Source organism: Pantoea sp. USMM079, from assembly GCF_037153115.1.
Lineage (GTDB): Bacteria > Pseudomonadota > Gammaproteobacteria > Enterobacterales > Enterobacteriaceae > Pantoea > Pantoea communis.
Genome location: NZ_JBBCKX010000006.1, coordinates 114,258 through 170,270 on the forward strand (window position 1 = coordinate 114,258; position 56,013 = coordinate 170,270).

Below are 56,013 nucleotides of genomic sequence, written 5' to 3' on the forward strand. Positions count from 1 at the left end.
CATCGAACTCCAGCTGGTGGTAATCCGGCTCCATATGGCAGCAAAGCTGGTAAAACGCTTTGTCGTGATCCTTCTCTTTCAGGTGCGCCAGTTCGTGCACCACGATCATGCGCAGGAACGGTTCCGGTGCCAGACGGAAGAAGGTGGAGATACGAATCTCGGCTTTGGCTTTCAGGTTGCCGCCCTGCACACGCGAGATGGCGGTGTGCAGGCCAAGCGCATGTTTCATCACCTTGATTTTGTTATCCCAGATGACTTTGCTCACTGGCGGCGCGCTGCGCATATAACGGTTTTTCATTGCCTGGGTGTAATCATACAGCGCCCGGTCACTGACAATATTGTGCGTGTCAGGATAGCGTTCCTGCAAAAAGTTGCCCAATCGCTGATTATCAATCAGCAACTGCACCTGTTCGAGGATGTTTTCAGGATAACCCTGCAGATAGATTAATGACATTGGGATTCCCGACGAAAGACAGTATACTGCGCCCCCTTTTTAGGGCGAAAATCGCGCAAAGTGTACCACGCCGGAGATTCCATGAGCCAACTTGAACTGACCAATCGCACGCTGACCTTGCAGCGCTTCCCGCCGATGCGTGAAGAAAGCCCGTTACAGGCGTGGGATTCCGCCGATGAATATCTGTTGCAGCAAGAACTGCCAGAAGGACCGGTGCTGGTGTTCAACGACAGCTTTGGTGCGCTGACCTGCGGACTGAACGGCCGTGAAGTGTGGCACGTCAGCGACTCGCTGCTGAGCGAGCAGGCAGCGAAACAGAACCTGCGTCTTAATGAGATGGACGAAGATCAAGTGCACTTTATCGATAGCCTGGCGCCGCTACCTGCTGCGCCTGCTGTCGTACTGATTAAAATCCCGAAAGCGCTGGCTCTGCTGGAGCACCAGTTGCGCGCGCTGCGTAAAGTGGTGACGCCAGACACGCTGATTCTCGGCGCGGCCAAAGCCAAAGACATCCACAACTCCACGCAGCAGCTGTTCGATCGCATCCTGGGTGAGAGCAAAACTTCGCTGGCGTGGAAAAAATCTCGTCTGATCTACTGCACATACAGTGCACCTCAGCTGCCGGAGGTGTCAGAGACCACGGTGTGGCCGCTGGACGATTCCTCTTACCAGATTCACAACCACGCTAACGTGTTCTCTCGCGGATCGCTGGACGTGGGTGCGCGTTTCTTTATGCAGCATCTGCCGTCAGATATTGAAGGGGAAATCCTCGATCTTGGCTGCGGCAACGGCGTGATTGGTTTATTGGCGCTGGAACAGAACCCGCAGGCGGACGTGCTGTTCTATGACGAATCCTACATGGCCGTGGCGTCCAGCAAGCTGAACGTGGAAGTGAACCGCCCGCAGGATCTGGCGCGCTGTCAGTTCCGCGTCAACAACGTGCTGAGTGGCTTCCCGTCGGATCGTCTGCACGCGGTACTGTGCAACCCGCCGTTCCATCAGCAGCACGCGGTGACCGATCATCTGGCCTGGCAAATGCTGCGTGATGCCAAACGTTGCCTGCAGTACGGCGGCGAGTTGCGTATTGTCGGCAACCGCCACCTCGGTTATCACGTCAAAATGAAAAAGCTGTTTGGCAACTGTGAGCTGGTGGCGTCTAACGCCAAGTTCGTGGTGCTGCGTTCGGTCAAACTGCGTTAATCACACGCTGAGCGCCAGCTCAGTGGCCTGTGCGATGGCGCGGCGAGCATCCAGCTCCTGCGCCACATCGGCTCCACCAATCAGCTTTAACGCTTTACCGCGTGCGGCCAGCTCATCCGCCAGCTGACGCAACGGTTCCTGCCCGGCACAAATCACCACGTTATCCACCGCCAGCGTGATCGGCTCGCCCTGATGGCGCAAGTGCAATCCGGCATCATCAATCTTCAGATACTCCACGTCGCCCCACATCTGCACGCCGTGCGCCTGCAAACTGGCGCGATGGATCCAACCGGTGGTTTTCGCCAGCCCGGCGCCGGGCTTGCCGGATTTACGCTGTAACAGCCAGATTTGCCGATCCGCTGCCAGCGGCTGCGGACGGGCTAACCCGCCGCGCGCCTGTAAGCTCTGATCGATGCCCCAGCTCTGATAGAAATCTTCGTGCGCGTTTTGATGCAGCAAAAACTCGGCAGTATCAAAGCCAATACCGCCCGCACCGATAATGGCGACGCGCTGGCCGACCGGCTTTTTATCGCGAATCACATCGAGGTAGCTGAGTACGCTGGCATGGTCGATGCCGGGGATCGACAACTGACGCGGCGCAATACCGGTGGCGATCACCACTTCATCCACACTTTCCAGCTCATCAGCGCTCACGCGATGCTCGGTGCGAATCGCCACGCCCTGTGTCTCCAGCTGATGGCGGAAGTAGCGCAGCGTCTCGCTAAACTCCTCTTTACCGGGGATCTGACGCGCAATATTAAACTGGCCGCCAATCTGTGCGTCAGCTTCATACAGCGTGACCTGATGGCCGCGCTCGGCCGCCTGCAGCGCGAACGCCATGCCCGCCGGGCCAGCACCGACCACCGCAATCTGTTTAGGCTGTTCAGTAGGGATCACCGGCATCAGGGTTTCGTGGCAGGCGCGGGGATTAACCAGACAGGAAGTGACCTTGCCGACAAAGATCTGATCGAGACAGGCCTGATTGCAGGCGATGCAGGTGTTGATGGCATCCGGCTGCCCGACTTGTGCTTTGCGCACAAAGGCCGCATCGGCAAGAAACGGACGTGCCATCGACACCATATCGGCAATGCCATCGCGCAGCAGCGATTCCGCCACCTGCGGATGGTTGATACGGTTAGTGGCAATAACGGGGACGGATACCGCTTCACGCAGATGCTGCGTGACCCACGCAAAACCGGCACGCGGTACGCAAGTGGCGATGGTGGGAACGCGCGCTTCGTGCCAGCCAATACCGCTGTTGAACAGGGTGACGCCGCGCTGCTCCAGCGCCTTTGCCAGCGTCAGCGTCTCTTCCAGCGAACTGCCGTTGTTCACCAGATCGAGCATCGACAGGCGGAAGATAATGATAAACGACGGGCCGACCGCTTCGCGCACCGCCTGCGTGACTTCCAGCGCAAAGCGACGACGGCGCTGCACATCGCCGCCCCATTCATCGTCACGATGGTTGGTGTGCGCCACCAGGAACTGATTAATCAGATAACCTTCGGAGCCCATGATCTCGACGCCGTCATAACCGGCCTGCTGGGCTAAGCGGGCACAGTGGGCAAAGTCCGCAATGGTCTGACGAATCTCACCATCGCTTAGTTCGCGCGGCGTGAATGGGTTAATCGGTGCCTGTAACGCCGAAGGGGCGACCAGATCGCGTTGATAGCTGTAACGCCCGGCATGCAGAATTTGCAGCGCGATTTTGCCGCCTTCTGCATGCACCGCATCGGTGAGGGTGCGATGCCAGTCGCACTGGCTCTCTTGATTGAGGATGGCGCCGCCGTGTGCCACCACGCCCTGTGGGTTGGGTGCGATGCCGCCGGTCACAATCAGTGCCACGCCTCCCCGCGCGCGTTCCGCATAAAACGCGGCTAATCGTGTGGCGCCATCAGTGTGTTCTTCCAGCCCGGTGTGCATGGAACCCATCAGAAAACGATTCTTTAGTTGGGTAAATCCCAGATCCAGCGGGGCAAACAGGTGGGCGTAATGCTCAGTCATGAACACAGTCTCGGAAAGTGGTCGGATGAGTTAACTTTAGCGGGAATTGGTTTGGATGGAAATTCGCGGTGTTCAGGCTGTGAGAAACCTCAAAAAAAGCAGGGCGACAGGTCGCAGGCGAAAGGTTCGGAACGCTTTCGTCTGGCACGGGAAGAGACCTGTACACCCTGAAACAGCTTGAAGATGAGGGCTAATGAATTAGCTCTATAGTTATGACTCCTGTCAGACTCAATCCAGACGACTTTCCCGGGTGAGGGTGCGGCGATAATGGCACAGCTCGATCCCCCATTTCCCCAAGACTGGTCTTGGTTTTTCCCGGCAAACAGTGATCCCGCTTCCATCTTCTGTACGAGCAGTTCACGTTCCAGGTAACAGCTATTTCGTAACATGATTTAGAGTGATCTGGTTCACAGTTTTCATTGCCCGATCCCGCTTTGATAGCCCCCATTGCAACAGCAACAAATGGGGAAACCATGAATATCGAAACGCAATCCTGCGTGATTACCGGGAAAAAACAGGTCAGCGTCGCACCGCAACAGGTGAATTGGGACGGCACAGGCACGCTGGTGCGTATTACGCGCGGCGGCATTTGTGGATCTGACCTGCATTACTATCAGGAAGGTAAAGTCGGTAGCTTCGAAGTCAAAATGCCGATGATCCTCGGTCATGAAGTGATTGGTCATGTGGTGGAGAGCGACAACCCGGACCTGAAGCCGAATCAGAAAGTGGCGGTCAATCCCTCCAAACCGTGCGGCGAGTGCAAATACTGCCAGCGCGATCAGGAAAACCAGTGCACCTCCATGCGCTTCTTCGGCAGTGCGATGTATGTGCCGCATGTCGACGGCGGTTTCACCCAGTACAAAGTGGTGGATAGCAAACAGTGCGTGCCTTTCCCACAGGATGCCGATGAAACCGTGATGGTGTTTGCCGAGCCGCTGGCGGTGTGCATTCACGCCACGCATCAGGCGGGCGATCTTACCGGCAAGCACGTGTTCATTTCCGGCGTCGGTCCGATTGGCTGCTTAATTGCGGCGGCAGCGAAAGCGCGCGGTGCCGCCGCTGTGGTATGCAGCGACATTAGCGAGCGTTCGCTGGAGATGGCGCAGCAGATGGGCGCGACCGATGTGATCCATGCCGCCGAGGGCGATTTCACGCCTTATCTGGCCGACAAAGGCTATTTCGATGTGGCGTTTGAGGCTTCTGGCCATCCTTCCTCGTTACAGCGCTGCCTCGATGTGGTGTGCGCCAAAGGTACGCTGGTGCAGGTCGGCATGGGTGGCACTATCCCGAACTTCCCGATCATGGCGCTGATTGCCAAAGAGATTCAGCTGGTCGGTTCTTTCCGCTTTACCCATGAATTCAACACCGCCGTCGAGTGGCTGGCGAACGGTGTGGTCAACCCGCTGCCGCTGTTCAGCGGTGAATACGATTTGCAGGACATCGACGCGGCCTTGCAGTTTGCCGGCGATAAAACCCGTGCGGCGAAAGTCCAGTTAACCTTTTAAGGAGCAGTGATGAGTCAGTTATTTTCCCTCGAAGGCAAGCGTGTATTACTCACCGGTTCGGCGCGCGGTATTGGTTTTCTGCTGGCGCGTGGCCTGGGTGAAGCCGGCGCGGAAGTGATCGTCAACGCCACCACCAAAGAGGGGGCAGAGCAGGGCGCGGCGAAACTGCGCGAGCTGGGCCTGCGCGCCCATGCCAAAGCCTTTGATGTGACGCAGTCTGCGCAGGTGCAGCAGGCGGTGGATGAGATTGAAGCCGAATGGGGACCGATTGATATTCTGGTCAACAACGCTGGGATCCAGCGCCGCCGTCCGTTCCTCGAATTCCCGGAGCAGGACTGGAATGACGTGATTGCCGTTAACCAGACCGCCGTGTTCCTGGTCTCTCAAACCGTGGCGAAAAAAATGGTCGATCGCCAGCGCGGTAAAATCATCAATATCGGTTCGATGCAAAGCGAACTGGGCCGCGACACCATCACGCCTTACGCCGCTTCCAAAGGCGCCGTCACCATGCTGACGCGCGGTATGTGCGTCGAGCTGGCGCGCCATAACATCCAGGTGAATGCCATTGCACCGGGCTACTTCGTCACGGAGATGACGCAGGCGCTGGCCGACGATCCGGCCTTTACCGGTTGGCTCACCAAACGCACGCCAGCGGCGCGCTGGGGTAAACCGGAAGAGCTGATCGGTGCTGCGGTGTTCCTCGCCTCGGGCGCGTCTGATTTCGTCAATGGTCACTTGCTGTTCGTTGATGGCGGTATGCGCGTCGCCGTGTAATGCCATGGTGCGGCTGGCATTTTCGCCGGGCCGCGCCTAAACCTTAATCACCCCTCTGTATTTCTAAGGATAATAAAAAATGCCAATAACCATTATTGTGCTGGGTGTGATACTGCTGCTGGTATTGATGATTGTATTTAAGGTCAACGGCTTTATTGCGTTGGTGTTTGTCTCGGCGGTGGTGGGTATTGCCGAAGGGATGACGCCGCTCAACGTGATGGCCTCGATCCAGAAAGGTATCGGTTCGACGCTCGGCGGATTAGCGATGATCCTCGGCTTCGGTGCCATGCTCGGGCGATTAGTCTCGGACACCGGTGCGGCACAACGCGTCGCCACCACCCTGATTGCTGCCTTTGGTAAAGAGCGGCTGCAATGGGCGCTGGTGGTCACCGGATTGATCGTCGGTCTGGCGATGTTCTATGAAGTGGGCTTCGTGCTGCTGCTACCGCTGGTGTTCACCATCGTAGCTGCTGCCGGTTTGCCGCTGCTGTACGTCGGCGTGCCGATGGTGGCTGCGCTCTCGGTCACACACTGCTTCCTGCCGCCGCATCCGGGCCCAACCGCGATCGCCACCATCTTTGGCGCCAACCTCGGCACCACGCTGCTGTACGGCATGATCATCACCATTCCGACGGTGATCGTGGCCGGTCCGATCTTCTCGAAATTCCTCAAGAGCTTTGAGAAGTCACCGCCAGAAGGCTTATACAACCCGAAGATCTTCACTGAAGAAGAGATGCCAGGTTTCGGTATCAGTATTTTTGCCGCCATCATCCCGGTGGTGCTGATGGCGATTGCGGCGGTGTTTGAGCTGACCACGCCAAAAGAGAACCCGCTGCGTCAGTTCTTTGAGTTCATCGGTAACCCGGCGGTGGCGCTGTTTATTGCCGTGGTGATCGCCGTACTGACGCTGGGTCTGCGCAACGGTCGCAAGATGGAAGAAGTGATGGATATGTGCGGCGAGTCGATTGCCGCTATCGCCATGATCGTCTTCATTATCGCTGGGGGTGGTGCGTTTAAGCAGGTGTTGGTGGACAGCGGCGTCGGCAACTATATTGCGGACATGATGAAAGGATCGTCACTGTCTCCGCTGCTGATGTGCTGGACGGTGGCAGCGATGCTGCGTATCGCGCTGGGATCGGCCACGGTTGCGGCGATCACCACCGCCGGGATCGTCACGCCGATCATCGCGGTGACCCATGCCGATCCGGCATTGATGGTGCTGGCGGTAGGTTCGGGCAGCGTGATCGCCTCACACGTCAACGATCCGGGCTTCTGGCTGTTTAAGGGCTACTTCAACCTGAGCGTGGTGGAAACCCTGAAAACCTGGACGGTGATGGAGACGCTGATCTCGATTCTCGGTCTGGCCGGTGTGCTGGCACTTAACGCCATCATTCACTGATGCAACGGGCTGCACAGGGACGTGCAGCCACTCAGTCGCGACGACGAATCCACGAAAATCGCGATTGATAGCCGCTGTCAAAATGGGTGTTGTAGCGATAGCTTGATCCCGACTCCGCCATGCAATAAGTGCAGACGTTCAGCACCTCGATCTGTTCGGCAGGAATGCCACGCTGTAACAGCAACCCTCGCGCCAGATGCGGCAAATTAAACCACACGCCCTGATGATGCGCTCGCGCCTGCGGACGGATCGCTGCGCTATTGTGCGGTTGCTCGCTTGTCCACTGCAGCGCAGGCAAATCTGCGCGTTCTTGCATCTGCGTCACCAAATCTTTGCCCAGCTCATAACAGCACGGACCAATGGCCGGACCGATGGCGACATGCAGCGTTTCGGTGCGGGCACCGCGCGCCAGCAGCGCATCAATCGCACTGTTAAGGATTCCGCCTAAGGTGCCCTTTAAGCCCGCATGCACCGCCGCCACCTGATGCTGCGCGCTATCAGCGAACAGTACCGGCAAACAGTCAGCGGTATACACCGCCACCGGCAGCTGGTTTTCCCCAATCACGCCATCGGACTCGCAGCTTTTCGGCGGCAGGTTTTGGGTTGCCAGCACCACCTGGGCGCTGTGGCGCTGCTGGCCATAGGCGGCATCCGTGGGCACCGGTTGGCCCGCAGGCTGAAAGGCATAATCGAGCCACGGCAGGGCATCAAGCAGCGTTGAACGCGGTCCGGCATGTGACATAAGTGTCTCCTTTGACAGGGCGGCAGCTTTCTTCTGCCCACAGCTTACGTTAACTGCTACATTTTTAAAGCTTTACACAAACTGACCATAATCACTTAAGGATGATCTGATGAAAAACACCTCTTTGCTGGCAGCGTCCGGCATTCTTGCGCTGCTGCTAACAGGATGCGCGCAACCGGCCAAACAGCAGGCGCAGCAGCAGCTCGGCCAGCAATCGGTATTGGCAGTGAACTGGTTCCAGCAGTCCGGTGAGTATCAGGCATTAAGCTGGCAGGCATTTAACACTGCGCGCATGGCGTTTGATGCTGCGCCATCGCTGGCGGGCAAGCCGAAAGCGGTAATCGTCGATCTCGATGAAACCATGATCGATAACAGTGCCTATAGCGCATGGCAGGCGAAAAACGGCCAGCCGTTCTCTGGCAAAACCTGGTCAGCCTGGACTCAGGCGCGTCAGGCCACCGCCGTGCCGGGCGCGGTGGAGTTCGCCAACTACGTCAACAGCCACGGCGGCACCCTGTTCTACGTCTCGAACCGCGACCAGAAGGATTACGCCGCGACGGTGGACAACCTCAACAAGCTGGGCTTCAGCGGCGTGAGCGATAAAACCGTGCGTCTCAGCACCGGGAACTCCAATAAACAGGAGCGCTTCGATGCGATTAAAAACGCCGGATATAACGTGGTGTTGTACGTGGGCGATAACCTGAATGACTTTGGTGGCGCGACCTGGCATCAGGGCAATGCGCAGCGTCAGCAGTTCGTTAACCTTAATCATCAGCATTTTGGTACGCAGTTTATCGTGCTGCCTAATCCGCTGTACGGCGACTGGGAAAGCGGCATGGCGGAGAACTACAACAAACTGACGCCGGAACAGCAGCTTCAGGTACGTGAAGCGCGTATGAAAGCGTGGAACGGTAAATAATTCGTCAAGCGAATTAGCGCCTGTTGCGGCAGGCGCGGTGATTTTAATTCAGGGCCAGTGATATTTACTTTTCATCGTCATTATTATTCTCCTTATTATTTTCCTGATCTCTTGCTTAATTACAGGCAAGTGATTGGCGGAAAATATCGCTATTCTGCTATTTACCCAGTGAATGACTCCAATCATAAACTTTATAATTAAGATTTTTCTCAACTCAAATCATTCAATTCACCATACTAGTGCAAAGGCATGAAAAGACTGCGTGTATATTTTTGTCGATTCATTCCAGATGCATAATTTAATATTCAGATTAAATGCATGATTCACATAACAAATGTTGTTTTTTAATCAATTCTCTCGGCTTGCAATAAATTACTTTTAATCGACATTTCCTGACGTTTATTTTACAGGGAGTTCGATTTTGTTGTGTACGGAAATATTGATTGTGCAACCACAAGCATTAGCAGCTATAAACAATTTATGTGAGGAAGCTCTGCTTTCATACTCCATCGATCGTCTTAGCGGCGTTTAAAACCCTGTGACTTAGCCTGAAATCGATATTTCTGGACGTAGAGAGAAGATAATTGTGACGACACTTAAACCCTTATTAGCGAAAAATCGCAGTTGGGCATTACAGCGCCGCGAGCGGAATCCAGATTATTTCGAACAATATCTGCATCAACAAAAACCGCATTCGCTGTGGATCGGCTGTTCCGATAGCCGCGTACCTGCCGAAGTGCTGACTGGCTCGCATCCCGGCGAACTATTTGTGCATCGCAACATCGCCAATATGGTGGTGACCGATGACGATAACCTGATGAGCGTGCTGCAATACGCGATTTTCTACCTCGGCGTGGAGCGCATTGTCCTGTGCGGCCACTACGGCTGCGGCGGCGTGCAGGCTGCGCTGGGGTTGCCCGCTAGCCCGCTGGCAAAAGAGGATTCGGCGCTGGCAAGACGCATCGCTGCGTTGCGCAGTAGCCTGCAACAAGGTCTGGTGGAATATCACGCCAGTGCTGAGGAAGAGGAGAGCAGTAAGCTCAACCGCTTAGTCGAAGCCAACGTCATCGCCCAGTTTGCTCAGTTAGTGGCGTGCGAGCCAGTGCGACAGGCCTGGCAAGCCGGGCATTCACTGGAAGTGTTTGGCTGCGTGTATGACCTGCAGTCGGGTCATCTGAAAGAGCTTACTCAGCAATCTGCAGAGGAATCGGTGCCATGAATCTGAACACGCTGCGTCAGGATATTCCCGCCGGTCTGGTGGTGTTTTTGGTGGCGCTGCCGCTGTGCCTCGGCATCGCGCAGGCCAGCGGTTTACCGCCGTTTGCCGGATTGCTCACCGGGGTGATCGGCGGCCTGCTGGTCACTTCACTAAGTCCCTCGCGTTTTGCCGTCAGCGGCCCGGCGGCAGGTTTGGTGACCATTGTGGTGGCCTCGATCCAGACGCTCGGCAGCTTCTCCGCTTTCCTCACCGCGCTGATTCTGGCGGGCGTGTTGCAGTGCCTGCTTGGATTGCTGCGAGCCGGTCGCTTCATTTCGCTAGTGCCGGGCAGTGTGATCAAAGGGATGCTGGCGGCGATCGGTATTTTGCTGATTATGCAGCAGATCCCGGTGGCCTTCGGTGCCGCAGGTGATGCTGAGCTGGTATCGCTGGTGAATGGCGAATTTCAGTTTTCGCTAAGCGCGATGCTGGTGGCGGGCATCGGTCTGCTGATTCTCTGGCTGTGGACCACGCCGATAGTGAAATCGGTCAAGCTGCTTGGTTGGATTCCGGGCCCACTGGTGGCCGTGTTGTTCGGCTGCATGGCGACGGTATTTGGCGATCGCCTGTTCCCGAGCCTGGCGGAAGGGCTACCGCGTATTGCGTTGCCAGCCTTTGATAGCCTGTCAGCGCTGGCGGCGGAACTGGAAACCCCGGACTGGCTGGCGTGGCAAAATCCTTCAGTCTGGGTGGTTGCCGTGACGCTGGCGCTGGTGGCAAGCCTGGAAACGCTGCTGAGTCAGGAGGCGCTGAAAAAACTGCGTCCGCAGCATCCGGCACCTTCGCCAAATAAAGAGATGTTCGCACAGGGCATCGGCAACCTGACTGCTGGTTTCCTTGGTGCGATGCCAATTACGGCGGTGATTGTGCGCAGTTCGGTGAATGTCAGCGTCGGGGCGCAGACCAAACTGTCGATTTTGATCCACGGCGCGCTGTTGCTGATCTGCGGCTTGTGGTTCAGCGATCTGCTCAACGCCATTCCTTTAGCCAGCCTCGCCGCCGTCTTGCTGTATACCGGCTATAAGCTGGCAACACCGCGTCTGTTCATTGAACAGTTCCGCATGGGCGCTCAGCAGTACGTGCCGTTCCTCGCCACCATCGGCGGCATTATTGTGTTTGGCATGCTGGCGGGGATTGGTATCGGTATCGCCACGCAGATTCTGTATAGCATCTACAAAAGCCACCGCAACGCGCTGCAACTCACGCGCTATGACGATCACTACGTGTTGCGCTTCCAGCAAAATCTCACCTTTATGCACAACCCAAAACTGCAGGGGTTGCTGGCGGAGATCCCGGAAAACAGCACGGTGATTGTTGATCACGATAACGCCGAGTACCTGGATCCGGACGTCAAAGCGGTGCTACAGGATTTCGGCGAAAACGCGCGCGATCGTGGTATTCGTCTGAGTCAGTGGCCCGTTGCGGTTAAATAGCAATAACGCTTTGCTGAAAAACTGGTTTTTCGCGTAAAAATCGGATATCTCGGATATCCGATTTTTTTATTTGCAGGGCATAATTGCAGCAGCTCTCATCCTTGTTTCTCGGGTTTCAACCCTGCCAGCGCGCTCACATCTCGCCGATCCGGCGCATTGAGTGCCGCCCAGTCGCAGAGTAGGATGACGAACACTCGCTTAATTGCCGAATCATCGCACAGTTATTTCAGGTTAAATGCTTGCTGATGCCCGTGGGCAAGAGGCAGCGATTTCCAGGTTACAGGGTTCAGACGTATGCGCGTTAAGCTGTTTGCTGAGAATAATTTAAAAAAGAATGCACTCTCGCTGTTCCTGATTACGCTTTTCTTCTGCTTTATTGGCAGTCATCTGCGCATTCCGGAGGAGTTCTCCCTGTTTTGGCCGGTGAACGCGCTGATTGCCGGTTTAATGGTGCGAAATCCTTTCCTGCATACCACGTCCAGTTATCTGGTGTGCTTTGCCGCGATGATTTTTAACGACACGGTGTTCTCCGGCTGGGCGCTGCCTGCGGTAACCGTAAACTTCGCCAATATCCTGTTTATTCTCGTTTCGGTCAGCATGTTGATCAAACACCTGCAGCCGCCTTCGGCCAACAGCCAGGTGTTCAACGCCATGCGCATCTTCCCGGCCTGTTTCCTCGGTGCCGCCGCCTGTGCCACCTGGGGCGCATGGGCGCAGGACATCGATTTCAATGCGCGCTTTGTGGTGGCGTGGGGCGACTGGTTTAGCGAGCAATTCTCGACTTCCCTGATGCTGTTGCCGGTGATGCTGGCGCGCTCCTTGCGCAACGTCTCACCGCGCACCTTGCTGCATCCCGGCAAACTGTTGCCGCTGGCGGCGGTGGTGCTGTCATTGACCATGGGGGCGATGATTGGCGGGGCAGGTAGCTTAACCTTCCCGGTGCCGGCGCTGATCTGGTGCGCCATCGTGTTACCGATTCCTGTTACAAGCCTGGTGATCCTGATTACCGGCATCACTGAGATCGTTCTCGTGTCTCACGGCGTAATGAATATTCAGGGCGATGACGCACTGCTGCCGATCAGCCATCTCACCTCGGCGCGATTGGGTGTGGCAACGGTGGCCCTCAGCCCGCTGCTGGTGGCAGTGAGTATGGATGCGATTCGCCAGCTCAATCATCGTCTGGCGCTGCGGGCGAATTTCGATTTCCTCACCCAGTTGCTGTCGCGTTCCGGCCTGTATGAAAGCCTGAAACAGGAGCCGTTCTCCTTACAGCGCGAAGCGGGCGTGGTGATGCTGGATGTCGACTATTTCAAAGCGATTAACGACAACTTTGGCCACGATGCCGGTGATGGCGTGCTGGAAGAGATTGCGCGCCGTATGCAACGCGTGGTGGGCAATCGCGGCATGGTGTGTCGCTTTGGTGGCGAAGAGTTTGTGGTGGTGGTGTTCGACTACAGCCATCTGCAACTTTACCAACTGGCCGAAGCGATACGTCAGGCAATGGTCAAAGAGAAGTTCTGGATTCAGGGCAACACGGTGACGGTTACCGCCAGTTTAGGCCTGGCGCGCGGCAGTGCGCAGAGTGAGCGGGAATGGCCGGGCGTGATTAACCGTCTGGTGTCGGCAGCGGATAAAAATCTCTACCTCTCGAAACGCAATGGCCGTAACCAAACCTCTCCGGCGATGGAGCCGCGCAGCATGGTGAATGACGTGGCGTGAAGTGCGTGATGGTCGCCATGAGTGGCGACCATAGGATGGCTTGATGCTGGGTTGTTTTGGTCGCCGTGAATGGCGACCTTACGATGGCTTGGTGCTGTTTTTTTCGGTCGCCATTGATGACAACCTCACAACTGCCTGACGCTAATTCGTTTCGATCGCCATCAATGACAAACCTGTTTAACCGTTGTAGGGTGCGCATTCATGCGCACCCGGAACGTGAAGATTAAACGCTGCTTTTTAGCTTGCTGCTCTGCTGATGGCGTTGCTGCGCCAGCTCAATCAAGCGCGTAATCAAATCGCTGTAGCTTAATCCTGCCGCCTGCCACAACTTCGGATACATGCTGATATTGGTAAAGCCCGGCAGGGTATTCACCTCGTTCACCACGATCTCGCCGCTCTCGGTCAGGAACACATCAACGCGTGCCATACCAAAGCACTCCAGCGCCTGGAATGCGCGAATCGCCACGGCCCGAATTGCTTCGCTGTGTTCTTCACTGATGGCAGCGGGCACCACCACTTGGGCACCGTCGGCGCTGATGTATTTGGTGTCGTAGGAGTAGAAGGCATCATGCACCACCACTTCGCCACACGGGCTGGCTTCGGGCTCATCGTTGCCCAGCACCGCACACTCAATCTCGCGGCCTTTGATGCCTTGCTCAATCAGCACTTTGCGATCGAAGGTAAAGGCCAGATCCAGCGCCGCCGCCAGATCGTCGATATGATCCACTTTGCTGACACCGACAGACGATCCCTGGTTGGCGGGCTTGATAAACAGCGGTAATCCGAACTGATCGATCACGGCTTGCGCATCCAGACGCGCACGCTGTGCCTGCGTCACGCTGATCCACGGCGCGACTTCTAAGCCCGCATCGCGCAGCAAACGCTTGGTGAAATCTTTGTCCATGCTCACCGCTGAGCCCAGCACATCCGATCCCACAAACGGCAGATTCGCCATGCGCAACAAGCCCTGCAGTGATCCATCTTCACCCAGGGTGCCGTGCACGATCGGGAAGATCACATCCAGCTGTGACAGTGGCTGCGCCTGCTGACGGGTGATCAGCTGCTGCGAAGCACTGCCCGGCACCAGCGCGACGTTTTCACCTGAGCGATTCAGGGCAATCAACGCCGGATTATCGGCATTGAGCAGGAAACCGGAAGCATCATTCAGATGCCACTCACCCTGTTTATCGATGCCCAGCAGCACCACCTCGTATTTGCTCTTATCGATGGCTTCGAGGATGTTTTTCGCTGATTGTAACGACACTTCATGCTCGGCCGATTTGCCACCAAACACGATTCCTACACGTTGTTTTGCCATTGGTCTTGATCCGATTGCGGTATAGCGAGTGGGTAAGATAGCACGGTGATAAAAGGCATCAACAGGTTGGGGATTCCGATAGCGAAGTCTTTAACCCAACCTAAACGAAAGCGCTATTTGGAGTAGCCATAACAGGATACGAGGTTTAGAATCCCGGCGAATTTTTACCCAAGAGGATAACTGCATTGGACACCTGTCCCGAACGATTACAAAAGGTCCCTGCGGTAAGATAGCCCTCAACGCTGTCTTAACCGTGCGTTAAGACGGTGGATTTCCTTCCAGAATCTCCCCCTGTTTTTTGCGTGATGCTGCTGAGTTTCAGCGGTAGCGGCACCGGCTGTAATCTATTTATTACCCCCTTAAGTTCCGCCTGCCTGAAGCAGCGGAGTGAGGTTTATGATGGATTGGAAAATCTTTTTACTGCGCGTCACTGTCGCGCTGGTTCTGGGCGCGCTGATTGGCAGCGAGCGCCAGCTTCGCCAACGTATGACCGGTTTGCGCACTAATGCGCTGGTCAGCACTGGCGCCTGTTTATTTGTTTTGATGACGCAAAGCGTACCCGGCATCGCCACCGATGCCTCACGCGTAGCGGCCTATGTAGTCTCTGGCATCGGCTTTCTCGGCGGTGGGGTGATCATGCGCGACGGCCTTAACGTGCGCGGCCTGAATACTGCCGCAACGCTGTGGTGCACCGCCGCCGTGGGCGTGCTGTGCAGCATGGGATTGCTGCTGGAAGCGGCGATTGGCTGCATGGTGATTCTGTGCGCCAACATTCTGCTGCGCGATTTGGCGCAGGGGATTAATCGCCAGAGCCTGGTGCCTGCGGAGGAAGTGGTGCAGCACTACAAAGTGCAGATCATCTGTCTGGCGCAGGATGAAGTGCAAGTGCGCAGCCTGATGTTGCATAGCCTTGGCGGCAGCGGATTGCGCCTGCAATCACTGCACAGCGAGGATATGAATCCGCCACATCGAATGGAGGTCAATGCGGAAGTGCTGGGGAAACCGAGTATGACGGATCAGTTGGAGAGTCTGGTGGGACGGATTAGCCTGGAGAAGGGCGTGAGTTCGGTGCGGTGGCAGGTTTGCGGGTTGGAAGGGGAGTGATAGGTTAGGTTACGACTTCGCCCCTTCACATGTGGGAAGCTCAATCATCGATAATTTGGTTTGGATGTTAAAAGAGGGTGTTGACAGATGGTATTGGAGATATTCAATACCATCTGTTGTATTTGATGTAGATGAAGGAAACCACGATCACCAAGGATATGCTAAGGAAAGCCGCGTAATTTGGAATAAAGCGGACAAAAATGTAGATCCCTGCTACAACAGCTGCGAGGGGAATGAGGTAGATAAGTGACTGAAGTAACCATAGAAATGCTTTTTTCATTTTTTCAAAATCTCATATAAAGCATCTGCAATTTTTTCTTCATTGTTATCACCGGATTTTACCTGATAAATGATTTCAGACATTTTCGGTTCAATGAGGAAGTAAAGCATCTCAATATTTTCTCTTGATAGAGCTTGATAATAAGCAGGATCTTGAAATTTTAATCTGTTGGCCGCAGAGGCAGCCGTTTGCGCTTAGGCATAAAGCGTAGCGCCATTCACAAACCATGTGGAAAATGAGTTAACGAGATTGATATGCTTTTTCTTGAAGTCGGCGCTGCCGAGCACTAAATTGGCAATCGTCAGTGATAAAGCCAATTTGCTCGATTTTGTTGAAGCATGTTCGGCTGCGATCCCTAACATTTTTTGGATGTGAGAGACGAGATTTTTGCTTTTTTGAACGCCAAGTTTTGTGAAGGTTTTACGAAAATATATTTCGACCATATCTAATGTGACATCTTTTCTTTTATAGATCTCACCTAACGCCAGAACTAACCTTTTGTCCTCTATCCATGTATCACGGCATGAGCTGCGATAATATTCATTAGGTACAAAGCATGAACCATAGTTGCTGAACCGCTGTGCGCCCATCTTGAACATATCTATAGTAGACAGCTGATCTGCATGGAACTGGTTTAATGAATGAGTTAGCGCGATCGCCAGCTGCTTATTGGACTGCATCTTCAGCTGTAAATAGGTTTGTGACATACCTTCGCTCCATGATGTATCCTATACCCAATTTTTGATCATGTTCGTAAGTAAGGGCAAGAAAGAAGATGAAGAAAACAAAAAAAACGCTGATTTATGTCTTTGTTGTTATTATTTATTTTCTAATTATACCGAAGGTCATTCTTCGTACTTTAACCTCTGAACAGCTTGCTCGTTTGAGTGATTTCACTAGCTTGGGCGGAATAGTGAATCCTCTGCTTTCGCTGCTTATATGTTTTTGCATTCTCTCTGTTGTGTTAGCTATTATTACTGTTTCAGGTGTAATTAAACTGATTGCAGGAATTAATAATAGTGCGGTTAGATAAATGATACCGCTTGGTTTGAACTCAAATGTTTGATTGAAAATAAATTTAATTATATCCGTGTGCCTTGCTATATGAGAAATAAATGGATACTAATACTCTTAAGCCTTGTGAACTCGATACTTTGGTAATCGCTCATTTTGGGCAGGATTGTGATTTGATTAATGGAAACTGTGAGTTCGATAATTTACTCGATGATTATTTATCTACCTCAATGCCATTCAATCAGCGCATGTTGTTAGCAAATTTGATTGAAATCGAAGAGCAGCCCGATGGATACGACGTATTAATAGCGCGTTATCGTGGCGAGTTTGCACCCGAGCGATGGGAATTATCAGCTGAAGAATGGGTAAAGATTGTTAAGAACCGAACAATAGAATTTCTTCACGCGAATGGGCATTCAAGTGAGCTATCAGGTGGTTGATGATGTTGCGAAAGCTTTTAGGAAAAGTAGGAAGATTTGGTGGCCCCTGCTGGGTTTGAACCAGCGACCAAGCGATTATGAGTCCCATTTTGAAGTGAGTAAAATAATTAAGCTACTGATTTTTATGTTTTATTTGTATTCAGGACGGATGATGATGAAAAGTGGCACATAGCGTTGCGCTCTGCTGCCACTTTGCTGCTAATTCGTAATGAAGAAGTCACTTGTATCATCACGCTTTATATGAAAAAGAGGTAAGCCATACCTTTGTGTCATTTTGGGGCAGTTAAATTAAGCAAGAGGATGTCATGTTTATCTTAATGATATTATAAATTCACTCATCTTCATCATCTAAATCTTCATCATCTGATTCGTAATCATAAGGGTATAGAACTACCTCATCTTCAGGTATTACTGCCTCACATTCTGCAAGCTTATTGGCATCAAAAAAATTCGTTGCCATTACTGAGTTTTTAAAATTTCTATCAGTAATCCACTCTGAATTCCATATTTCTTTGTGAGGTTTTCTATATGCTCCAGAAACAATTGAACAAAGTGGTTCATCGTAAGTTATGCTTTTTCTAATATGATAAGAAATACGTTGCAACCAGATATCTAGGATGCCTGTACCTAATATTGCAGAGAATTTATCCTTGACTTTCTCAAGCAAATATGTCTTTTCATCATTATCTTCGACAAACTTAAGGGTGTTACTCAAGACTAATGCGCAAGAAGCAAATGTCCTTGGGTTATTAAGCATCATGTCAGCAATGATACTAACAATTGGACGCACATCTTCGTTTAATTTATTCATTCTTTCTAAGCGCTTATTAATCTTTGAAAGATACTTATCTAATTGTCCAGAGTTCTTGTGTTTTCTAGAGAAAATGGTGAGTTTCAATAGAGTCTTTTGAATTGTTGTCGCGTAAACATTTTTTCCGAATTGCATCAAGGCATCTTTTTTATCTGGTTTCATCGAATTGAATATTACATCTTCTGAAAGAGATGTTTTAGACGCATTTAAATGCAAACCTAATCCTTGAAGGATGACAGTTAGATGTCTTGCTAATGCCTCAGCATCTTCCTTGCTATTGGTGAAAACTCTGTAGTCATCACGGTATCGGATAATATGGTAGTCAGTAATATCTTCTTCTTTTAGTTTTTCTCCCAATAATTCATCTGCATAACCAAGAACTATCTCAGCGATAAAGTCCATAGGCGCAGAACCTTGTGGTATGCCGTTTGTTTGCCCCCAACGCATTTGGCGTAAAGCATGATCTATTTTATTGCCAAGATTATCATTTACACCTCTTACCTCCTTGGATTCTTCTTTGGTATGAATTGCCCAAGGTATAGAGTGTGTATAAATTGAAGGGTAAAAATTAGCTATATCTGTAGTGAAAAGATATTTAAATTCAAGAGCTTTATTGATTGACCCTTGCTCGACATCGCGCCACCAACCATTAACGGTTTCGGCAATGTCAGAAACATCAGTGTCATCCGACTCTCTAGGTAAACTCGCACATACTATCTTTTTGTTTTTTCGAAATTCACTAAACCTTTCTACCAACAGATTCCACTCATCTTCCTCAGTTATTTTATGAACGAGGTGAACGTAAATAGCTGGGTGGATTAACTCAAGTGGTCGCCAAGAATAACGACCATCTTTGTTTGTTTGTAATGTATAGTTAACATTTTCAAAATCGCATGCTTTACGGTAACCAATATCACTAATACCATTCTGCTTTTGGTCAAGTGCATCGCTTACAGCTTGGAGTAGGGGTTCAAAATTAAAATAAACAGGAAGAGGGAAACTGCAGTAACAATGATGTTTTAGAAAGTACGCCCTAGCATCGTTTGCTGCCATATCAGTTATTAATGTCATGGTTGTAATCTCAATGATCTAGATAAAGTATTTTAATAGTATCTAATGTATAATTTTTATATGCGATTTAGAGGGGTGAGCAACATCGCCTCAGACAAATGATCCGATGTAAAGTGGGTGCTTTACGACTCGTAAAATCTTTCGTTGACCTTTCCAATTTGTGTTCCAAATATTCACACGTTGTGTCAAGACGTGTTTAATAGTGATGAATAGAGTTGGCTAGAACTCAACAGAGGATAGTGCATCATGTCCCGTAAAATTTCAATGCGCCCCTCAATCAATCTCGTGATCTCCTAACCCTACATTACCTAAATAAATTCTGTCGCCGCACGGGTTACAAGGAAGGCACTGTTCGCCAGATGTATCGCGAAAATCGTTTGCCCATCAGAAATAAATAATTGCTTAACGGGCTTACCGAAATCAACATTGTTGCTCTCATTATTGAAGCCGCAGCCGGCTAGGAAATCACAATGCAGGCTTGATGCATCCATATTCGAATATCAAAAGGGATTTATCATATTTGATTTCAGCGTTTCCATACATAGTCATTTTGATGAAGCGTGCCGCGCGCTTTCTGCAAAGCACAGCATTACCTAGTTTGTTAAAAAGGCGGGTTTAAGTCCGCAAACCATCAGTAACAAGCTAAACCCGGAACAGGTTTACCAGCTCACGATCCGCGAGATGTTAATCCTTACCGACTCCACAGAAGACTCAACGCTGGGCAGTGGCATGTTGGCCCAGCTGCGATGCCTGCCGTGCGTGCCGGTCAATGAAGTGGCGCAAGAGAGATTGCCTGCTTATGTGTGAAAGCAACTGCTGAAGTTGGGCAATTAGCCGCTGGCGTTGTTAGCTAGGAAAGATTTTCATCGGCATGTCCTCGCAACTTGTTTGAGAACGTCAACGCTGGTATTCGCTGCTTAACGCTGGGCGCAATTGCTGTTAAAGCTCGTGTGCAGTCAAGTCCTGCGCTTGCTGGTCCAGCGGAAATTCTAAGTGGAATCGGCGTAAATATAGGAATGGAATGAAGTGATGATAGCTAAGGAATTGATTTATCAATTCACATTGCAAGGGCGGCAGGCTGAAGTAAAAAGCTCTGATGTTGCTGTATGCTTCTCATCAATTACGGGGGATGGGAGCTATTTTTTCATTGAACGATGGGACTCGTTTTCGCGGTGAATAAGTCAAAGAAGTGATACAGAAAAAAATATCACTTCTAATCAAAAGTTAGCTTTTATATGTATTGGCCCATTTTTCCACCGCTGTCATTAGAATGTGCTGTATATCTGAGCCGGGAGGGAGTCCATTCAGCTTTTCACGTATAGCTGAATAGAAATGAGAGTGATCGTTATTATCTTCTGTAAAAAAAGAGTTAAGTAGACCAGAAATAACCAAATGTTGAACTTTTACTTCAGAGCGAAGCTTTCTTAACTCCATTTCTATAAGTTCAAAGCGTTCAATTTCTTTTTCGTTAAGCATTCGTCCCTCAATTATCAGTAAACAAGTGGATACAGATTATGCAGGTTTTTGTGAGGCTTTTGAAACATCAATCAACACCACAGTAAATCAAGGCTTTAGGGCATGGCTGGATTTTTACTAAAAATGCTAGGTGCTGGCATCCGGCACACTCTCTAGCAGAACTGCTGGCAGGTTTAACCGGTAACATGAGAAAATCAACATGGCTTACAAAGCTGAAAGTATCACAGTTCAAATGAGCGCAGGGCAACTCGTTAATGCGCTTAATCATATTGCAGCGCTTCGCACTATGATTTACGGCGACTGCGGTAACGAGTTAAAGCGCTTCATCAGTGATATGCTTAATAAACGTGATGCGCAGTATGAACAAAATAGCCGCACGATGAGAGCATTATTCTTTCTGGCGAACATTGATAAAGAACGTCACAACGTTGAAACAATGAATTGACGAGTGACAAAATTATCGCGCTGATAGGTGCAATGAATCACTTTCGCGTAGTCGCGAGTTTATTTCCAAAGAAGCTGACACTTCTAAATTAATTAACCTGAAAGAATGGCGTAAACCCGCCGTGCATTCTTTGGCCAAAAATTCTGGAGAAACGTAAATGCGAAATATTGAAACCCGTAATTTTTAAGCCGATGCAGCCTCATTGAACTCGATGCTGAGTAAAGTCAAAAGCCAAAAGTCAAAAGTCAAAAGCCAAAAGCCAAAAGCCAAAAGCCAAAAGCGAACAGCGAACAGCGATCAGACGATGCACTGGTCGATTCTGTTCGCCTGGTGGCTTTGGCGCTTCACGCAAGAAATAAAGGAATGTCATCTACGGAAATCATTGAGCTGTTGGATAAAGAATCTGTTCGCTTTGAGAACCAAGCGCAGGAGCTGCGCTAATGGCTGATCTAATGGATCTGGTTCAGAAGCGTGTGCAGGAAGAACTGGCGCGTAATCTGGCAACCGCTATTCACCGACCTAACGGCGCGAGCGAGTTTTTCTATCTGTCATGCGGCGAAGAGATTCCAGAAGCGCGCCGCCGTACATTACCAGGCATTGAACTGTGAGTAACCTCTAAAGAGGTCAGCGAGCTAAAAAGCTTGCACTGCAAAGGAGCTGTGCTTTGATAGTCCTAATTGGTGATAGCTATGCAGTGCGTGCGCTGAATACCAATTACGTTAAGCGGGCAGGCGTGGCGGGGGTGCAAGCGCGCGGCCCAATGAACAATTGATATGTTGTGAATATTTTTCTTGAAATGTATAGAAATGTTCTGCTAAATATACCCAGCGCTTGTGTTTCACAAGCATGTGACAGTCAACATACAAAAATTTGCCAGGTTTGCTTTCTTAACTGAGAGCGTCCAAATTTGGACCTATCCACAAGGCCCCACCATCGCCGACTACGATGGTGCCGTAGCCGACGACATTACGTACGGTCGAAAAGATTCATTGGCTGCTACTGGCAAATGTTGATGTAAGCATCTTTGAGTCCCACCCTTGAGCATGGGCAGACCGTACGTAACTTTGTATGCCTTGAAGGTTATTTAAATGGATTTATTAAAGCCTAGAAGTTCTTCCGGTGCTCCAATTGATACTCTTCAATTATTATCTAAAACTCTTTCAATTCCAGAAAAAGATTTATTATTAATTGCATCATTGTCGTCGGATGAAAAATACAGACTGATAAAAATTCCGAAAGGTGATGGTTCTTTTAGACGCGTTTACTCTCTGCATCCCAAAATGCGGTTTGTTCAAGGAAGGATTAATACAAGAATATTTAAGGAATTAACTCTATTTCCAGATTATCTCTTTGGATCAGTGCCGGATAAAAACGATCCAACGGAATTAGATATTAAAAGAGATTATATATCCTGTGCATCTTTACATTGTGGTGCAAAGACATTATTAAAAGTAGATATTAAAGACTTCTTTGATAATATTCACCAAGATTTGGTTGTTGATATTTTTAAGGATATTTTTAAAATAGAGGGGGAGGCACTTGAATACATCAGCAATATATGTTGTAAAGATGGATTTGTAGTTCAAGGCGCTCTTACTTCGAGCTATCTGGCAACGTTATGCTTGTATAAAAAAGAGCATGACGTAGTTAAAAGAGCTAGAAGAAAAAGCTTGGTCTATACAAGATTAGTCGATGACATAACAGTTTCAACAAAAGTTTCAAACTATGATTTCTCACAAATAAAATCTCACATTGAATCCATGCTTGCAGAGCATGATTTGCCAATAAATAATAACAAAACAAAAATTTATTACAGTTCCTCCCAGCCATTAAAGGTGCACGGTCTAAGAGTTGATTTTAATACGCCTAGGTTACCATCAGATGAAGTAAGAAGGATTAAAGCTTCAGTTCATAACATCAGTGAGCTATCAAAAAAGAATAATACAAAAACCAGCGTCGCTTATCGAAAAGAATATAATAGATGTATGGGGCGTGTTCATAAACTCAAGCGTGTCGGCCATGAAAAGTACTCCGTTTTCATTAAAAAATTAAAAGATATTAAACCGCTACCGTCACATAGAGATGTTAAGATTGCCGTTTCTGCTGTCGAAAGCTTAGAGTTATCGTTTAGTAAAGGTAATAATAATAAAAATTGGTATGAAAGAAAATATGATTTGGCTATCTATAAACTAATTATATTGGGGAGAGCTGATGCCTTCTCGAAATTAGTTTCTGACTTAAGGAAAAGATTGAAAGGTATAAAGCCACATGGAAGATAAAGTCAATTTTCTTAAAAAAATTATAATTATGTTATGTTGTGTTTTTTTTGTTGTACTCTCGATAGTCATAATAAGCACTATTTCTGATCAAAAACTTTATAATAGAGATTTATGTTTCTCAAGCCAGTGTATTGCTACATTTTCAAAAGAAATCGAAGGGATAACGTCACTAATACAAGGCTTTGGTTGGGTTTTGATTACATTTGTCACTATTTATGGAGTTATAATTGCTCTAAGAACTTATTATGCTGGCGTCCAAAATAACAATAATACGAACCATACAACTCACTTGACAATGTTTAGGGATTTTGCGAATAGCGAGCTAGCTAAAAGAAATTCAATATCGCCTGATAAAGTTAATATCTACAAATGGTATAGTATTATGTTTCCTGATTCCAGGAATGGAGTGTTCATAGCATCTGACGGTTATGTAAAAATGATCAGTGAAGTAAGAGATGTGATTAATCAGGCTAATAGCCATATTACTGAGGTTAATAAGGATTACAAATATAAAGTTCACCAGAGAAACTTGATTTTGACTTTCTCGAAGTTTGGTATTATTTTGAGTAATGGACCAAAAAATACTTTCGTCGAAGTTGAAAGTCAGTTGTTTGAATTTGTAGATGTAATGAATAATTCATTTTCAACTATAAGAATTGAGCTATCGAAAGTCGATAGGAAGTATATTTAACTAGTTTTATGTTCGATGTGGGCGTTAATGTGATATGAGATAAATCGCTGAATTTGAGCGCTTGTAATTACTTCAGTGTTGAATTTTTACGGACATTAGCTTGATCAGGCGCGAATAAATCCCATTTTTAGTGGTGTTTTGGAAATTACGTGATTGATCACCATCTCTTCCCCATTAAATTCTTTATAGCAATTATTTACTGCGCAATCTGAGAAGTGCATTGTCTTATCATTCGGTTCAATGGCACGTAAGTTTAAATCAAAAAGGGCATCATGGCCGTTTTGCATGGTTCATGCGACTGTAAGAGATTATGAATATAGTGCCTGCTGCCACTTTGCTGCCAACTACGAGCCTTAATAACAAAAAAGCCACCCTGAAATGTGGCTTAATCGCATGATTTTCATAGCAAAATTTGGTGGCCCCTGCTGGGTTTGAACCAGCGACCAAGCGATTATGAGTCGCCTGCTCTAACCACTGAGCTAAGGGGCCAGCGGAGCGGGGATTATAAAGTATCTCGGAGGGGTGATCCAGCGTTCGCCAATCGGTTGGTGAAAATTAGAACAATCTCTGACTCCTTGATCTCCAAGCAAAAATCCCTTCCCACCCCCTAAGATCGCTCAATCAGCCCACAACCTCAGCAGGTTTTTGAGACAAGGCTATCCTTCCACCTCATCTCAATCACCACTCAGATCTCACAAATAACGCGAAGCCGGCTTATTCAACGAGATATACGGCAGGATGGCGAAGCGCGCGCTCTCCATGTTCTGCCACAAGCCCAGATCTTCCACCGAGGGTATGGTGATCAGCTCGCCGCTATCCAGCCCGTGCAGCGCCGCTGCGACTAAATCCTCAACCTCCATCACGCTTTCTGGCGGCAGGTCATCAACCGATTTCCCTGAACGCTCGAAGATCTCGGTACGGGTTAAGCCCGGCAATACCGCCTGAATACGCACGCCGCTCTCCGCCAGCTCACGCTGCATATTGCGCGTCAGTGAGAGCACAAAGGCTTTGCTGGCGTTGTATGCGCCATTCGCCATTTCATTCACCAGCGCCAGCACTGAAGCGATATTCACAATCGTTCCCGTACCACGGCGGCGGAATACTTGCGCGGCTGCATGTGCCAGCTGCGTCAGAGCCACAATGTTTAACGTCAGCATGGTTTGTATTTGCGAGATATCACCCGCGACGAACTCGCCTTCAACTGCCATCCCGGCATTGTTCACCAGCATCGTAATCCGCTCGTTGTCTGCAAGGGTTTGCGCCACGCGTTGCAAATCTTCAGTACGCGTCAGATCGGCGGCCAGCACACTCACTTCCACGCCGTGCGCGTCACGCAGCGACTGCGCCAGCTGGTTAAGACGTGATTCATCACGTGCCACCAGAATCAAATTGCTGCCGCGTGCGGCCAGCTGTTTCGCGTAAGTTGCACCAATGCCGCTGGATGCACCGGTAATCAAAGCCAGTTGCTGTGTCATGGTCGGTTCCTGTAAATGATGGTTGTCATATCTGATGAAACTTAATATGACGATCATCATATTTTTCGTCAAGCTGGAATATGATGATCGTAATAATTACACTGATTGCCATTAACGATGAGCAGGATGGTGAGAGATGGAAAAGCTGAGCCACAAGGCGCGCACGCGGCAGCGCATACTTGATGAGGCAGCAGTGGTGATGCGCGAATGCGGCACTGAAGGCATTGGCGTGGCGGCGCTGATGAAGCGCGCGGGCTTAACTCACGGCGGCTTCTACGCCCACTTTGAATCACGGGAAGCGCTGGTTGAAGCAGTGATTGCCGAGATGTTTGCCGATTCGGCACAGCGCTTTGCCGCCATCACCCAACTCGAAGATCCAGCCGAGCGATTGGCCCAACTGATCGACAACTATCTTTCTGAGCATCATCGCAACACGCCGGGAGAAGGCTGCCCGATGCCTGCCCTGGTGAGTGAGATTGCCCATCTGCCGATTGAAACACGCACTCTGTTCTCGCAACGTCGTGATGCGGTGCGGCAACGGCTGGCGCAGGCACTCAATGAAATGCACCATCCTCAGGCTGATGATGTCGCCGCCAGTATGCTGGCCGAAATGGTCGGTGCGGTGGCGCTGGCGCGCGCCTGTCCGGATGATGAGGAAGCGCGCAATATGCTGGCGGTTAGCCGTCGCTCGGTGAAACAGCGCGCAGGATTGGAGAGCGCATGAGCGATCACGATATTCAGGACATCATTGCACCGGATTTGCAGGTGCTGTTTTGCGGCATCAATCCGGGCAAGTCATCGGCGCACACCGGCTTCCACTTTGCTCATCCAGGGAATCGCTTCTGGAAGGTGATCCATCAGGCCGGTTTTACCCGCGAATTGCTGAAGCCCGAACAGGAGCAGCGGCTGCTGGAAACCGGTTGTGGCATCACCATGCTGGTTGAGCGTCCCACCATTCAGGCCAATGAACTGGCGGGTGAAGAGTTAAGGGATGGCGGGGCACGATTGCAGGATAAGATCTTACGCTATCAGCCGCGTGCACTGGCGGTGCTGGGCAAGGATGCGTTCCAGAAAGCGTTCCGACAGCGCAAAGTGGAGTGGGGCGAGCAGCCGCAAACCTTGGGCGAAACGAGCCTGTGGGTGCTGCCCAATCCCAGCGGGTTGAACCGCGCGACAATAGAGGAGATGGCGGCAACTTATCGCCAACTTCATGATTGGTTACAGAATATCGCGTGAGCGTGCTCCGCTTAACGCGGCCCTAAAGTTGTTCAATTTGCGTTTTCTGACTAAACCCAAATCTTTATGGCAAATAAAGAGAGGGAAGATGAAACGCACAATCGCGTTAGCGGCGCTGCTGGTGATGGCGCAACAGACGGCACAGGCAGAGACGCTGAAAGTATTTAGCTCCGGTGGCATGTATCCGGTGATTGAGAGCCTGAAGCAGGATTATCAGCAGCAAACCGGCAATACCCTGCAGCTGGAAGCGGCGCCATCGATGGGCGATACGCCACAGGCGATCCCTAATCGTCTGAAACGTCAGGATAATGCCGATGTGCTGGTGATGGTCGATTACGCCATCAAACCGCTGGAGCAGGCCAAATTTGTGGATAGCAGCAGCCATCAGGTGCTGGCGCACTCTTATATCGCGATGGCGGTGAAGCAGGGCATGACGCCGCCGGATATCAGCACGGTAGCGAAATTCAAACAGGTCCTCACGGAAGCCTCCAGCATCGCGATATCAGACAGTGCCAGCGGCAAATATATTCAAGGCAAGATGCTGAGCAAGCTGGAGTTGGGGCCGAAGACCGCCAGCAAAGTGTCTGTGATCCCTGCCACACCAGTGGGTGAAGCGGTGGCACAAGGGAAAGCGGAGCTGGGCTTCCAGCAGAACAGTGAGCTGCAGGCGGTGAAGGGGATTACCATTGTCGGGCTGATTCCGCCAGCGGTGCAGCAGGACACGCTGTACGGCGCGGTGATTACGCGTAGCACTCAGCAGAAGCAGGCAGCGGCGCAGTTTGTGAAGTATCTGCAGAGCGATAACGCGCGCAAAATGATGCAGGAAAAAGGGCTGACGCCGTTTTGAAGGCAATAAAAAACCCCGGCAAGCCGGGGTTTTTCGTCTTAACGAGGATTAATCGTCAAGGAAGCTACGCAGCACTTCGGAGCGGCTTGGGTGACGCAGCTTACGCAGCGCCTTGGCTTCGATCTGACGAATACGCTCACGGGTAACGTCAAACTGTTTGCCAACCTCTTCCAGCGTGTGGTCGGTGTTCATATCGATACCGAAACGCATACGCAGGACTTTCGCTTCACGCGCAGTCAGACCCGCCAGCACGTCGTGGGTGGCTGAACGCAGGCTTTCTGAGGTAGCAGAATCCAGCGGCAGCTCCAGCGTGGTGTCTTCGATAAAATCGCCCAGATGTGAATCTTCATCATCACCAATCGGCGTCTCCATAGAGATCGGCTCTTTAGCAATTTTCAGCACCTTACGAATCTTATCTTCTGGCATCAGCATACGCTCAGCCAGCTCTTCCGGCGTTGGCTCACGGCCCATCTCTTGCAGCATCTGGCGCGAAATACGGTTGAGCTTGTTGATGGTCTCAATCATATGCACCGGAATACGGATGGTACGTGCCTGGTCGGCGATAGAACGGGTGATAGCCTGACGAATCCACCAGGTCGCATAAGTTGAGAACTTATAACCACGACGGTATTCAAACTTATCAACCGCTTTCATCAGGCCGATGTTACCTTCCTGAATCAGATCGAGGAACTGCAGACCACGGTTGGTGTATTTCTTCGCGATAGAAATAACCAGACGCAAGTTCGCTTCAACCATCTCTTTCTTCGCACGACGCGCTTTGGCTTCGCCGATTGACATGCGACGGTTGATGTCTTTAACCTGCTCGATGGTCAGGCCGGTCTCTTCTTCAATCTGCTGCAATTTCTGCAGTGAACGGGTCACATCATCTTCGACTTCAAGCAGTTTCTCTGACCAGGGTTTATTCATGGCCAGCGCCGCTTTGAACCAGCTTGGGCTGGTTTCGTTGCCGGTGAACAGGGTGATGAAGTTCTTCTTCGGCATTTTGCAGATTTCAATACACAGCTTCATGATCAGGCGCTCTTGCGTACGCACGCGCTCCATCATGACGCGCATACTGTTCACCAGGTAGTCGAATTGCTTCGGTACCAGGCGGAACTGTTTGAACACTTCAGACAGGTTATTGATTTCTGCAACGGCATCAGCGTGGCTGCGGCCTTTGGCTTTGATCACGGTACGGGTGGTTTCGTACTGGGTGCGCAGATCGTTGAACTTCTCGCGCGCCAGTTCTGGATCGATGGAGTTATCATCGTCAGAGCTGTCGTCGTCGCCATCTTCGTCTTCTTCATCGTCGTCGTTACGGTCTTCTTCAGACAGTTCAGAACCCACGTGAGTGGCAGTTGGCGCGATATCTTCTTCCGCGTTCGGGTCAACAAAGCCGGTGATCAGGTCAGACAGGCGAGATTCGCCCGCTTCCACACGATCGTACTGATCGAGCAGATAGGTGATGGCTTCCGGGTATTCGGCAACTGAGCACTGAACCTGGTTGATACCGTCTTCGATACGCTTAGCGATGTCGATTTCGCCTTCGCGCGTCAGCAGCTCAACGGTACCCATTTCGCGCATATACATACGCACAGGGTCAGTAGTACGGCCAATTTCAGATTCAACGCTAGAGAGTACCTGCGCGGCAGCTTCTGCGGCATCTTCGTCAGTATCAGTACTGTTCTCATTCAGCATCAGATCATCGGCATCAGGTGCTTCTTCAACAACCTGAATACCCATGTCGTTAATCATCTGGATGATGTCTTCGATCTGATCGGAGTCGACGATATCTTCCGGCAGATGGTCATTGACCTCAGCATAGGTCAGATAGCCCTGCTCCTTACCACGGGTGACAAGCAGCTTAAGCTGTGACTGCGGGTTTTGCTCCATAAGACGGTATCCACACTTCTGTTAATTAGATTGGTGTCGGTCGGCAGCGAGCCAACTATAACAGTGAAGGCGTTGTTCTTTTGCCGCTGCCTTCAACGCGGCCAGGGTATCGACCCTTCATATATCGGCACTTAAGCCGCTTGAGTTCTTTCTTGGCGGGCCTGGCTTACTCGCCATTTTCGTCCCCGGCAGTGCTCACAATCCTCACGTACTTCAGTACGCTCCGGTTGCTGCGCGCTGGCGGTAACGAAATTGGCTTCGACGCCGACGGCCCTCGTACGGTGCGCTTAAAAAAGCGAAAACCGTACACCCAAGTCAGAATGTGTGCTTTCACAGCCTTCACAGTTCTGACCCGGTAAAAATCTTATTTTTTCGCTAATGCCTGGCTTAAGGCCCAGAACTCGCGGCGTTCGGCGGCGCTCAGGCCTTCGGTACGGTCGCGTGCGATAAGCGCTTCAAGGCGCTGTTCAAGGGCTGAGTCGTAAAGACTCGCCAGTGAATCCTGGAACACGGCTTCTGCTTCTTCATCCACTATCATGTGGTTCCAGGTGGCCAGCGTTTCAAGGGGCTGGCTAAATTCTGTCCCGCGATATAACTCTAGTAGCTGTCCGGTCGTCAGGCCAGGATTCTCCGTACAACGACTGACTAACTCCACAAACAGCGGCAAACCCGCCATTTTTGACTGCTCAAGCCCGTCCAGCGTAGGAACGATGGCGGCAAATTGCGGATTCTGCACCAATAACGCAATCAACACGCGCATGGTGGTGCGCTTCAACGGGGGAGCCGTTGGCGCAGTGCCGCTTTCTGCCTGCTTTGGCATCAGCTTGTCTAACTGGTTATCGTCCAGAATGCCGAGTTTATTACCCAGATTCTGACGCATATAAATGCGTAAAGTTTCACCGGGGATCTGGCTAATCAACGGCAGCGCCAGCGTTGCCAGCTTGGTTTTACCGTCACGCGTGCTCAGATCGACCTGCGGCATCAGGCTGTCGAATAAAAACGTGGAGAGCGGTAAAGCCTGCTCCATCCGCGCTTCAAACGCCTCTTTGCCTTCTTTACGCACCAGCGTGTCCGGGTCCTCGCCATCTGGCAAAAACATAAAGCGTAGCTGACGACCGTCATTCATGTAAGGCAATGCGGTTTCCAGTGCACGCCATGCGGCTTCGCGCCCCGCGCGGTCACCGTCGTAACAGCAAATCACCGTGTCGGTAGAGCGGAACAGCAGCTGAATGTGCTCAGCGGTGGTCGAGGTGCCCAGCGAGGCAACGGCATAATCAATGCCAAATTGCGCCAGCGCCACCACGTCCATATAGCCTTCTACAACCAGTAAACGCGCTGGCTGCGGATGATTCTTTTGCGCTTCATACAGGCCATATAGCTGACGGCCTTTATGGAAAATCGGTGTTTCCGGCGAGTTAAGGTACTTCGGCGTATCATTGCCCAGTACACGTCCACCAAAGCCAATGACGCGCCCACGCTTATCGCGAATCGGGAACATCACGCGATCGCGGAAACGATCATAAGTGCGGCCGGAATCGTTACTGACCAGCATGCCCGCTTCCATCAAGGATTCGCGGTCCTCTTTCTGCTGACCAAAACGTTTCAGCACGTTATCCCAGCCTGCTGGCGCATAACCAATCGCGAAGTGATCGATCACTTGCTGGCTGAGGCCGCGTGTGGCGAGATAATTTTGTGCAGATGTCGCTTGCGGGTTACGCAGGCTTTGCTGATAGAAACCGTCGAGGCCTTCCAGCAGCTGATACAGACTTTGACGCTGATGACGTTCCATCGGGCTGGGGCCGTTGCCCGCTTCATACGGCACTTCTAAGCCGTGTTGCGTGGCCAGCTCCTCAACGCTTTCAACGAAATCCAGACGATCGTGATTCATCAGGAAGTCGATGGCGTTACCTTTGGCGCCACAGCCGAAGCAGTAATAAAACTGCTTCTCACCGCTTACGGTGAAAGAGGGGGTTTTCTCGTTATGAAAAGGACAGCACGCGTGATAGTTCTTACCCTGCTTTTTCAGCTTAACGCGGGCATCGATAAGATCCACGATATCCGTGCGGGCAAGTAAGTCATTGATAAATACGCGTGGAATTCGTCCAGCCATAAGCCCCGGTTTTTCAGCTCATAAACGGCAACAAGCCGCGCTTCCTTTCGGAAAGCACGGCCTCTTACTTGACTCTGTCTGCGTTTAACACGCGGCGGAAGCGAACTTCCGAAAGAAATTAGTACAGACGAGTGCGGCGTGCGTTTTCGCGAGCCAGTTTCTTGGCGTGACGCTTAACAGCAGACGCTTTAGCGCGCTTACGCTCAGTCGTTGGTTTTTCATAAAACTCACGACGACGAACTTCCGCCAGAACACCTGCTTTCTCGCAAGAACGCTTGAAGCGACGCAGTGCTACGTCGAAAGGCTCGTTTTCACGTACTTTAATTACCGGCATGTAACTCTTACCTCGATAAATTCGGTTTTGCTGCTGACTGCGGCGCCAGCACTTTTAAAATGGTGCAGCATTTTACTCCAGCCGTAGCCGAGTTGTAAAGCACCATGAACAATTTAGAACCAACAGAGACATATGCCATCGCGGCTGCCGGTTTTTTCAGGCCGTGGAGTATAGCGCACTCTTTGTGCGACAGAAAAACACTTTTTCCTGGCAAAGTCGTCCAGCGTGTGATTCGCCTGTGCTACACTGCGCGCCGCAAGAAGAGGGTGATGAAAGCTATGCGAGTTCTGGGTATTGAAACGTCCTGCGATGAAACCGGCATCGCGATTTATGACGATGCGTCCGGTCTGTTGGCGAATCAATTATATAGCCAGGTCAAACTGCACGCCGATTACGGTGGCGTAGTGCCCGAACTGGCCTCACGTGACCATGTGCGTAAAACCGTTCCGCTGATTCAGGCTGCGCTGAAAGAAGCCGGATTAGCCGCAAAAGACATTGATGCCGTGGCCTATACCGCCGGTCCAGGTTTGGTTGGTGCGCTATTAGTCGGGGCGACTGTCGGCCGTGCACTGGCGTTTGCGTGGAATGTGCCTGCGGTGCCTGTGCATCATATGGAAGGCCATCTGCTGGCGCCGATGCTGGAAGACAATCCACCGGAATTCCCGTTTGTGGCATTGCTGGTTTCGGGTGGTCACACGCAGTTGATCAGCGTCACGGGTATTGGTGAATACACTTTGCTGGGTGAATCGATTGACGATGCGGCTGGCGAAGCTTTCGATAAAACCGCCAAACTGCTCGGTCTGGATTATCCAGGCGGACCGATGCTGTCACGCATGGCGCAGCAGGGCACGCCGGGTCGCTTCAAATTCCCGCGCCCGATGACCGATCGCCCAGGGCTGGATTTCAGCTTCTCGGGTCTGAAAACCTTCGCCGCCAACACCATTCGTGAACATAACGGAGATGAGCAGGCGCGTGCCGATATCGCTCGTGCGTTTGAGGATGCTGTGGTGGATACGCTGATGATCAAGTGCAAACGCGCGCTGGAGCAGACCGGCTTTAAACGCCTGGTGATTGCCGGTGGTGTCAGCGCCAATCGTACGCTGCGTGAGCGTATGGCCGAGATGATGCAAAAGCGCGGTGGCGAGGTGTTTTATGCACGCCCGGAGTTCTGTACTGATAACGGCGCGATGATTGCCTACGCTGGCATGGTGCGGCTGAAAGGCGGCACACGCGGTGGATTGGGCGTCAGTGTCCGGCCACGTTGGCCACTGGCCGAATTGCCCGCCATCTAAAACGAAAAAACCGGCATCGCGCCGGTTTTTTTATTTCTTCTTTTTCCGCTTCCAGATCTTATTTTCCTGCCCGCGCCACAGGCGCTGGATGTTGTCGTGATGACGCAACAGAATCAAACAGGAGAGCATCGAAACCGGGAAGGTAAACTGCGGTTTGAACCACCACACGTAGAACGGGGCAATCAGCGCACTGACAATCGCACCCAGCGAGGAGTAGCCGCTCAGCAGCACCGTCAGCAGCCAGGTGCCGGTCATCAATCCCGTCAAATCCCAGCCAATGGGCGCGATCGCACCGAATGCGGTTGCCACGCCTTTACCACCACGAAAACGGAAAAACACCGGATAGATATGGCCGAGACAGGCGGCAATCGCGGTTAAGCCGAGATACATCGGCGTGACGTGCAGCAGATAGGCGATCCACACCGGAATCATCCCTTTTGCCACATCGAAGATCAGTACCGCAGCCGCAGCGGCTTTGCCACCAATGCGCAACACGTTGGTCGCACCTGGGTTACCGGAGCCGGCGGTACGCGGATCGGGTAAACGCGCGAGTTTACAAACCAGGATCGCACTGGAAATCGAGCCGCAAAGATACGCGAAAATAATCATACCAAGCGCGATAGCACTCATAGCCTCATACCGTTCCTTTTGGGTCGTTTTGTTCTCGATAAGCGTGGATAATACGCATAATCCGCCGGAAGTGGTATCCGGCTTAGCCAAAAACAGAGACTGACATCATGGATATCGTATTTATAGAACAACTCACCGTGTTCACCACCATTGGCGTTTACGACTGGGAACAGGGCATGCAGCAGAAGCTGGTGCTCGATGTCGAAATGGCGTGGGACAACCGTCGTGCTGCGGTGAGTGACGATGTGAACGACTGTCTCAGCTACGCCGATGTCACCGAGGTTATCCTCAATCATCTGCAGGGCCAGCGCTTTGCCCTGGTCGAACGCGTGGCGGAAGAAATTGCCGATCTGTTGATGAATCGTTTCAAAACGCCCGGTGTGCGCATCAAGGTCGGGAAACCTGGCGCGGTGGCCCAGGCAGCGACCGTTGGCGTGCGTATCGAGCGCGGGACTATTCCTAAATAAATCATCCGTGATTGCCATCACAATGAAACCAAACCAAATTATGGTGTGTCTCACTTGAGGCCGTTGCGCTAACGGACGCGAAGTTGCCGATTTTCTTAAGGTTTCCTTCAGCGTGGCGCAGGCATAATTTTAGGCGGTAGCACCTTGCGACCGCCTTTTTACTGTTTAAAACGGATAGAGGAAAAATTTTGATGGCAGATATTCACCAGCTTTGGGTTGCTGCAATCCTGGGGGTTGTGGAAGGCCTCACGGAATTCCTGCCGGTCTCTTCTACGGGCCATATGATCATCGTTGGCCATCTGTTGGGCTTCGAGGGCGATAAAGCTGAAACCTTTGAAGTCGTCATTCAGCTGGGTTCAATTTTAGCGGTAGTGGTGATGTTCTGGCGTCGCCTGTTCGGACTGATTGGTATTCACTTCGGTAAAGAGCCGCATGAAGGCACTGGAACCGGGAAACTGACCCTGATTCACATTTTGTTAGGTATGGTTCCGGCGGTGGTGATTGGCTTGCTGCTGCACGATCAAATCAAAAGCCTGTTTAATCCGATTAACGTGATGTACGCACTGGTCGTCGGCGGCGTGTTGCTGTTGGTGGCTGAGTACTTCAAACCTAAACAGCCTAAAGCGGTAGGTATCGATGATATCACTTACCGCCAGGCGTTTATGATTGGTTGCTTCCAGTGTCTGGCGCTGTGGCCGGGCTTCTCGCGCTCGGGTGCCACCATTTCTGGCGGTATGCTGATGGGCGTGAGCCGTTATGCTGCATCAGAGTTCTCATTCATCCTTGCGGTGCCGATGATGATTGGTGCCACCGGATTGGATCTCTACAAGAGCATGGGCTTCCTGACCATGCAGGATTTCCCAATGTTTGCCGTCGGCTTCGTGACCGCCTTTATCGTGGCTCTGCTGGCGATCAAAGTGTTCCTGGAACTGATTAAGCGTATTTCGTTTGTTTCGTTCGCTATCTATCGCTTTATCGTGGCGGCGGCGGTTTACGCCATCTTCATGTAAGCGCGGCGTGCGGCCGGTTATGCTGGCCGCACGTTGATCAACCCATCCTGCACTGCCATCACCCGACGACGCGTCAACTCTTCCCGCACGGCTGGTCCTTTAAAACCTGCTGCAACCACATCCTTCGTTGGCACCGCCTGAGCCAGCGCAAACGCCTGACGCAGATAATCGCCTTGTGGATAGGCCATGCTTTCCATTCCGGTGCGACCACGCGCATCGGCTTCGCTGGTCAGTGCCATCTTCTCTACGCGATCGGGCTTGCGCCATGCATCAATGCGATCGAACAGGGCAACCAGTGATTCCGCTGACTGGCGTTCAATGGTGTGGACGATATCGTGGAATTCCGTGACCACCAGTGCCAGATCGCGCACCTGATTGGGCACGCGCAGCCGCTGGCACAGTGCTTCAACAATCGGCACGCCGGCTAAACCGTGACCATGATGGCTCGGCCATTTTTCCGGCGGCGTCAGCGCCTTACCGACATCGTGGAACAGCGTGGCGAAGCGCACGTCCAATTCCTCTGACAGCGCGGCAGACATCGTCAGCGTCATTAACGCGTGCACGCCGGTATCAATTTCGGGATGCCATTTGATCGGCGCCGGAATGCCGTACAGGTTATCTAGCTCCGGGAACAGCACCTGCAATGCGCCGCAGTCACGCAATACCTGAAAATAGACCTGCGGATTGCGGGTCAGCAGTGCCTTCTCGGTCTCTTTCCACACGCGTTCGGCCGTGAGGTCAGCTAACTCGCCGCTCTCCGCCATCTCACGCATTAAGGCCTGCGTTTCATCCGCGACACGGAAATTGAGGTGGGCAAAACGGGCAGCGAAACGCGCCACGCGCAGCACGCGCAGTGGATCTTCGTTAAAAGCGGATGAGACATGGCGCAGGGTGCGTTTCGCCAAATCCTGCTGTCCGCGATAAGGGTCGATTAAGCTGCCGTCGTCGGCCTGCGCAATGGCATTGATGGTGAGATCACGGCGCTGCAAATCCTGCTCCAGCGTCACGTCTGGAGCGAATTGTGTGACAAAACCGGTGTAGCCTTTGCCATTTTTGCGTTCGGTACGCGCCAGTGCATACTCTTCACGACTGCGTGGGTGCAAAAAAACCGGAAAATCCCGCCCCACCTGCTGATAACCTTGTGCCAGCATCGCTTCAGGTGTGGCACCGACCACCACCCAATCTCTATCTTTTACCGGCAAACGCAGTAAGGCATCACGCACCGCGCCACCGACCAGAAACGTCTTCACTCAACCACTCCAGAGGCAATGTATTCTGCGCGCCGTGCACGCATGTTGCGTTATTGTTGCATACTTTGGCTAAATATCGGGCACGCCAAAAGGGGCATCTTACGATCCCCTTGAAGAAAAGAACAAATCGGCGTGGCGGTTTTAGTTCATCCAGCGATCGTTTTTCTTGCGGCGCGGCACCATGTGCGGCAGCACCAAACCAAGCAGCAAGCCAACACCTAACACGCCGCCGCCATACATAAACCACTGCATGATGATGGTGCGCTGTTTGTCATCCAACTGGACGTTCGCGGCGCTGACTTTCTTCTGCGCGACAATCAGCTCATTTTTCAGCTTTTGATTTTCCGCTTTCAGGCCGTCAATGGTGCCGTCGCTGTTCGCCACTTTACTCTGCATTTCAGAAGTACGCTGATTCCAGCTGTTGTCGATATTCGCCAGCTTAGCGGTGAGATCTTTGACCTGTTGCTCCAGCTGCGGCACGCGAGTGCGCAGGCTCGGTTCGGCACTCAACTGGGACAGTGGGATCCAGTTGGTTTTCCCTTCGGCATCACGAATCTGGCCATATTGGGAATCGTTGTTGACCTGCAACAGGGTGACTTCCTCTCCGGCATTCAGCTTGCCAATCAGGCGATATTGATCGCCCGGGCCGCTGCGTACCCAAGTAGATAATTCATCGGAGATATAACGCTTTTCGTCAGCAGCATGAACGGGGGCGATGGCGCTAAATGCCAGCAAAGAAAGGGCAGCAAGTGTGATTTTTTTCATTCGATGTCGTTTTTTCTTAATGGCGTAAAATTACCGGCACAGTCTGGAGACGCTTCTCAAAAATCTGAATGAGAACTATCCTGGTCTCAATCTGGTGCGAAAAGGGTCGTAAAAGCACAAGAAAGCGGAGACAGCGGGCTTCCGGTGCATTACTCTTCGCCAGATTAAACTCGTAAGTGCCAGCAGCGTATTGAATAAAAAATTATGACCATCGAAATCGAATTAAAGTTCATTGCCACACCACAAGCCGCCGAAAAACTCGGTGAAACCCTTGCCGCGTGGCCACATCAGCACTTCGCCGCACGCGAGCTGACCAACATCTATTTTGAGACCGATGACAATCAGCTACGTCGTTGGGATATGGGCCTGCGCATCCGCGGTGTCGATCAGCGTTATGAGATGACGCTGAAGGCCGCCGGAAAAACCGTGGGCGGCCTGCATCAGCGCCCGGAATATAACGTCGACCTCACTGAGCCAACGCTGGATATCGCCCAGCTTCCTGCTGAAATCTGGCCGGAAGGCACCGATGTCGCTGCCTTACAGCAGCGCCTGCAACCACTGTTCAGCACCCATTTCCAGCGTGAAGCCTGGCTGGTGCAGTTTGGTGAGAGCGAAATTGAAGTGGCGTTTGATCGTGGGGCCGTTGCCTCAGGTGAATTGAGCGAGCCGCTGTACGAAGTGGAGCTGGAGCTGAAAAGCGGCCAGCGCGCCGACATGCTGAAGTTCGCTGAAGCCTTGATCACCGCAGGCGGCCTGCGCCTGGGCAGCTTGAGCAAAGCCGCGCGCGGTTATCTGCTGGCTCAGGGCAATCCTGCCCGTCCGCTGCGTGCATTAGCGCTACAAAAAATCGGCGCTAAAGCCACGGTAGAGCAGGGCATGATCAACGCGATGACCGCCGGTCTTAACCAGTGGCAGTACCATGAAGAAGTGTGGCTGCGTGGAAATGCCGATGCCAAAAAAGCGGTGATGGATGCGCTGGAAACCCTGCGACAGGCGTTCTCGCTATTTGGTGCGCTGGTGCCGCGCAAGGCGAGCAGCGATCTGCGTCAGAAGCTGACGCGTCTCGATGAGCTGTTAGCAGATGCAGAAATTGATGCGGAAACCGCCTGTTTTTCTACGGTCTCTGTTGATGCCCAGTTAGCACTTACTCACTGGCTGGTGGAGTCACAATGGCAGAACTGGCTGGATGATAAGAGCAAAACCAAGCTGCAGGGGTCGTTCAAACGCTTCAGCGACATCATGCTCAGCCGTATTGCTGCCGATCTGCGTGAGACCTTTGTCGACGTGCAGCTGTTTAACGAATTTCAGGACAAATCCACGCGCCTGAATCGCCAGCTTTTAGCGGTGCATCTGCTGGCAGGGGCTTATCCAGCGGAAGAGGTGAATGTCTGGCTGGCAGGCTGGCAGGAGCTGCAGCATGCGATTCGCATCCAGCAGGAGCGCGGGTTGATTCAACTGGTTAATCTGGCCATTCGGCCATCGCCGTTCTGGCTGAATAGCGGAGTGAAACGCTAAGTCGGACGCACAATCGAATCAGGGAGGGAAGATGTTGTTACCGTTACCGGCGCTGATGCAGGCGCAGTTAGCTATCGTGGCCGAGCGCCTGAATATGCCGCCTTCCGCCTTTACGGCAGAGCAGGCGGGCGCGCTGACCTTTAGTGACTTTATCGTTGATAACCTGCAGCAGCATCCGGAGTGGTGGCAACAGCTCCAGCAGCAACCGCCTCTACCAGATGAGTGGCAACACTACAGTGCCTGGCTAAATCAGGCGCTGGCGGGCGTGGAAAATGAAACTTCCCTGATGCGCGAACTGCGCCTGTTCCGCCGCCATATGCTGGTGCGCATAGCGTGGATGCAGGCGCTACAACACGCCAACACTGAACAGAGCCTGACGCAACTCAGCACGCTGGCGGAGATCCTCATCGCTGCCGCTCGTGACTGGGTGTGGCAGGATTGCAGCCGCGATTTCGGCACGCCGTGCAATGAAGCCGGTGAAGCGCAGCCCATGCTGATCCTTGGCATGGGCAAACTGGGCGGCGGCGAACTCAACTTCTCTTCCGATATCGACCTGATCTTTGCCTGGCCGGAAAACGGCGTGACGCAAGGTGGCCGTCGCGAACTCGATAACGCTCAATTCTTTACCCGCATGGGTCAGCGCCTGATCAAAGTGCTGGATCAGCCTACCGTGGATGGTTTCGTCTATCGCGTGGATATGCGTCTGCGCCCGTTTGGTGACAGCGGTCCGCTGGTGCTGAGCTTTGCTGCGCTGGAAGACTATTATCAGGAGCAGGGCCGCGACTGGGAGCGTTACGCGATGGTCAAAGCGCGCCTGATGGGCGACGACCAGGGCCACTGGAGCCAGGAACTGCAGCAGATGCTGCGTCCGTTCGTCTATCGTCGCTACATCGATTTCAGTGTGATTCAGTCGCTGCGTAACATGAAAGGCATGATTGCCCGTGAAGTACGGCGTCGTGGCCTGAAAGACAACATCAAACTCGGGGCGGGCGGCATTCGCGAAACCGAATTTATCGTGCAGGTGTTCCAGCTCATTCGTGGTGGACGTGAGCGCTCACTTCAGCTTCGTTCCCTGCTGCCAACGCTGCAGGCCATCGGTGAACTGGCTTTGCTGAGCACGGCGCAGGTGGAACATTTGCGTGAGGCCTATCTGTTCCTGCGTCGTCTGGAAAATCTGCTGCAAAGCATCAACGATGAGCAGACGCAAACGCTGCCGGAAAACCCACTCGATCGTCAGCGTTTAGCCTGGGCGATGGGCGCGGCGGACTGGGATGCGCTGATGGCGCAGCTTGAACAGCAGATGGCAGGTGTGCGCAGTATCTTTGATGAACTGATTGGTGATGATGCGCCAGACGTTGACGATCAACCGCAGCTGGCTGAATTCGCAGGCCTGTGGCAGGACACGCTGGAGGAGAGCGATCTCATTCCTGCTGTGCCGCAGCTGAACGAAGCGCAACGTCATGCGCTGTACGAATCGCTCAACAGTTTCCGCCAGGATGTCAGTCGTCGCACCATCGGCCCGCGTGGGCGTTTAGCGCTTGATCAACTGATGCCGCGTCTGCTGAGTGAGGTTTGTCCGCGCGAAGACGCCGATGTGGTACTGGGGCGCCTGACACCGCTGCTGCTCGGTGTGTTGACGCGCAGCACCTATCTGGAGCTGCTGACGGAATATCACGGCGCACTGCGCCATCTGATTCGCCTGTGTGCCGCCTCGCCAATGGTCGCCAGCCAGCTGGCACGTTATCCGCTGTTGCTGGATGAACTGCTCGATCCCGCCACGCTGTACCAGGCGACTGCCACCGATGCGTATCGCGATGAATTGCGCCAGTATCTGCTGCGCATTCCTACCGATGATGAAGAACAGCAGCTGGAAGCGCTGCGACAGTTCAAGCAGGCGCAGCATCTGCGCATTGCCGCTGCCGATATCGCTGAAACGCTGCCGGTGATGAAAGTGAGTGATCACTTAACCTGGCTGGCGGAAGCCATTATCGAATCGGTGGTGCAGCAAGCGTGGCAAATGATGGTGCAGCGCTATGGTCGTCCTTCGCACCTCACCAGCGACAGCGAGCGTGGTTTTGCCGTGGTCGGCTACGGCAAACTGGGTGGCTGGGAGTTGGGTTACAGCTCCGATCTGGATTTGGTGTTCCTGCACGACTGCCCGGACGATGCGGAAACTGATGGCGAACGCGTGATTGATGGCCGCCAGTTTTACCTGCGGCTGGCGCAGCGCGTGATGCATCTGTTCAGCACGCGCACCTCCTCAGGCATCTTGTATGAAGTCGATGCGCGGCTGCGTCCGTCTGGCGCGGCGGGCATGCTGGTGAGTACCTTTGCCGCCTTCGATGATTATCAGCGTAATGAAGCCTGGACCTGGGAACATCAGGCGCTGGTGCGTGCGCGTATTGTGTTTGGTGAGACGGCGCTCTGCGATCGCTTTAATGAAATTCGTCGCGGCATTCTTTGCCTGCCGCGTGAGCGTCCTGCACTGCAAAAAGAGGTGCGTGAGATGCGCGAGAAAATGCGTGCCCACCTCAGCAACAAACACAAAGGACGCTGGGAGATCAAAACTGATGAAGGCGGCATCACCGATATTGAATTCATCGCGCAATATCTTGTCTTAGGCTACGCGGCAGAGCAGCCTGCATTGACGCGCTGGTCAGACAATGTGCGTATTTTTGAGTTGATGGCGCGTCAGGAGATCATGGATGCAGAAGAAGCGCAGGCGCTGACTCACGCGTACGTCACGCTGCGTGATGCATTGCACCATCTCGCATTGCAGGAGCTGCCGGGGCACGTCGCACCGGAATCTTTTGCTACTGAGCGGGCTGCCGTGCATCGCAGTTGGCAACGCTGGCTGGCTGCCACCGAATCTGATAGCGCGGAAGCGTAAAATAACGCTTCGCCCTTAGTGACCCGGCCTACAGGAAGGCGCGCAGCCCACGCACCTGTGGCTCGAAGTCTTATCGGGGTATGTTATTATCCGCGCATAATTTTGACCGTAGTCTGGAGTCTTTGGAATGAAAGTAACGCTGCCCGCTTTTGGCAAAGCCGCTGTGCTGGTTGTTGGTGATGTCATGTTAGATCGCTACTGGTATGGCCCAACCAGCCGTATCTCGCCTGAAGCCCCGGTACCGGTGGTGAAAGTTGATACCATCGAAGAGCGTCCAGGCGGCGCGGCAAACGTGGCGATGAACATTGCTGCACTGGGTGCTGGTTCGCGTTTGATTGGCCTGACGGGTGAAGACGATGCCGCACGTGTGCTGAGTGAGACGCTGGAAAAGGTCAAAGTCGATTGTGATTTTGTCGCGGTGAAAAGCCATCCCACCATCACCAAACTGCGCGTGCTTTCTCGCAACCAGCAGCTGATCCGCCTCGATTTCGAAGAGGGTTTCGAGCAGGTTGATCCACAGCCTATTCACGATCGTATGCGTCAATCGCTGGCGCAGGCCGGTGCACTGGTGCTGTCAGATTACGCCAAAGGCGCGTTGAGCAGCGTGCAAACCATGATTCAGCTGGCGCGTGAAGCCAACGTGCCGGTGTTGATCGACCCGAAAGGCACGGATTTTGAGCGCTATCGCGGTGCGACTCTGCTGACGCCAAACCTGTCTGAATTCGAAGCCGTGGTGGGTAAATGCAAAACCGTGGAAGAGATTGTGAGCCGCGGCATGCAGCTGATCGCTGATTATGATCTCTCCGCGCTGCTGGTCACCCGCTCTGAAAACGGCATGACGTTGCTGCAACCGGGCAAAGCGCCGCTGCATCTGCCGACGCAGGCGCAGGAAGTGTTTGACGTCACCGGTGCAGGTGACACGGTGATTGGCGTGCTGGCCGCCGTGCTGGCGGCCGGAGACAGTCTGGAAGAAGCCTGTTTCCTCGCCAATGCCGCAGCGGGCGTGGTCGTGGGCAAACTCGGTACGTCCACCGTGAGCAGCGTTGAGCTGGAAAACGCTATTCATGCTCGTCCGGACAGCGGGTTTGGTGTGATGACCGAAGCCGAGCTTAAAGCAGCGGTGGCGCTGGCGCGTCAGCGCGGTGAGAAAGTGGTGATGACCAACGGCGTGTTCGACATCTTGCATGCGGGCCACGTTTCCTATCTTGCCAATGCACGTAAGCTGGGTGACCGTCTGATTGTTGCGGTAAACAGTGATGCTTCTACCAAACGTCTGAAAGGTGAAACCCGTCCGGTTAACCCGCAGGAAAACCGTATGATCGTGCTCGGTGCGCTGGAAGCGGTGGATTGGGTGGTGCTGTTTGAAGAAGATACGCCACAGCGTTTGATTGCCGGTGTGTTACCGGATCTGCTGGTGAAGGGCGGCGATTATAAGCCGGAAGATATTGCGGGCAGTAAAGAGGTTTGGGCTAACGGCGGTGACGTGCGCGTGCTGAACTTTGAAGACGGTATCTCCACCTCTAACATCATCAAGACGATTCGCAGCCACTCATGATGAGCATTGAGATCCCAGAAGATTCGCTGTCATTAAAAGCGAGCACTGGGATTTTCAATGATTCGCAGCCACTCACGGCGAGCACTAAGATTCCAGATGATTCGCTATCACTCACGGCGAGCGAAGAAGCAAGCGTATTCTGACTAAACAGGCGGCCCAATGGCCGCCTGTTGTTGTCTGCGAGCAATGTAAGCTCAGCGGGTGTTTTCGAGCAATATACGCCGCCGAGTCAGCGAATTACTGCGGAGTGTCGATCTTACCCGCCGGGTCCGGTGTCACCACCGCAGGTGCCGGTGCGGCTGGGCTCTCACTCTCCAGTTTTGCCAGGCGCTGTTCCAGTGCGGCCAACTTCTCGCGCGTGCGCAGCAGTACCTGCGTCTGCACATCAAACTCTTCACGATTCACCAAATCCATGCGGGTTAACTGCGCCTGCAGCACCTGACGAATTTTCTTTTCGACATCGTCGCCAAAGTCGCGAATCCCTTTTGGCATGGCTTCATGGACCTGGCGAGCCAGTTGTTCAATTTTTTTCGTGTCGATCATGATGATTTCCTGGTTGCGGTGGCTGATAACAGCACGTGTTCCGACTCAACAAAGGTTAAGTGTAATGCCTGAAACGAAAAGGTTAAACCTGAATTCCGCATCGCAGTAAATGCAAAAGCATTTGCGCTTTTGTCGATTGCCCGTCCAGATGATTGGCGTTATAGTGACCTCGCTTATTCTCAGGGCGGGGCGAAATTCCCCACCGGCGGTAAATCAGCTTCGCCTGAAAGCCCGCGAGCGCTTTCGCTGCAAAGTGAAAGGTCAGCAGATCCGGTGTAATTCCGGGGCCGACGGTTAGAGTCCGGATGGGAGAGGGTAACGACATCAGCCGGGCTTACGCCCGCGTCACGTTTTTGCCATGTGTATTATTTGCGCACTCCTAAGCACGCCCTGGTTCTGGTAACTCATATATTTTTTATAAGGTTTTTTACCATGAATCAGACGCTTCTTTCTGAATTTGGCACGCCGGAACAGCGTGTAGAACGCGCCATCGATGCGCTGCGCAACGGTCGCGGTGTGATGGTGCTCGACGATGAAAATCGTGAAAACGAAGGTGACATGATCTTTGCCGCCGAAACCATGACCGTAGAGCAAATGGCATTAACCATTCGCCACGGCAGCGGCATTGTCTGCTTGTGCATTACTGAAGAACGCCGCCAGCAGTTGGATCTGCCGATGATGGTAGAAACCAACACCAGCTCTTATGGCACCGGCTTTACCGTCACCATCGAAGCAGCGGAAGGTGTCACCACCGGTGTTTCTGCCGCTGACCGCGTCACCACGATTCGTGCCGCTGTGGCAGATGGCGCGAAGCCGAGCGATCTCAACCGTCCAGGCCATGTCTTCCCGCTGCGCGCGCGCGAAGGCGGTGTGCTGACGCGTGGTGGTCACACTGAAGCCACTATCGATTTGGTGACATTAGCAGGTTTCAAACCCGCCGGTGTGCTGTGTGAATTGACCAATGACGACGGCAGCATGGCGCATGCGCCAGAAGCGATTGTGTTTGCCAAACAACACGATATGCCGGTCGTAACGATTGAAGATCTGGTGGCTTATCGCCGCGAGCGTGAAACGCGCCAGGCAAGTTAAGCCTCAGTTATCGTCATCAAAAGATCCGCGGCTTTCCAGGCTGCGGATTTTTTATAGCGCATAAGTACATCTTAAAACCCCATTTTCACCGTCCATCCACTCCGCCATTTCTTATTCAAATTCCCTGATAGAGATCATCACAGTTATCAGCGTTAATCCCGGCACGAAAGCGCGTATCGTAGCGGCTAATAAAGCGACACTTTCGTCAGAGGAACCATCATGAGCCACAACCGTATGCCCGCCCTGTTTTTAGGTCACGGCAGTCCGATGAACGTATTGGAAGACAATACCTATACCCGCGCATGGCAGCATCTGGGTGCAACATTGCCACGTCCGCGCGCCATTCTCGCGGTGTCGGCACACTGGTACACACGCGGTACGGCGGTAACGGCCATGCATAATCCTCGCACCATCCATGATTTTGGTGGCTTCCCGCAGGCGCTGTTTGATGTGCGTTATCCGGCTCCGGGCTCGCCAGAGCTGGCACAGCAAGTGATCGATCTGCTGGCACCGATTGACGTGCATGCCGACCAGGAGTGGGGATTTGATCACGGCTCATGGGGCGTGTTAGCCAAAATGTATCCGCAAGCCGATATCCCAGTGGTGCAGTTAAGTATCGATGGGACAAAACCAGCGGAATGGCACTTCGAACTGGGTCGTAAACTGGCATCGCTGCGTGACGAAGGGGTGATGATCGTCGCCAGCGGCAACGTGGTGCACAACTTGCGGATGCTGCGCTGGCAGGGTGCTGCGACCAGCTATCCGTGGGCTGAAAGCTTCAATGAATTCGTGCGTGAGAATTTGAGCTTTGCCGGTGAAGCAGCAGATCATCCGTTGGTGAATTATTTGCAGCACGAAGGTGCAGAGATGTCCAACCCAACGCCAGAACACTATCTGCCGTTGCTCTATATCCTCGGCGCGCGTGCAGCTGAGGAGTCGATCAGCATTCCGGTAGAAGGGATGGAGATGGGCGCTATCAGTATGCTTTCGGTGCAGGTCAGTTAATGCACTGGCCGCCCGCGTCTCGCGGGCGGCACTGCATTTATTCGATAAAGGTATGCGGGTAGAAGCGTGACAGATCCTGAGTGATCAGCGCGCGATCTTCACGAATGCCGATGCCAGCAGGTTGATCGTCAATCAGCCAGCTACCGATCAAGGTGTAGCTGTCGCCGAACTTCGGCAACGGATGGAATTGCTGGATGATCATTCCCTCTTCGCCGTACGGACCTTCAGCACGGGCGATCTCCTGGCCGTTTTCAATGATGCGAATATTGGCGCCTTCACGTGAAAACAGCGGTTTCACCACGTACTTGTCCATCTGCGGGGCATTTTTGTCGTCGGCAAAGTAGGCGGGCAGCAGATTGGGATGGTCAGGAAACATTTCCCACAGCAGCGGCAGCAGCGCTTTATTTGAGATAATGCTTTTCCACGCCGGTTCTAACCAACGCACACCGGCATCTGCCAGCTTGGTGGAGAACACTTCACGCAGCATAAATTCCCACGGATAAAGCTTAAACAGGTTGCTGATCACCTGATCATGCTGATCGGTAAACTGGCCTCTTTCACCCAACCCAATTTCATCGATATACAGGAATTCATTCGGCAGGCCGGCTTCGGTGGCGCAATCCTGCATGTACTGTACTGTGGCACGATCTTCTTCGGTGTCACGGCAGCAGGCAAAGTGCAGCCAGTTAAAACCGTGCTCCTGATGCAACGCGGTAAAGCGCTCAATCAGCTTTTCCTGCAGGCTATTAAACTGGTCACTGCCTTGTGGCAGGTTGCCCGCATTGACTTGATCTTCCAGCCAGATCCACTGGAAAAAGGCGGCTTCATACAGAGAGGTCGGCGTGTCGGCGTTATTCTCCAGCAGCTTGGCATCGCCTTTACCGTCCCAGGCTAAATCCAGACGGGAATAGAGCGACGGCTGACGCAGCTTCCACGAGTCTCGTACGAAGTCCCAGGTGTGTTTAGGAATGCAGAAGCGGGTGAGCAGTTCATCACTGTTCACCACTTTTTCCACCGCCTGCAGACACATCTGATGCAGTTCAGCGGTGGTATCTTCTAATTGCTCAACCTGTGCGAGGGTGAACTGGTAGTAAGCGTCTTCACACCAATAAGGTTCACCGTACATGGTGTGAAACTGGAAGCCATATTCGTTGGCTTTTTCGCGCCAGTCCGGACGTTCGCTGATAGCAATACGTTGCATACTGCGGCTTAGCCTCCCATCGAGCGGCTGCTGCCAGTGCTGCTGCGATTGGTGCTGGTGGCATTGCTGCGCTGCAGGGTGTTTTGTTTCGCAACGCTCTCGCCGAAGCCACCACGCGTGATGGTGGAGGTGGTCGCTGGCTTAGGTGCCATGGCGGTTTTCGGCACGTTCATGCTGCGGCCTGAGGTCGCTGCACCATAGTTTTTGCCGGAAGCATCGACAAACTGACCGTTAGCTGGGCTGTTCGGGGTTTTCGGTGAGAACAAGGGTTGCTGCGCAAAGCCCGCGCCGCCGCCCATCATGCGACCCATCATGTAACCGGCCATCAGCGGCATCCAGAAGCTACCGCTCTGCTGCGCTTCGGCATTGTTGGTGCTACCGACACCGGCCTGGGCAGGAGTTTGCTGGCACTGATTCTCACCGAACTCTGCGACGCAATCTTCGCGCGTGGCGTATTTCGGTGCGGTGCGTTCGGCTTCTTTCTTCGCATTGTTATACGCAGTGGTACATTGCGCGCTCTGGCTAGGGTTAGCTTTCGCACAATCATCCGCGTTTTGGTACAGCGATACTGTCTCATCGCTTTGTTCGCAGCCAGCCAGCATAAACACTGCGGTAACCGCGAGTGCCACTGGCGTTAAATGGCGTGCCTGCCAGCTTTTACGAAAAGCGGCATGACGAATATGTTTAGTCCGTTTCATTATTTTCATCCTGTGCCCAAAGGTGGGGCTTAGGATAGGTGATGAGTGGTGGAAAATGAAGCGAGAAGCCGGATGGCTGGGGGATCTTTACGTTGTTATACGTTTGAATGCGAAAGGGGCCGCAAGCGGCCCCTTAAGGGATTAATTACCGAAAGGATTTCCGCTGCTGTGCGCGGCAGCCGGGCGCGCTTTCGCGGCGGCTGAAGGTGCCGAAGTTTTCGGACCATTATCGACACGTGAAGCCTGCTGGCTGTTTTCCGGTGCCACCACTTCAGGTGCGGTGGTGATTTCCTTGCCCAGCGTGCTGTTCAGCTGCTGCAGGTCCTGCTCATTCAACGTACCCAGCGCATATTTGATGTTCAGCTGGTTAATCAGGTAGCTGTAACGCGCATCAGAAAGTTGCTGTTTAGAGTTGAACAGGGTCGTGGTCGCATCCAGCACATCAACGATGGTACGGGTACCCACCTGATAACCGGCTTCCATCGCATCCAATGAGCTCTGAGCAGACACAACGGCCTGTTTGTAAGCATCGATGCTGCTGATAGACGCGTTGACATTGTTGAACGAAGAACGCACGGTCTGAATCGCACTACGATGTGCGCCTTCCAGCTGTTCGCTGGCGGCAACAAAGTTGTACTGCGCTTGTTTCACCTGCGAGGTCACCGAACCACCGCTGTACAGCGGCAGGGAGAAGCTCAGGCCAACCTGGTTGGAACCCGTGATGGAGTCAGTGGTGCCAGAACTCTGGTTAGCACGGCTGCCGCCATATTTGCTGTTAGACACACCAGTAGAGGCAGTCAGATCCAGCGTTGGCATATGACCAGACTCAGCAGAGCGAATTTGCTCGCGCGCCAGGTCCTGGCTTAAACGTGCAGATAACAGGCTGAGATTGCGGCTTTCAGCCTGCTTCAGCAAGGAAGCAACGGCATCCGGGCGTGCGGTTTTGAAACGATCAATATTCAGTGAAGCCAGTGCCAGATAATCCATACCGGTAATCTGACGCAGCGATTCCACCGCGTTATCAAGGTTGTTACGCGCGGTCACTTCGCTGGCCAGCACGCTGTCGTACTGCGCACGGGCGTTCTGCACGTCAGTGATCGCCACCAGACCCACGTTAAAGCGTTGGGTGGTTTGATCCAATTCGCGGTAGATCGACTGTTTCTGCGCTTCTGTGTAAGAAAGGGTATCAATCGCCTTCAACACGTTGAAATACGCCGTTGCGGTATTCAGAATCAGATCCTGCTGTGCAACCTGATAAGTCACATCCTGAATCCCGGCGGTTTTTTCCTGCAGCGACAGCGCACGCCATTTCGACATATCGAAAATGGTTTGTGTTAATTGCAGAGAAGCGCTGGTCGTGTTGGAATGAAGACCGCTGCTGTCACGGTAACCGTTGTTATAGGTATAATCTGCGCCCAGACCGAGCTGTGGCAATAAAGGGCTACGCGCTTCGTTAATTTTCTCAAAGGCTGCATCACGGTCAGCGGCTGAAGCACGCAGATCCGGGTTGCTAAGGCGCGCCTGCTGGTAAACCTGCAACAGGTTCTCTGCCTGGCTGGCAAGGCTAAATCCGCCCAGGCTCAACCCAATAAAAAGTGGGAGCAGTTTTTTCATTTGCATTCCTTTTGTTGCAGCAAATTGCACTGGTAGTGCTGCAGGTAAGCCAAAAAATAATCGCCGATTCTACAGAGGCGGCGTCAGAGATAAGTTGGCTGAACGTGCCTTCTTCCCCTAATTTACGTAAATAATTCAGAAAGAACCACTCGGACGGAGCACAAGGGTTGGCTTTTCTTCGCTCCATCCCAATCTGCATAAGGAACCAGATGATGGCGGGTGAAAAAAAATCCCCTGTGACTTTCACAAAAAACGATGTAGAAATTATTGCACGCGATACACGCTACGATGGTTTTTTTTCCATTATTAGCTACCGTTTCCGCCATCGCCGCTTTAATGGCGAGATGAGCGGTGAGGTGGTACGCGAAGTTTTTGAGCGCGGACACGCCGCCGTGCTGCTACCCTATGATCCCTTACGCGACGAAGTGGTGCTAATCGAACAGATTCGCATCCCGGCTTATGATTCCAGCCCAACGCCCTGGCTGCTGGAAATGGTGGCCGGTATCATTGAACCCGGTGAAACGCCGGAAGATGTGGCGCGTCGCGAAGCCGGAGAAGAAGCAGGCCTCAAGGTCGGGCGTGTGAAACCGATAGTGAATTACTTAGCCAGCCCAGGCGGAACGTCTGAACGTTTGTCGGTGCTGGTGGGCGAAGTGGATGCCAGCCTGGCAGAGGGGAATCACGGGCTGGAGGAAGAGAATGAGGATATTCTTGTCCATGTGGTGAGCCGCGAACAGGCTTATCGCTGGGTGGAAGAGGGGATTATTGATAACGCGGCATCTGTCATCGCCCTGCAATGGCTGGCGTTGCACCATGAAAAACTACGACAAGAGTGGAAGCTAAAATGAAACAGCGCTATACCCCTGACTTTCCCGAAATGATGCGATTGTGCGAAACCAATTTCGCCCAACTGCGTCGCCTGCTGCCGCGTGATGACGAGGCAGGCGCGTCGGTGATCTATCAGGTGAGCGGCGCCCGTTATCAGCTGACTATTCAAGAGTCGACGCGTTATACCACGCTGGTGGAGATTCGCCAGGTGGCCCCGGCAGTAAGTTACTGGAGCCTGCCATCCATGTCCGTTCGGCTGTACCATGATGCGATGGTCGCTGAAGTGTGTTCCACTCAGCAGATCTATCGCTTCAAAGCGCGCTATGATTACCCTAATAAAAAACTGCATCAGCGCGATGAAAAACATCAGATTAACCAGTTTCTTGCAGATTGGTTGCGCTATTGTCTGGCGCACGGTGCTGTAGCAGTGCCGGTCTGCTGATAGCATACAACTATGGCGTGGAGAGAAAGGAAACGCTTTGGATAGCCTGCTTACTCTTCCTGCGGCAAATGGGGCCGATATCAGGATTTTACAAATCACGGACACCCATCTTTTTGCAGGAAAACATCAATCGCTGCTTGGGGTAAATACCTGGTCGAGTTTTGATGCGGTGCTGGACGCCATCATGGCACAACAGCGCGATTATGATTTGATTATCGCCACCGGCGATCTCGCCCAGGATCACACCGTCGAAGCTTATCAACACTTTGTAGCGGGCATTTCACGCCTGCCAAAGCCGTGTGTCTGGCTGCCGGGGAATCACGATTTTCAGCCCGCGATGGTCAATACACTTGCCGATGCCGGAATCGCTTCCGATAAACATGTGCTGTTGGGTGAGCACTGGCAGTTGGTGCTGCTGGATAGTCAGGTCTTTGGTGTGCCGCATGGCATGTTAAGCGAATACCAACTCGAGTGGCTCGACAAGGCGCTGCGCCAGCATCCTGAGCGCCATACGCTGGTGTTGCTGCACCATCATCCGCTCGCTTCCGGCTGTACCTGGCTGGATCAGCATAGCTTGCGCAATCCCCATCAATTAGAAGCGGTGCTGCAACACTTCCCGCGTGCGCGTAATCTGGTGTGTGGCCACATTCATCAGGAATTAGATCTCGACTGGCATGGTCGTCGCGTGCTGGCTTCTCCTTCGACCTGCGTGCAGTTCAAACCGCATTGCACCAACTTCACCATCGATAACGTCGCGCCAGGTTGGCGCTGGTTAACCCTGAAGGCAGATGGCGTACTGGAAACCGAAGTGAATCGTCTGCAAAGCGATCTGTTCCGCCCCGATTTAGATTCCGAGGGCTACTAAGCGATGGCGGTGCTGATCTATCTGCACGGATTCAACAGCTCTCCGCAATCGGCCAAAGCCACGCAACTGCAACAGTGGGTAACGGAACATCATCCGCACATCAATGTGCTGGTGCCGCAACTGCCCACGTTCCCCGCCGAAGCCGCCAGCATGCTGGAAGAGCTGGTGATGCAGCACGCCGGTGAACCGCTCGGCCTGGTGGGATCGTCGCTCGGGGGCTACTTCGCGACTTGGCTCTCGCAATGCTTTATGCTGCCGGCGGTGGTGGTCAATCCAGCGGTGCGCCCGTTTGAGCTGCTGGTGGATTATCTCGGCGAGAACCGTAATCCCTACACCGGCCAGCAATATGTGTTAGAGTCACGCCACATTTACGATCTGAAAGTCATGCAGATTGACCCTCTCGAAGCGCCCGATTTACTCTGGCTGCTGCAACAGACCGGCGATGAAGTACTCGATTACCGCCAGGCGCTGGAATACTACAGCGCATGCCGCCAAACGGTCGAAGAGGGTGGCAATCATGCTTATATCGGATTCGAACGCCATTTTGCGCAGATCATTGATTTTCTGGGATTAAATGCTCCCTGATTGCTGCGAGATGGACCCCTATTCCTATTGCTAATCAGACAGTTACGATGAGCCAATCAAGTTATAATGCCGATGCCATTGAGGTCTTAACCGGCCTTGAACCGGTGCGTCGTCGTCCGGGGATGTACACCGATACCACGCGCCCAAACCATCTGGGCCAGGAAGTGATCGATAACAGTGTCGATGAGGCGCTGGCGGGTCACGCCAGGCGCGTGGAAGTGATCCTGCATGCGGATCAGTCACTGGAAGTCATCGATGACGGTCGCGGCATGCCGGTAGATATTCATCCGGAAGAGGGTGTGCCAGCGGTTGAGCTGATTCTTTGCCGTCTGCATGCGGGCGGTAAATTCTCCAACAAAAACTACCAGTTCTCCGGCGGCTTGCACGGTGTGGGGATTTCGGTGGTCAACGCCCTGTCAAAACGCGTTGAAGTCACCGTGCGCCGCAATGGCGAGATCTACGATATTGCCTTCGAAAATGGCGATAAAGTGCAGGATCTGACGGTGACCGGCACGGTCGGCAAACGTAACACTGGCACGCGCGTGCATTTCTGGCCGGATGAGAGTTTCTTCGACAGTCCACGCTTCTCGGTGTCGCGCCTGACGCATGTGTTGAAAGCCAAAGCGGTGCTCTGTCCGGGCGTGGAGATCGTGTTCAAAGACAAGGTCAATGATACCGAGCAGACATGGCTCTATCATGGCGGCCTCTCTGATTACTTATCAGAAGCAGTCAACGGCCTCCCCACCTTGCCGGAAAAACCCTTTGTCGGCAGCTTCGCGGGTGATGTGGAAGCGGTGGATTGGGCGTTACTATGGCTACCAGAAGGCGGCGAACTGCTGACTGAAAGCTACGTCAACCTGATTCCCACCATGCAAGGTGGGACGCACGTTAACGGTCTGCGTCAGGGCTTGCTGGATGCGATGCGTGAGTTCTGCGAGTTCCGCAATATCCTGCCACGCGGCGTGAAACTGTCTGCGGAAGATATTTGGGATCGCTGCGCCTACGTGCTGTCGGTCAAAATGCAGGATCCACAGTTCGCCGGTCAAACCAAAGAGCGTCTCTCTTCGCGTCAGTGCGCGGCATTTGTCTCGGCTATCGTGAAAGATGCTTTCAGCTTGTGGTTGAACCAGAACGTGCAAGCCGCCGAAATGCTGGCCGAACTGGCGATCTCCAGTGCTCAGCGTCGTATGCGCGCGGCCAAGAAAGTGGTGCGTAAAAAGCTCACCAGCGGACCGGCACTGCCGGGCAAACTGGCAGACTGTAGTGCACAGGATCTGAATCGCACCGAACTCTTCCTGGTGGAAGGGGACTCCGCAGGTGGATCGGCCAAGCAGGCGCGCGATCGTGATTATCAGGCGATCATGCCGCTTAAAGGTAAGATCCTGAACACCTGGGAAGTCTCATCGGACGAAGTGCTGGCCTCGCAGGAAGTTCATGATATTTCTGTGGCGATCGGTATCGATCCCGACAGTGAAGATCTGAGCCAGCTGCGTTACGGCAAAATCTGTATCCTTGCGGATGCGGACTCCGATGGCTTACATATCGCCACCTTGTTGTGTGCGCTGTTTGTGAAGCACTTCCGCTCGCTGGTGCAACATGGCCATGTTTATGTCGCCATGCCACCGCTGTATCGCATCGATCTCGGCAAAGAAGTCTTTTACGCGTTGGATGAAGACGAGAAAGAGGGCGTGCTGGAACAGCTGAAGCGCAAGAAGGGCAAACCGAACGTACAGCGCTTCAAAGGTCTGGGTGAGATGAACCCGCTGCAGCTGCGTGAGACCACGCTCGACCCGAACACGCGCCGTCTGGTACAGCTGACGGTCAGCGATGATGATGTCGAGCAGACGCTGCGCGTGATGGACATGCTGCTGGCGAAGAAACGTTCTGAAGATCGCCGTAACTGGCTACAGGAAAAAGGCGACCTCGCCGACCTGGAAGCTTGATGTCCCAGACTTTTATCATGGGCTCGGATTATCGAGCCCCTAATTTCCCTGCCTCAGTCCTTCGCAAAAAAAGTTTCTCCCCGTAAGGAATAAAGTGTTCTGCTGATGCTCTTATGCATCAGAACACTCACCATTAGACAAAAGTTGCTTTATGTCCAGGAACGACATTGACCATCAAATAAAGGAACTGATCCCCCGGCTGCGCCGCTTTGCTTATTGGCTGACGCGTGACGTTCACGAGGCCGATGATCTGGTGCAATCAGCGCTGGTGCGTGCGTTGACGAAGTGGTCGATGCGACGCGAAGAGGCATCGCTAAAAAGCTGGTTATTCACCATCCTTTACCGACAATTTTTGGCGGATAAACGGCGTAAGGCACGTTATTGGGGATTACTGAGCAAGTTTAAGCATGAAGAAGCTGAGTACTGGCCATCAGCGGAAGATGAAGTGGCAACACAAGGAATGCTGGCTGCTTTTAACCACCTCTCTCAAGAGCAACGAGGCTTGCTACTTCTCATCGTCATTGAGGGGTTTAGCTATCAGGAGGCGGCAGTCATGCTAGATGTGCCGATTGGCACGGTGATGTCCCGTCTATCTCGGGCACGAAAAGCCATGCACCATCTTTGTGAGGGTAACGTCCCACGAACGACGTTGAGAGTAATGAAATGAGAATTCCGCCGAACGAACACGACTTGCATGCATATGTGGACAATCAGCTTAACGATCATGAGCGTGCCATCGTTGAACGTTATATTGCCCAGCAACCGCAAATTGCCAGGCAAGTTCAGACCTGGCAGTGGGAGGCGCGACACCTGCGAACTGCACTCTCTGAATTTCAATTGCCCCTTTTGCCTGAGAGGCTTGATCCAGCATTTATTCGGGCACGTCACGTCCAGCGATCGCGCTTACGCCTTAAACTGGCCGCCTGCTTTGTGCTCTGCGTTGTGCTAAGTTCAGTGGGGGGATGGCAAATGCATGACTGGCGAAATCAAAATGTCGCGCCAATGGGTGATGCGATAGAAGCCTATAAACTGATGGTTGTCGATGGAAGTGTTGGCGCTGATGTGGTTCAGCATCAGCCAGATACACTAAATAACTGGTTGAATCAGCACGTGGGCTCAGACGCACGCTTACCTGATTTACAATCGGCCGGCTTTAGTCCGGTGAGCGGACGTTTATTCGCAACTGAGCAAGGTGCAGCAGCCATGGTGCTATACCAGGATACATCAGGACACACCATCAGCTTTTATCTTCGCCAACCGGATTCACGTCAACCGTTGCTGAAAAGTGGTCAGCGCACTGATCACGGACTTCAGGCGCGATATGGATCTTGTCACGGTTTGAATTATGCAATGGTCGGCACGGTGAAAAATCTAAGTAATCCGAAGTTGGAACTAATAATTAATACGCTGACCTGAATTTTTTAAATTTAAATGAAGCATCAGGGAATAATGCATTATGTGAAGCATCTTATCATCAACGTCATCCATGAAGGTTGATGATTTACAGGAGTGATATGAGATGCGAATTCTTCGCTATTCAACGACGGCAGTGATATTGGCTGGGGTGATATCTTTTTATCTTCCGAGCACACTTT

54 protein-coding genes, 1 tRNA gene, 3 pseudogenes and 1 riboswitch (2 of these 59 running past the window's edge) are annotated in these 56,013 nt (G+C 52.5%); of the genes and pseudogenes, 38 read left to right on the forward strand and 20 right to left on the reverse strand.

Annotated elements, in window-relative coordinates; genetic code table 11:
* Positions 1–454 carry the 5' portion of a M48 family metallopeptidase gene (locus WFP70_RS11450; RefSeq protein ID WP_337023417.1) on the reverse strand. It extends 47 nt beyond the left edge of the window, so 454 of the gene's 501 nt are visible here — the first part of the coding sequence; its start codon is at positions 452–454; the stop codon falls past the left edge of the window.
* 81 nt (positions 455–535) lie between these two features.
* On the opposite strand from WFP70_RS11450, the gene rlmG reads away from it, so the two are divergent.
* Positions 536–1,654 carry a 23S rRNA (guanine(1835)-N(2))-methyltransferase RlmG gene (rlmG, locus tag WFP70_RS11455; protein ID WP_038644545.1) on the forward strand — a complete coding sequence of 373 codons (1,119 nt, stop codon included), beginning with the start codon at positions 536–538 and terminating at the stop codon, positions 1,652–1,654.
* Here rlmG and WFP70_RS11460 read toward each other — a convergent pair whose 3' ends face one another.
* Positions 1,655–3,658, reverse strand: a complete 2,004-nt coding sequence (locus WFP70_RS11460) for an NADPH-dependent 2,4-dienoyl-CoA reductase (protein WP_337023416.1) — start codon at positions 3,656–3,658, stop codon at positions 1,655–1,657. It abuts the gene before it with no gap.
* A 473-nt stretch (positions 3,659–4,131) separates the two neighbouring features.
* Here WFP70_RS11460 and idnD point away from each other — a divergent pair, with 473 nt between their 5' ends.
* The 3 genes from idnD to WFP70_RS11475 all read left to right on the forward strand — a co-directional run bounded on the left by idnD (position 4,132) and on the right by WFP70_RS11475 (position 7,336).
* On the forward strand, positions 4,132–5,163 hold the full coding sequence (idnD, locus tag WFP70_RS11465; protein WP_337023415.1) for an L-idonate 5-dehydrogenase: 1,032 nt from the start codon (positions 4,132–4,134) through the stop codon (positions 5,161–5,163).
* A gap of 9 nt (positions 5,164–5,172) precedes the next feature.
* Positions 5,173–5,937, forward strand: a complete 765-nt coding sequence (gene idnO / locus WFP70_RS11470; RefSeq protein WP_034830987.1) for a gluconate 5-dehydrogenase — start codon at positions 5,173–5,175, stop codon at positions 5,935–5,937.
* A gap of 79 nt (positions 5,938–6,016) precedes the next feature.
* On the forward strand, positions 6,017–7,336 hold the full coding sequence (locus WFP70_RS11475) for a gluconate:H+ symporter (protein ID WP_045831845.1): 1,320 nt from the start codon (positions 6,017–6,019) through the stop codon (positions 7,334–7,336).
* A 31-nt stretch (positions 7,337–7,367) separates the two neighbouring features.
* Here the strand turns inward: WFP70_RS11475 and WFP70_RS11480 are convergent, their stop codons facing one another.
* On the reverse strand, positions 7,368–8,078 hold the full coding sequence (locus WFP70_RS11480; RefSeq protein WP_337023414.1) for a polyphenol oxidase family protein: 711 nt from the start codon (positions 8,076–8,078) through the stop codon (positions 7,368–7,370).
* Between the two features lie 109 nt (positions 8,079–8,187).
* Between WFP70_RS11480 and WFP70_RS11485 the strand changes: the two genes are divergently transcribed.
* The 4 genes from WFP70_RS11485 to WFP70_RS11500 all read left to right on the forward strand — a co-directional run bounded on the left by WFP70_RS11485 (position 8,188) and on the right by WFP70_RS11500 (position 13,407).
* Positions 8,188–8,997, forward strand: coding sequence for a 5'-nucleotidase, lipoprotein e(P4) family (locus WFP70_RS11485; protein ID WP_034828310.1), 810 nt, complete (start codon positions 8,188–8,190; stop codon positions 8,995–8,997).
* Between the two features lie 580 nt (positions 8,998–9,577).
* Positions 9,578–10,216, forward strand: coding sequence for a carbonic anhydrase (locus WFP70_RS11490; RefSeq protein ID WP_337023453.1), 639 nt, complete (start codon positions 9,578–9,580; stop codon positions 10,214–10,216).
* Positions 10,213–11,688: a SulP family inorganic anion transporter gene (locus tag WFP70_RS11495; protein ID WP_034828314.1), complete on the forward strand. Its 1,476-nt coding sequence runs from the start codon at positions 10,213–10,215 to the stop codon at positions 11,686–11,688. The genes WFP70_RS11490 and WFP70_RS11495 overlap by 4 nt, the downstream gene beginning before the upstream one ends.
* A 294-nt stretch (positions 11,689–11,982) precedes the next feature.
* Positions 11,983–13,407: a GGDEF domain-containing protein gene (locus WFP70_RS11500; protein WP_160868617.1), complete on the forward strand. Its 1,425-nt coding sequence runs from the start codon at positions 11,983–11,985 to the stop codon at positions 13,405–13,407.
* Positions 13,408–13,630: 223 nt separating this feature from the next.
* Here WFP70_RS11500 and ddlA read toward each other — a convergent pair whose 3' ends face one another.
* Positions 13,631–14,725, reverse strand: coding sequence for a D-alanine--D-alanine ligase (gene ddlA / locus WFP70_RS11505; protein ID WP_058959512.1), 1,095 nt, complete (start codon positions 14,723–14,725; stop codon positions 13,631–13,633).
* 399 nt (positions 14,726–15,124) lie between these two features.
* Between ddlA and WFP70_RS11510 the strand changes: the two genes are divergently transcribed.
* Positions 15,125–15,829, forward strand: coding sequence for an MgtC/SapB family protein (locus WFP70_RS11510; protein WP_034828565.1), 705 nt, complete (start codon positions 15,125–15,127; stop codon positions 15,827–15,829).
* A gap of 474 nt (positions 15,830–16,303) precedes the next feature.
* Here the strand turns inward: WFP70_RS11510 and WFP70_RS11515 are convergent, their stop codons facing one another.
* Positions 16,304–16,816, reverse strand: coding sequence for a hypothetical protein (locus tag WFP70_RS11515; protein WP_337023413.1), 513 nt, complete (start codon positions 16,814–16,816; stop codon positions 16,304–16,306).
* A gap of 68 nt (positions 16,817–16,884) precedes the next feature.
* Here WFP70_RS11515 and WFP70_RS11520 point away from each other — a divergent pair, with 68 nt between their 5' ends.
* Positions 16,885–17,142: a hypothetical protein gene (locus tag WFP70_RS11520; RefSeq protein WP_337023412.1), complete on the forward strand. Its 258-nt coding sequence runs from the start codon at positions 16,885–16,887 to the stop codon at positions 17,140–17,142.
* An 82-nt stretch (positions 17,143–17,224) separates the two neighbouring features.
* Entirely contained in the window at positions 17,225–17,563 is a 339-nt protein-coding gene (locus WFP70_RS11525; protein ID WP_337023411.1) for a contact-dependent growth inhibition system immunity protein, read from the forward strand.
* Positions 17,564–17,894: 331 nt separating this feature from the next.
* Here WFP70_RS11525 and WFP70_RS11530 read toward each other — a convergent pair whose 3' ends face one another.
* Positions 17,895–19,445, reverse strand: a complete 1,551-nt coding sequence (locus WFP70_RS11530) for an RNA-directed DNA polymerase (RefSeq protein ID WP_337023410.1) — start codon at positions 19,443–19,445, stop codon at positions 17,895–17,897.
* A 246-nt stretch (positions 19,446–19,691) separates the two neighbouring features.
* On the opposite strand from WFP70_RS11530, the pseudogene WFP70_RS11535 reads away from it, so the two are divergent.
* Both WFP70_RS11535 and WFP70_RS11540 read left to right on the forward strand, forming a co-directional pair.
* Positions 19,692–19,906: pseudogene (locus WFP70_RS11535) on the forward strand (regulator).
* 55 nt (positions 19,907–19,961) lie between these two features.
* Positions 19,962–20,470 (forward strand): annotated as a pseudogene (locus tag WFP70_RS11540) (phage regulatory CII family protein).
* A gap of 199 nt (positions 20,471–20,669) precedes the next feature.
* Here the strand turns inward: WFP70_RS11540 and WFP70_RS11545 are convergent.
* Positions 20,670–20,921, reverse strand: a complete 252-nt coding sequence (locus WFP70_RS11545; protein ID WP_337023409.1) for a hypothetical protein — start codon at positions 20,919–20,921, stop codon at positions 20,670–20,672.
* Between the two features lie 110 nt (positions 20,922–21,031).
* Between WFP70_RS11545 and WFP70_RS11550 the strand changes: the two genes are divergently transcribed.
* The 6 genes and pseudogenes from WFP70_RS11550 (at position 21,032) to WFP70_RS11575 (ending at position 24,336) form a co-directional block, all read left to right on the forward strand.
* A complete protein-coding gene (locus WFP70_RS11550; protein WP_337029537.1) occupies positions 21,032–21,157 on the forward strand; it encodes a hypothetical protein in 126 nt (41 codons plus the stop codon).
* Positions 21,121–21,458: pseudogene (locus tag WFP70_RS11555) on the forward strand (DUF5347 family protein). Before WFP70_RS11550 ends, WFP70_RS11555 begins: the two are co-directional and overlap by 37 nt.
* A 238-nt stretch (positions 21,459–21,696) precedes the next feature.
* Positions 21,697–21,807: a DUF2732 family protein gene (locus WFP70_RS11560; protein ID WP_337023408.1), complete on the forward strand. Its 111-nt coding sequence runs from the start codon at positions 21,697–21,699 to the stop codon at positions 21,805–21,807.
* The gene (locus tag WFP70_RS11565) at positions 21,807–21,974 is read left to right on the forward strand and encodes a TraR/DksA family transcriptional regulator (RefSeq protein WP_442956342.1); all 168 of its coding nucleotides are present in this window, start codon (positions 21,807–21,809) and stop codon (positions 21,972–21,974) included. Before WFP70_RS11560 ends, WFP70_RS11565 begins: the two co-directional genes overlap by 1 nt.
* 480 nt (positions 21,975–22,454) lie before the next feature.
* Positions 22,455–23,645 carry a reverse transcriptase family protein gene (locus WFP70_RS11570; RefSeq protein WP_337023407.1) on the forward strand — a complete coding sequence of 397 codons (1,191 nt, stop codon included), beginning with the start codon at positions 22,455–22,457 and terminating at the stop codon, positions 23,643–23,645.
* Positions 23,635–24,336: a retron Ec48 family effector membrane protein gene (locus tag WFP70_RS11575; protein ID WP_337023406.1), complete on the forward strand. Its 702-nt coding sequence runs from the start codon at positions 23,635–23,637 to the stop codon at positions 24,334–24,336. Before WFP70_RS11570 ends, WFP70_RS11575 begins: the two co-directional genes overlap by 11 nt.
* A 104-nt stretch (positions 24,337–24,440) precedes the next feature.
* Here the strand turns inward: WFP70_RS11575 and WFP70_RS11580 are convergent, their stop codons facing one another.
* The 3 genes from WFP70_RS11580 to WFP70_RS11590 form a co-directional block, all read right to left on the reverse strand.
* On the reverse strand, positions 24,441–24,623 hold the full coding sequence (locus WFP70_RS11580) for a hypothetical protein (RefSeq protein WP_337023405.1): 183 nt from the start codon (positions 24,621–24,623) through the stop codon (positions 24,441–24,443).
* A 126-nt stretch (positions 24,624–24,749) separates the two neighbouring features.
* Positions 24,750–24,825 (reverse strand) — tRNA-Ile (locus WFP70_RS11585).
* Between the two features lie 203 nt (positions 24,826–25,028).
* Positions 25,029–25,811 carry an SDR family NAD(P)-dependent oxidoreductase gene (locus WFP70_RS11590; protein ID WP_337023404.1) on the reverse strand — a complete coding sequence of 261 codons (783 nt, stop codon included), beginning with the start codon at positions 25,809–25,811 and terminating at the stop codon, positions 25,029–25,031.
* A gap of 136 nt (positions 25,812–25,947) precedes the next feature.
* On the opposite strand from WFP70_RS11590, the gene WFP70_RS11595 reads away from it, so the two are divergent.
* From WFP70_RS11595 to WFP70_RS11605, 3 genes are all read left to right on the forward strand, one after another.
* Positions 25,948–26,535, forward strand: coding sequence for a TetR/AcrR family transcriptional regulator (locus WFP70_RS11595; protein ID WP_337023403.1), 588 nt, complete (start codon positions 25,948–25,950; stop codon positions 26,533–26,535).
* Entirely contained in the window at positions 26,532–27,047 is a 516-nt protein-coding gene (mug, locus tag WFP70_RS11600; RefSeq protein ID WP_337023402.1) for a G/U mismatch-specific DNA glycosylase, read from the forward strand. The genes WFP70_RS11595 and mug overlap by 4 nt, the downstream gene beginning before the upstream one ends.
* A gap of 88 nt (positions 27,048–27,135) precedes the next feature.
* Positions 27,136–27,894 (forward strand): substrate-binding domain-containing protein, encoded by a 759-nt coding sequence (locus WFP70_RS11605; protein ID WP_160833694.1) that lies wholly within the window; start codon positions 27,136–27,138, stop codon positions 27,892–27,894.
* Positions 27,895–27,942: 48 nt separating this feature from the next.
* Here WFP70_RS11605 and rpoD read toward each other — a convergent pair whose 3' ends face one another.
* The 3 genes from rpoD to rpsU form a co-directional block, all read right to left on the reverse strand.
* Positions 27,943–29,787 carry an RNA polymerase sigma factor RpoD gene (gene rpoD, locus WFP70_RS11610; protein ID WP_034828348.1) on the reverse strand — a complete coding sequence of 615 codons (1,845 nt, stop codon included), beginning with the start codon at positions 29,785–29,787 and terminating at the stop codon, positions 27,943–27,945.
* A 364-nt stretch (positions 29,788–30,151) separates the two neighbouring features.
* Positions 30,152–31,897, reverse strand: coding sequence for a DNA primase (gene dnaG / locus WFP70_RS11615; protein WP_045814813.1), 1,746 nt, complete (start codon positions 31,895–31,897; stop codon positions 30,152–30,154).
* A 118-nt stretch (positions 31,898–32,015) separates the two neighbouring features.
* Positions 32,016–32,231, reverse strand: coding sequence for a 30S ribosomal protein S21 (rpsU, locus tag WFP70_RS11620; protein WP_001144069.1), 216 nt, complete (start codon positions 32,229–32,231; stop codon positions 32,016–32,018).
* Positions 32,232–32,509: 278 nt separating this feature from the next.
* Between rpsU and tsaD the strand changes: the two genes are divergently transcribed.
* Complete coding sequence (tsaD, locus tag WFP70_RS11625; protein WP_097118151.1) at positions 32,510–33,523, forward strand: tRNA (adenosine(37)-N6)-threonylcarbamoyltransferase complex transferase subunit TsaD; 1,014 nt, start codon at positions 32,510–32,512, stop codon at positions 33,521–33,523.
* A gap of 30 nt (positions 33,524–33,553) precedes the next feature.
* On the opposite strand, the gene plsY is transcribed toward tsaD, so the two are convergent.
* On the reverse strand, positions 33,554–34,153 hold the full coding sequence (plsY, locus tag WFP70_RS11630; RefSeq protein ID WP_034828352.1) for a glycerol-3-phosphate 1-O-acyltransferase PlsY: 600 nt from the start codon (positions 34,151–34,153) through the stop codon (positions 33,554–33,556).
* A 107-nt stretch (positions 34,154–34,260) separates the two neighbouring features.
* On the opposite strand from plsY, the gene folB reads away from it, so the two are divergent.
* On the forward strand, positions 34,261–34,620 hold the full coding sequence (folB, locus tag WFP70_RS11635; protein ID WP_034828354.1) for a bifunctional dihydroneopterin aldolase/7,8-dihydroneopterin epimerase: 360 nt from the start codon (positions 34,261–34,263) through the stop codon (positions 34,618–34,620).
* Between the two features lie 191 nt (positions 34,621–34,811).
* Positions 34,812–35,630, forward strand: a complete 819-nt coding sequence (gene bacA / locus WFP70_RS11640) for an undecaprenyl-diphosphate phosphatase (RefSeq protein WP_058959467.1) — start codon at positions 34,812–34,814, stop codon at positions 35,628–35,630.
* A 17-nt stretch (positions 35,631–35,647) separates the two neighbouring features.
* Here the strand turns inward: bacA and WFP70_RS11645 are convergent, their stop codons facing one another.
* Together WFP70_RS11645 and WFP70_RS11650 are read right to left on the reverse strand one after the other, a co-directional pair.
* The gene (locus WFP70_RS11645; RefSeq protein ID WP_034828358.1) at positions 35,648–36,880 is read right to left on the reverse strand and encodes a multifunctional CCA addition/repair protein; all 1,233 of its coding nucleotides are present in this window, start codon (positions 36,878–36,880) and stop codon (positions 35,648–35,650) included.
* Positions 36,881–37,021: 141 nt separating this feature from the next.
* Complete coding sequence (locus WFP70_RS11650; protein WP_034828360.1) at positions 37,022–37,645, reverse strand: TIGR04211 family SH3 domain-containing protein; 624 nt, start codon at positions 37,643–37,645, stop codon at positions 37,022–37,024.
* A 204-nt stretch (positions 37,646–37,849) separates the two neighbouring features.
* Here WFP70_RS11650 and WFP70_RS11655 point away from each other — a divergent pair, with 204 nt between their 5' ends.
* The 3 genes from WFP70_RS11655 (at position 37,850) to hldE (ending at position 43,605) form a co-directional block, all read left to right on the forward strand.
* On the forward strand, positions 37,850–39,160 hold the full coding sequence (locus tag WFP70_RS11655; RefSeq protein ID WP_337023401.1) for a CYTH domain-containing protein: 1,311 nt from the start codon (positions 37,850–37,852) through the stop codon (positions 39,158–39,160).
* Between the two features lie 31 nt (positions 39,161–39,191).
* Positions 39,192–42,050, forward strand: coding sequence for a bifunctional [glutamate--ammonia ligase]-adenylyl-L-tyrosine phosphorylase/[glutamate--ammonia-ligase] adenylyltransferase (glnE, locus tag WFP70_RS11660; protein WP_337023400.1), 2,859 nt, complete (start codon positions 39,192–39,194; stop codon positions 42,048–42,050).
* Between the two features lie 127 nt (positions 42,051–42,177).
* Positions 42,178–43,605, forward strand: coding sequence for a bifunctional D-glycero-beta-D-manno-heptose-7-phosphate kinase/D-glycero-beta-D-manno-heptose 1-phosphate adenylyltransferase HldE (gene hldE, locus WFP70_RS11665; protein ID WP_337023399.1), 1,428 nt, complete (start codon positions 42,178–42,180; stop codon positions 43,603–43,605).
* Between the two features lie 237 nt (positions 43,606–43,842).
* On the opposite strand, the gene ubiK is transcribed toward hldE, so the two are convergent.
* Complete coding sequence (ubiK, locus tag WFP70_RS11670; RefSeq protein WP_034828368.1) at positions 43,843–44,148, reverse strand: ubiquinone biosynthesis accessory factor UbiK; 306 nt, start codon at positions 44,146–44,148, stop codon at positions 43,843–43,845.
* A gap of 171 nt (positions 44,149–44,319) precedes the next feature.
* Positions 44,320–44,469, forward strand: a riboswitch (FMN riboswitch).
* Between the two features lie 111 nt (positions 44,470–44,580).
* Between ubiK and ribB the strand changes: the two genes are divergently transcribed.
* Positions 44,581–45,237, forward strand: coding sequence for a 3,4-dihydroxy-2-butanone-4-phosphate synthase (gene ribB / locus WFP70_RS11675; RefSeq protein WP_034828370.1), 657 nt, complete (start codon positions 44,581–44,583; stop codon positions 45,235–45,237).
* Between the two features lie 219 nt (positions 45,238–45,456).
* Complete coding sequence (gene ygiD / locus WFP70_RS11680) at positions 45,457–46,242, forward strand: 4,5-DOPA dioxygenase extradiol (protein ID WP_337023398.1); 786 nt, start codon at positions 45,457–45,459, stop codon at positions 46,240–46,242.
* Positions 46,243–46,279: 37 nt separating this feature from the next.
* On the opposite strand, the gene WFP70_RS11685 is transcribed toward ygiD, so the two are convergent.
* The 3 genes from WFP70_RS11685 to tolC all read right to left on the reverse strand — a co-directional run bounded on the left by WFP70_RS11685 (position 46,280) and on the right by tolC (position 49,755).
* A complete protein-coding gene (locus tag WFP70_RS11685) occupies positions 46,280–47,443 on the reverse strand; it encodes a glutathionylspermidine synthase family protein (RefSeq protein WP_337023397.1) in 1,164 nt (387 codons plus the stop codon).
* An 8-nt stretch (positions 47,444–47,451) separates the two neighbouring features.
* Positions 47,452–48,141, reverse strand: a complete 690-nt coding sequence (locus WFP70_RS11690) for a DUF1190 family protein (RefSeq protein WP_097118143.1) — start codon at positions 48,139–48,141, stop codon at positions 47,452–47,454.
* A gap of 141 nt (positions 48,142–48,282) precedes the next feature.
* Complete coding sequence (tolC, locus tag WFP70_RS11695) at positions 48,283–49,755, reverse strand: outer membrane channel protein TolC (protein WP_160868635.1); 1,473 nt, start codon at positions 49,753–49,755, stop codon at positions 48,283–48,285.
* Between the two features lie 212 nt (positions 49,756–49,967).
* Between tolC and nudF the strand changes: the two genes are divergently transcribed.
* From nudF to WFP70_RS11735, 8 genes are all read left to right on the forward strand, one after another.
* A complete protein-coding gene (gene nudF / locus WFP70_RS11700; protein WP_058961938.1) occupies positions 49,968–50,603 on the forward strand; it encodes an ADP-ribose diphosphatase in 636 nt (211 codons plus the stop codon).
* Positions 50,600–51,025 (forward strand): DUF1249 family protein, encoded by a 426-nt coding sequence (locus WFP70_RS11705; protein ID WP_034828381.1) that lies wholly within the window; start codon positions 50,600–50,602, stop codon positions 51,023–51,025. Before nudF ends, WFP70_RS11705 begins: the two co-directional genes overlap by 4 nt.
* Positions 51,026–51,062: 37 nt before the next feature.
* Positions 51,063–51,890 (forward strand): 3',5'-cyclic-AMP phosphodiesterase, encoded by an 828-nt coding sequence (gene cpdA / locus WFP70_RS11710; protein WP_160833688.1) that lies wholly within the window; start codon positions 51,063–51,065, stop codon positions 51,888–51,890.
* A 3-nt stretch (positions 51,891–51,893) separates the two neighbouring features.
* On the forward strand, positions 51,894–52,475 hold the full coding sequence (gene yqiA / locus WFP70_RS11715; protein WP_337023396.1) for an esterase YqiA: 582 nt from the start codon (positions 51,894–51,896) through the stop codon (positions 52,473–52,475).
* 47 nt (positions 52,476–52,522) lie between these two features.
* Positions 52,523–54,418, forward strand: coding sequence for a DNA topoisomerase IV subunit B (gene parE, locus WFP70_RS11720; protein WP_160868637.1), 1,896 nt, complete (start codon positions 52,523–52,525; stop codon positions 54,416–54,418).
* A gap of 151 nt (positions 54,419–54,569) precedes the next feature.
* Positions 54,570–55,085, forward strand: a complete 516-nt coding sequence (locus tag WFP70_RS11725) for a sigma-70 family RNA polymerase sigma factor (protein ID WP_034828390.1) — start codon at positions 54,570–54,572, stop codon at positions 55,083–55,085.
* A complete protein-coding gene (locus tag WFP70_RS11730; RefSeq protein ID WP_337023395.1) occupies positions 55,082–55,834 on the forward strand; it encodes an anti-sigma factor family protein in 753 nt (250 codons plus the stop codon). The genes WFP70_RS11725 and WFP70_RS11730 overlap by 4 nt, the downstream gene beginning before the upstream one ends.
* A gap of 103 nt (positions 55,835–55,937) precedes the next feature.
* A protein-coding gene (locus WFP70_RS11735; RefSeq protein WP_337023394.1) for a beta-propeller fold lactonase family protein crosses the window boundary here: on the forward strand, positions 55,938–56,013 show its start. Its footprint extends 938 nt past the window's final position; the window shows 76 of its 1,014 coding nt (coding positions 1–76); its start codon is at positions 55,938–55,940; its stop codon lies off the right edge, out of view.

Excerpts from the sequence above, each read along its gene's own strand:
- rlmG (WP_038644545.1), top strand. The coding sequence starts at position 536 with ATGAGCCAACTTGAACTGACCAATCGCACGCTGACCTTGCAGCGCTTC.
- WFP70_RS11460 (WP_337023416.1), bottom strand. The coding sequence starts at position 3,658 with ATGACTGAGCATTACGCCCACCTGTTTGCCCCGCTGGATCTGGGATTT.
- idnD (WP_337023415.1), top strand. The coding sequence starts at position 4,132 with ATGAATATCGAAACGCAATCCTGCGTGATTACCGGGAAAAAACAGGTC.
- idnO (WP_034830987.1), top strand. The coding sequence starts at position 5,173 with ATGAGTCAGTTATTTTCCCTCGAAGGCAAGCGTGTATTACTCACCGGT.
- WFP70_RS11475 (WP_045831845.1), top strand. The coding sequence starts at position 6,017 with ATGCCAATAACCATTATTGTGCTGGGTGTGATACTGCTGCTGGTATTG.
- WFP70_RS11480 (WP_337023414.1), bottom strand. The coding sequence starts at position 8,078 with ATGTCACATGCCGGACCGCGTTCAACGCTGCTTGATGCCCTGCCGTGG.
- WFP70_RS11485 (WP_034828310.1), top strand. The coding sequence starts at position 8,188 with ATGAAAAACACCTCTTTGCTGGCAGCGTCCGGCATTCTTGCGCTGCTG.
- WFP70_RS11495 (WP_034828314.1), top strand. The coding sequence starts at position 10,213 with ATGAATCTGAACACGCTGCGTCAGGATATTCCCGCCGGTCTGGTGGTG.
- WFP70_RS11500 (WP_160868617.1), top strand. The coding sequence starts at position 11,983 with ATGCGCGTTAAGCTGTTTGCTGAGAATAATTTAAAAAAGAATGCACTC.
- ddlA (WP_058959512.1), bottom strand. The coding sequence starts at position 14,725 with ATGGCAAAACAACGTGTAGGAATCGTGTTTGGTGGCAAATCGGCCGAG.
- WFP70_RS11510 (WP_034828565.1), top strand. The coding sequence starts at position 15,125 with ATGGATTGGAAAATCTTTTTACTGCGCGTCACTGTCGCGCTGGTTCTG.
- WFP70_RS11515 (WP_337023413.1), bottom strand. The coding sequence starts at position 16,816 with ATGTCACAAACCTATTTACAGCTGAAGATGCAGTCCAATAAGCAGCTG.
- WFP70_RS11520 (WP_337023412.1), top strand. The coding sequence starts at position 16,885 with ATGAAGAAAACAAAAAAAACGCTGATTTATGTCTTTGTTGTTATTATT.
- WFP70_RS11525 (WP_337023411.1), top strand. The coding sequence starts at position 17,225 with ATGGATACTAATACTCTTAAGCCTTGTGAACTCGATACTTTGGTAATC.
- WFP70_RS11530 (WP_337023410.1), bottom strand. The coding sequence starts at position 19,445 with ATGACATTAATAACTGATATGGCAGCAAACGATGCTAGGGCGTACTTT.
- WFP70_RS11545 (WP_337023409.1), bottom strand. The coding sequence starts at position 20,921 with ATGCTTAACGAAAAAGAAATTGAACGCTTTGAACTTATAGAAATGGAG.
- WFP70_RS11565 (WP_442956342.1), top strand. The coding sequence starts at position 21,807 with ATGGCTGATCTAATGGATCTGGTTCAGAAGCGTGTGCAGGAAGAACTG.
- WFP70_RS11570 (WP_337023407.1), top strand. The coding sequence starts at position 22,455 with ATGGATTTATTAAAGCCTAGAAGTTCTTCCGGTGCTCCAATTGATACT.
- WFP70_RS11575 (WP_337023406.1), top strand. The coding sequence starts at position 23,635 with ATGGAAGATAAAGTCAATTTTCTTAAAAAAATTATAATTATGTTATGT.
- WFP70_RS11580 (WP_337023405.1), bottom strand. The coding sequence starts at position 24,623 with ATGCAAAACGGCCATGATGCCCTTTTTGATTTAAACTTACGTGCCATT.
- WFP70_RS11590 (WP_337023404.1), bottom strand. The coding sequence starts at position 25,811 with ATGACACAGCAACTGGCTTTGATTACCGGTGCATCCAGCGGCATTGGT.
- WFP70_RS11595 (WP_337023403.1), top strand. The coding sequence starts at position 25,948 with ATGGAAAAGCTGAGCCACAAGGCGCGCACGCGGCAGCGCATACTTGAT.
- mug (WP_337023402.1), top strand. The coding sequence starts at position 26,532 with ATGAGCGATCACGATATTCAGGACATCATTGCACCGGATTTGCAGGTG.
- WFP70_RS11605 (WP_160833694.1), top strand. The coding sequence starts at position 27,136 with ATGAAACGCACAATCGCGTTAGCGGCGCTGCTGGTGATGGCGCAACAG.
- rpoD (WP_034828348.1), bottom strand. The coding sequence starts at position 29,787 with ATGGAGCAAAACCCGCAGTCACAGCTTAAGCTGCTTGTCACCCGTGGT.
- dnaG (WP_045814813.1), bottom strand. The coding sequence starts at position 31,897 with ATGGCTGGACGAATTCCACGCGTATTTATCAATGACTTACTTGCCCGC.
- rpsU (WP_001144069.1), bottom strand. The coding sequence starts at position 32,231 with ATGCCGGTAATTAAAGTACGTGAAAACGAGCCTTTCGACGTAGCACTG.
- tsaD (WP_097118151.1), top strand. The coding sequence starts at position 32,510 with ATGCGAGTTCTGGGTATTGAAACGTCCTGCGATGAAACCGGCATCGCG.
- plsY (WP_034828352.1), bottom strand. The coding sequence starts at position 34,153 with ATGAGTGCTATCGCGCTTGGTATGATTATTTTCGCGTATCTTTGCGGC.
- folB (WP_034828354.1), top strand. The coding sequence starts at position 34,261 with ATGGATATCGTATTTATAGAACAACTCACCGTGTTCACCACCATTGGC.
- bacA (WP_058959467.1), top strand. The coding sequence starts at position 34,812 with ATGGCAGATATTCACCAGCTTTGGGTTGCTGCAATCCTGGGGGTTGTG.
- WFP70_RS11650 (WP_034828360.1), bottom strand. The coding sequence starts at position 37,645 with ATGAAAAAAATCACACTTGCTGCCCTTTCTTTGCTGGCATTTAGCGCC.
- WFP70_RS11655 (WP_337023401.1), top strand. The coding sequence starts at position 37,850 with ATGACCATCGAAATCGAATTAAAGTTCATTGCCACACCACAAGCCGCC.
- glnE (WP_337023400.1), top strand. The coding sequence starts at position 39,192 with ATGTTGTTACCGTTACCGGCGCTGATGCAGGCGCAGTTAGCTATCGTG.
- hldE (WP_337023399.1), top strand. The coding sequence starts at position 42,178 with ATGAAAGTAACGCTGCCCGCTTTTGGCAAAGCCGCTGTGCTGGTTGTT.
- ubiK (WP_034828368.1), bottom strand. The coding sequence starts at position 44,148 with ATGATCGACACGAAAAAAATTGAACAACTGGCTCGCCAGGTCCATGAA.
- ribB (WP_034828370.1), top strand. The coding sequence starts at position 44,581 with ATGAATCAGACGCTTCTTTCTGAATTTGGCACGCCGGAACAGCGTGTA.
- ygiD (WP_337023398.1), top strand. The coding sequence starts at position 45,457 with ATGAGCCACAACCGTATGCCCGCCCTGTTTTTAGGTCACGGCAGTCCG.
- WFP70_RS11685 (WP_337023397.1), bottom strand. The coding sequence starts at position 47,443 with ATGCAACGTATTGCTATCAGCGAACGTCCGGACTGGCGCGAAAAAGCC.
- WFP70_RS11690 (WP_097118143.1), bottom strand. The coding sequence starts at position 48,141 with ATGAAACGGACTAAACATATTCGTCATGCCGCTTTTCGTAAAAGCTGG.
- tolC (WP_160868635.1), bottom strand. The coding sequence starts at position 49,755 with ATGAAAAAACTGCTCCCACTTTTTATTGGGTTGAGCCTGGGCGGATTT.
- nudF (WP_058961938.1), top strand. The coding sequence starts at position 49,968 with ATGGCGGGTGAAAAAAAATCCCCTGTGACTTTCACAAAAAACGATGTA.
- WFP70_RS11705 (WP_034828381.1), top strand. The coding sequence starts at position 50,600 with ATGAAACAGCGCTATACCCCTGACTTTCCCGAAATGATGCGATTGTGC.
- yqiA (WP_337023396.1), top strand. The coding sequence starts at position 51,894 with ATGGCGGTGCTGATCTATCTGCACGGATTCAACAGCTCTCCGCAATCG.
- parE (WP_160868637.1), top strand. The coding sequence starts at position 52,523 with ATGAGCCAATCAAGTTATAATGCCGATGCCATTGAGGTCTTAACCGGC.
- WFP70_RS11725 (WP_034828390.1), top strand. The coding sequence starts at position 54,570 with ATGTCCAGGAACGACATTGACCATCAAATAAAGGAACTGATCCCCCGG.
- WFP70_RS11730 (WP_337023395.1), top strand. The coding sequence starts at position 55,082 with ATGAGAATTCCGCCGAACGAACACGACTTGCATGCATATGTGGACAAT.